This window comes from Serratia plymuthica NBRC 102599, from assembly GCF_001590925.1.
Taxonomy (GTDB): domain Bacteria; phylum Pseudomonadota; class Gammaproteobacteria; order Enterobacterales; family Enterobacteriaceae; genus Serratia; species Serratia plymuthica.
Genome location: NZ_BCTU01000026.1, coordinates 1 through 54133, shown reverse-complemented (window position 1 = coordinate 54133; position 54133 = coordinate 1). Strand labels below are relative to the sequence as shown.

Annotated in this window: 64 protein-coding genes (1 of these 64 cut by a window edge); 28 read left to right on the top strand and 36 right to left on the bottom strand. The window is 57.5% G+C overall.

Annotated elements, in window-relative coordinates; translation table 11 throughout:
* On the top strand, positions 1-176 hold the 3' end of the coding sequence (locus SPL01S_RS18280) for a type II toxin-antitoxin system HicB family antitoxin (protein ID WP_063201920.1). The gene continues 238 nt to the left of window position 1, outside the view; 176 of the gene's 414 nt are visible here — the last part of the coding sequence; its start codon lies beyond the left edge, outside the window; the stop codon is at positions 174-176.
* A gap of 31 nt (positions 177-207) precedes the next feature.
* On the opposite strand, the gene tcyN is transcribed toward SPL01S_RS18280, so the two are convergent.
* From tcyN to SPL01S_RS18245, 7 genes are all read right to left on the bottom strand, one after another.
* Complete coding sequence (gene tcyN / locus SPL01S_RS18275; RefSeq protein WP_062871168.1) at positions 208-960, bottom strand: L-cystine ABC transporter ATP-binding protein TcyN; 753 nt, start codon at positions 958-960, stop codon at positions 208-210.
* A 3-nt stretch (positions 961-963) separates the two neighbouring features.
* Complete coding sequence (gene tcyL, locus SPL01S_RS18270; protein WP_006321381.1) at positions 964-1626, bottom strand: cystine ABC transporter permease; 663 nt, start codon at positions 1624-1626, stop codon at positions 964-966.
* Positions 1626-2426, bottom strand: a complete 801-nt coding sequence (tcyJ, locus tag SPL01S_RS18265; protein WP_063201917.1) for a cystine ABC transporter substrate-binding protein — start codon at positions 2424-2426, stop codon at positions 1626-1628. The genes tcyL and tcyJ overlap by 1 nt, the downstream gene beginning before the upstream one ends.
* A gap of 114 nt (positions 2427-2540) precedes the next feature.
* Complete coding sequence (locus SPL01S_RS18260) at positions 2541-3533, bottom strand: D-cysteine desulfhydrase (RefSeq protein WP_063201914.1); 993 nt, start codon at positions 3531-3533, stop codon at positions 2541-2543.
* 125 nt (positions 3534-3658) lie between these two features.
* Complete coding sequence (gene fliZ / locus SPL01S_RS18255; RefSeq protein ID WP_063201911.1) at positions 3659-4168, bottom strand: flagella biosynthesis regulatory protein FliZ; 510 nt, start codon at positions 4166-4168, stop codon at positions 3659-3661.
* A gap of 56 nt (positions 4169-4224) precedes the next feature.
* Positions 4225-4947, bottom strand: coding sequence for an RNA polymerase sigma factor FliA (locus SPL01S_RS18250; RefSeq protein ID WP_004945948.1), 723 nt, complete (start codon positions 4945-4947; stop codon positions 4225-4227).
* A 181-nt stretch (positions 4948-5128) separates the two neighbouring features.
* Positions 5129-6370: a FliC/FljB family flagellin gene (locus SPL01S_RS18245; RefSeq protein ID WP_063201908.1), complete on the bottom strand. Its 1242-nt coding sequence runs from the start codon at positions 6368-6370 to the stop codon at positions 5129-5131.
* A gap of 281 nt (positions 6371-6651) precedes the next feature.
* Here SPL01S_RS18245 and fliD point away from each other — a divergent pair, with 281 nt between their 5' ends.
* From fliD to SPL01S_RS18220, 5 genes are all read left to right on the top strand, one after another.
* Entirely contained in the window at positions 6652-8055 is a 1404-nt protein-coding gene (fliD, locus tag SPL01S_RS18240; protein ID WP_063201905.1) for a flagellar filament capping protein FliD, read from the top strand.
* Positions 8056-8082: 27 nt separating this feature from the next.
* Positions 8083-8493 (top strand): flagellar export chaperone FliS, encoded by a 411-nt coding sequence (gene fliS, locus SPL01S_RS18235; protein WP_004945956.1) that lies wholly within the window; start codon positions 8083-8085, stop codon positions 8491-8493.
* A complete protein-coding gene (fliT, locus tag SPL01S_RS18230; RefSeq protein WP_006326098.1) occupies positions 8493-8861 on the top strand; it encodes a flagella biosynthesis regulatory protein FliT in 369 nt (122 codons plus the stop codon). The genes fliS and fliT overlap by 1 nt, the downstream gene beginning before the upstream one ends.
* A 346-nt stretch (positions 8862-9207) precedes the next feature.
* Positions 9208-10074, top strand: a complete 867-nt coding sequence (locus SPL01S_RS18225; protein WP_063201902.1) for a helix-turn-helix transcriptional regulator — start codon at positions 9208-9210, stop codon at positions 10072-10074.
* Positions 10074-10304, top strand: a complete 231-nt coding sequence (locus SPL01S_RS18220; RefSeq protein ID WP_006326102.1) for a hypothetical protein — start codon at positions 10074-10076, stop codon at positions 10302-10304. The genes SPL01S_RS18225 and SPL01S_RS18220 overlap by 1 nt, the downstream gene beginning before the upstream one ends.
* 302 nt (positions 10305-10606) lie before the next feature.
* Here SPL01S_RS18220 and SPL01S_RS18215 read toward each other — a convergent pair whose 3' ends face one another.
* From SPL01S_RS18215 to fliE, 3 genes are all read right to left on the bottom strand, one after another.
* Entirely contained in the window at positions 10607-10807 is a 201-nt protein-coding gene (locus SPL01S_RS18215; RefSeq protein ID WP_063201899.1) for a hypothetical protein, read from the bottom strand.
* A gap of 1 nt (position 10808) precedes the next feature.
* Positions 10809-11381: a hypothetical protein gene (locus tag SPL01S_RS25745; RefSeq protein WP_232245995.1), complete on the bottom strand. Its 573-nt coding sequence runs from the start codon at positions 11379-11381 to the stop codon at positions 10809-10811.
* Positions 11382-11584: 203 nt separating this feature from the next.
* Positions 11585-11899 carry a flagellar hook-basal body complex protein FliE gene (gene fliE / locus SPL01S_RS18205; protein ID WP_063201896.1) on the bottom strand — a complete coding sequence of 105 codons (315 nt, stop codon included), beginning with the start codon at positions 11897-11899 and terminating at the stop codon, positions 11585-11587.
* Between the two features lie 317 nt (positions 11900-12216).
* Between fliE and fliF the strand changes: the two genes are divergently transcribed.
* The 16 genes from fliF to SPL01S_RS18130 all read left to right on the top strand — a co-directional run bounded on the left by fliF (position 12217) and on the right by SPL01S_RS18130 (position 24432).
* Positions 12217-13920, top strand: a complete 1704-nt coding sequence (fliF, locus tag SPL01S_RS18200) for a flagellar basal-body MS-ring/collar protein FliF (protein ID WP_063201892.1) — start codon at positions 12217-12219, stop codon at positions 13918-13920.
* Positions 13917-14909, top strand: coding sequence for a flagellar motor switch protein FliG (gene fliG, locus SPL01S_RS18195; RefSeq protein ID WP_013813473.1), 993 nt, complete (start codon positions 13917-13919; stop codon positions 14907-14909). Before fliF ends, fliG begins: the two co-directional genes overlap by 4 nt.
* On the top strand, positions 14902-15600 hold the full coding sequence (gene fliH, locus SPL01S_RS18190) for a flagellar assembly protein FliH (RefSeq protein ID WP_062871178.1): 699 nt from the start codon (positions 14902-14904) through the stop codon (positions 15598-15600). The genes fliG and fliH overlap by 8 nt, the downstream gene beginning before the upstream one ends.
* Positions 15600-16961 carry a flagellar protein export ATPase FliI gene (gene fliI, locus SPL01S_RS18185; RefSeq protein WP_062871179.1) on the top strand — a complete coding sequence of 454 codons (1362 nt, stop codon included), beginning with the start codon at positions 15600-15602 and terminating at the stop codon, positions 16959-16961. Before fliH ends, fliI begins: the two co-directional genes overlap by 1 nt.
* A gap of 21 nt (positions 16962-16982) precedes the next feature.
* Positions 16983-17429, top strand: a complete 447-nt coding sequence (gene fliJ, locus SPL01S_RS18180; protein WP_006326110.1) for a flagellar export protein FliJ — start codon at positions 16983-16985, stop codon at positions 17427-17429.
* The gene (locus SPL01S_RS18175) at positions 17426-18649 is read left to right on the top strand and encodes a flagellar hook-length control protein FliK (protein WP_063201889.1); all 1224 of its coding nucleotides are present in this window, start codon (positions 17426-17428) and stop codon (positions 18647-18649) included. The genes fliJ and SPL01S_RS18175 overlap by 4 nt, the downstream gene beginning before the upstream one ends.
* Positions 18650-18818: 169 nt before the next feature.
* Positions 18819-19301, top strand: coding sequence for a flagellar basal body-associated protein FliL (gene fliL / locus SPL01S_RS18170; RefSeq protein WP_004946053.1), 483 nt, complete (start codon positions 18819-18821; stop codon positions 19299-19301).
* A gap of 5 nt (positions 19302-19306) precedes the next feature.
* Positions 19307-20308, top strand: a complete 1002-nt coding sequence (gene fliM / locus SPL01S_RS18165) for a flagellar motor switch protein FliM (protein ID WP_004946056.1) — start codon at positions 19307-19309, stop codon at positions 20306-20308.
* The gene (gene fliN, locus SPL01S_RS18160) at positions 20305-20718 is read left to right on the top strand and encodes a flagellar motor switch protein FliN (protein WP_004946060.1); all 414 of its coding nucleotides are present in this window, start codon (positions 20305-20307) and stop codon (positions 20716-20718) included. Before fliM ends, fliN begins: the two co-directional genes overlap by 4 nt.
* On the top strand, positions 20718-21119 hold the full coding sequence (gene fliO / locus SPL01S_RS18155; protein ID WP_004946063.1) for a flagellar biosynthetic protein FliO: 402 nt from the start codon (positions 20718-20720) through the stop codon (positions 21117-21119). The genes fliN and fliO overlap by 1 nt, the downstream gene beginning before the upstream one ends.
* A gap of 47 nt (positions 21120-21166) precedes the next feature.
* Complete coding sequence (fliP, locus tag SPL01S_RS18150) at positions 21167-21892, top strand: flagellar type III secretion system pore protein FliP (RefSeq protein ID WP_004946065.1); 726 nt, start codon at positions 21167-21169, stop codon at positions 21890-21892.
* Positions 21893-21934: 42 nt separating this feature from the next.
* Complete coding sequence (gene fliQ, locus SPL01S_RS18145) at positions 21935-22204, top strand: flagellar biosynthesis protein FliQ (RefSeq protein ID WP_004946069.1); 270 nt, start codon at positions 21935-21937, stop codon at positions 22202-22204.
* Positions 22205-22206: 2 nt separating this feature from the next.
* Entirely contained in the window at positions 22207-22989 is a 783-nt protein-coding gene (fliR, locus tag SPL01S_RS18140; protein WP_004946070.1) for a flagellar biosynthetic protein FliR, read from the top strand.
* A 360-nt stretch (positions 22990-23349) separates the two neighbouring features.
* A complete protein-coding gene (sra, locus tag SPL01S_RS25555; RefSeq protein ID WP_013813483.1) occupies positions 23350-23484 on the top strand; it encodes a stationary-phase-induced ribosome-associated protein in 135 nt (44 codons plus the stop codon).
* A 340-nt stretch (positions 23485-23824) separates the two neighbouring features.
* A complete protein-coding gene (locus tag SPL01S_RS18135; protein WP_062871183.1) occupies positions 23825-24091 on the top strand; it encodes a hypothetical protein in 267 nt (88 codons plus the stop codon).
* Between the two features lie 14 nt (positions 24092-24105).
* Positions 24106-24432 carry a hypothetical protein gene (locus SPL01S_RS18130; protein ID WP_062871184.1) on the top strand — a complete coding sequence of 109 codons (327 nt, stop codon included), beginning with the start codon at positions 24106-24108 and terminating at the stop codon, positions 24430-24432.
* A gap of 191 nt (positions 24433-24623) precedes the next feature.
* On the opposite strand, the gene flgL is transcribed toward SPL01S_RS18130, so the two are convergent.
* From flgL to flgB, 11 genes are all read right to left on the bottom strand, one after another.
* Positions 24624-25583: a flagellar hook-associated protein FlgL gene (flgL, locus tag SPL01S_RS18125; RefSeq protein ID WP_004946072.1), complete on the bottom strand. Its 960-nt coding sequence runs from the start codon at positions 25581-25583 to the stop codon at positions 24624-24626.
* Positions 25584-25641: 58 nt separating this feature from the next.
* Positions 25642-27288 (bottom strand): flagellar hook-associated protein FlgK, encoded by a 1647-nt coding sequence (flgK, locus tag SPL01S_RS18120; protein ID WP_063201886.1) that lies wholly within the window; start codon positions 27286-27288, stop codon positions 25642-25644.
* A 189-nt stretch (positions 27289-27477) separates the two neighbouring features.
* Complete coding sequence (gene flgJ, locus SPL01S_RS18115; protein ID WP_006326127.1) at positions 27478-28419, bottom strand: flagellar assembly peptidoglycan hydrolase FlgJ; 942 nt, start codon at positions 28417-28419, stop codon at positions 27478-27480.
* Entirely contained in the window at positions 28419-29519 is a 1101-nt protein-coding gene (locus SPL01S_RS18110) for a flagellar basal body P-ring protein FlgI (RefSeq protein WP_063201883.1), read from the bottom strand. The genes flgJ and SPL01S_RS18110 overlap by 1 nt, the downstream gene beginning before the upstream one ends.
* Positions 29520-29664: 145 nt before the next feature.
* The gene (gene flgH, locus SPL01S_RS18105; RefSeq protein ID WP_062871357.1) at positions 29665-30366 is read right to left on the bottom strand and encodes a flagellar basal body L-ring protein FlgH; all 702 of its coding nucleotides are present in this window, start codon (positions 30364-30366) and stop codon (positions 29665-29667) included.
* A gap of 75 nt (positions 30367-30441) precedes the next feature.
* Positions 30442-31224: a flagellar basal-body rod protein FlgG gene (gene flgG / locus SPL01S_RS18100; protein WP_004946081.1), complete on the bottom strand. Its 783-nt coding sequence runs from the start codon at positions 31222-31224 to the stop codon at positions 30442-30444.
* An 18-nt stretch (positions 31225-31242) separates the two neighbouring features.
* Positions 31243-31998 (bottom strand): flagellar basal body rod protein FlgF, encoded by a 756-nt coding sequence (locus SPL01S_RS18095; protein ID WP_004946084.1) that lies wholly within the window; start codon positions 31996-31998, stop codon positions 31243-31245.
* Between the two features lie 12 nt (positions 31999-32010).
* On the bottom strand, positions 32011-33243 hold the full coding sequence (gene flgE, locus SPL01S_RS18090; protein ID WP_004946087.1) for a flagellar hook protein FlgE: 1233 nt from the start codon (positions 33241-33243) through the stop codon (positions 32011-32013).
* Between the two features lie 61 nt (positions 33244-33304).
* A complete protein-coding gene (gene flgD, locus SPL01S_RS18085) occupies positions 33305-33982 on the bottom strand; it encodes a flagellar hook assembly protein FlgD (RefSeq protein WP_004946091.1) in 678 nt (225 codons plus the stop codon).
* A 12-nt stretch (positions 33983-33994) separates the two neighbouring features.
* The gene (gene flgC, locus SPL01S_RS18080; RefSeq protein ID WP_004946094.1) at positions 33995-34399 is read right to left on the bottom strand and encodes a flagellar basal body rod protein FlgC; all 405 of its coding nucleotides are present in this window, start codon (positions 34397-34399) and stop codon (positions 33995-33997) included.
* Positions 34400-34404: 5 nt separating this feature from the next.
* Positions 34405-34818 (bottom strand): flagellar basal body rod protein FlgB, encoded by a 414-nt coding sequence (gene flgB, locus SPL01S_RS18075; RefSeq protein ID WP_006326134.1) that lies wholly within the window; start codon positions 34816-34818, stop codon positions 34405-34407.
* 159 nt (positions 34819-34977) lie between these two features.
* Between flgB and flgA the strand changes: the two genes are divergently transcribed.
* The 5 genes from flgA (at position 34978) to SPL01S_RS18050 (ending at position 37494) form a co-directional block, all read left to right on the top strand.
* A complete protein-coding gene (gene flgA / locus SPL01S_RS18070; RefSeq protein WP_063201879.1) occupies positions 34978-35631 on the top strand; it encodes a flagellar basal body P-ring formation chaperone FlgA in 654 nt (217 codons plus the stop codon).
* Positions 35632-35753: 122 nt separating this feature from the next.
* On the top strand, positions 35754-36080 hold the full coding sequence (flgM, locus tag SPL01S_RS18065) for a flagellar biosynthesis anti-sigma factor FlgM (protein ID WP_006326137.1): 327 nt from the start codon (positions 35754-35756) through the stop codon (positions 36078-36080).
* An 83-nt stretch (positions 36081-36163) separates the two neighbouring features.
* Positions 36164-36598, top strand: a complete 435-nt coding sequence (locus tag SPL01S_RS18060; protein ID WP_062871191.1) for a flagella synthesis protein FlgN — start codon at positions 36164-36166, stop codon at positions 36596-36598.
* Positions 36599-36824: 226 nt separating this feature from the next.
* On the top strand, positions 36825-37211 hold the full coding sequence (locus tag SPL01S_RS18055) for a type II toxin-antitoxin system RelE/ParE family toxin (RefSeq protein WP_063201876.1): 387 nt from the start codon (positions 36825-36827) through the stop codon (positions 37209-37211).
* The gene (locus SPL01S_RS18050; RefSeq protein WP_063201873.1) at positions 37192-37494 is read left to right on the top strand and encodes a helix-turn-helix domain-containing protein; all 303 of its coding nucleotides are present in this window, start codon (positions 37192-37194) and stop codon (positions 37492-37494) included. Before SPL01S_RS18055 ends, SPL01S_RS18050 begins: the two co-directional genes overlap by 20 nt.
* A 4-nt stretch (positions 37495-37498) precedes the next feature.
* On the opposite strand, the gene SPL01S_RS18045 is transcribed toward SPL01S_RS18050, so the two are convergent.
* From SPL01S_RS18045 to SPL01S_RS18005, 9 genes are all read right to left on the bottom strand, one after another.
* Complete coding sequence (locus tag SPL01S_RS18045; protein WP_063201870.1) at positions 37499-37903, bottom strand: flagellar protein FlhE; 405 nt, start codon at positions 37901-37903, stop codon at positions 37499-37501.
* Positions 37903-39981 carry a flagellar biosynthesis protein FlhA gene (gene flhA / locus SPL01S_RS18040; RefSeq protein ID WP_063201867.1) on the bottom strand — a complete coding sequence of 693 codons (2079 nt, stop codon included), beginning with the start codon at positions 39979-39981 and terminating at the stop codon, positions 37903-37905. The genes SPL01S_RS18045 and flhA overlap by 1 nt, the downstream gene beginning before the upstream one ends.
* Positions 39974-41125 (bottom strand): flagellar biosynthesis protein FlhB, encoded by a 1152-nt coding sequence (gene flhB, locus SPL01S_RS18035; RefSeq protein ID WP_063201864.1) that lies wholly within the window; start codon positions 41123-41125, stop codon positions 39974-39976. The genes flhA and flhB overlap by 8 nt, the downstream gene beginning before the upstream one ends.
* Positions 41126-41301: 176 nt before the next feature.
* Positions 41302-41946, bottom strand: a complete 645-nt coding sequence (cheZ, locus tag SPL01S_RS18030) for a protein phosphatase CheZ (RefSeq protein WP_062871195.1) — start codon at positions 41944-41946, stop codon at positions 41302-41304.
* 10 nt (positions 41947-41956) lie between these two features.
* Positions 41957-42346, bottom strand: a complete 390-nt coding sequence (gene cheY / locus SPL01S_RS18025) for a chemotaxis response regulator CheY (RefSeq protein ID WP_006326141.1) — start codon at positions 42344-42346, stop codon at positions 41957-41959.
* A 68-nt stretch (positions 42347-42414) separates the two neighbouring features.
* Positions 42415-43464, bottom strand: coding sequence for a protein-glutamate methylesterase/protein-glutamine glutaminase (locus tag SPL01S_RS18020; RefSeq protein WP_062871196.1), 1050 nt, complete (start codon positions 43462-43464; stop codon positions 42415-42417).
* Positions 43464-44336: a protein-glutamate O-methyltransferase CheR gene (gene cheR / locus SPL01S_RS18015; protein WP_063201861.1), complete on the bottom strand. Its 873-nt coding sequence runs from the start codon at positions 44334-44336 to the stop codon at positions 43464-43466. The genes SPL01S_RS18020 and cheR overlap by 1 nt, the downstream gene beginning before the upstream one ends.
* A gap of 28 nt (positions 44337-44364) precedes the next feature.
* On the bottom strand, positions 44365-45990 hold the full coding sequence (locus SPL01S_RS18010) for a methyl-accepting chemotaxis protein (protein ID WP_063201858.1): 1626 nt from the start codon (positions 45988-45990) through the stop codon (positions 44365-44367).
* Between the two features lie 84 nt (positions 45991-46074).
* Complete coding sequence (locus SPL01S_RS18005) at positions 46075-47730, bottom strand: methyl-accepting chemotaxis protein (protein WP_373282287.1); 1656 nt, start codon at positions 47728-47730, stop codon at positions 46075-46077.
* 278 nt (positions 47731-48008) lie between these two features.
* Between SPL01S_RS18005 and SPL01S_RS18000 the strand changes: the two genes are divergently transcribed.
* Positions 48009-48212 (top strand): hypothetical protein, encoded by a 204-nt coding sequence (locus SPL01S_RS18000; RefSeq protein ID WP_063201852.1) that lies wholly within the window; start codon positions 48009-48011, stop codon positions 48210-48212.
* An 88-nt stretch (positions 48213-48300) separates the two neighbouring features.
* Here the strand turns inward: SPL01S_RS18000 and cheW are convergent, their stop codons facing one another.
* The 6 genes from cheW to flhD all read right to left on the bottom strand — a co-directional run bounded on the left by cheW (position 48301) and on the right by flhD (position 53753).
* Positions 48301-48801, bottom strand: a complete 501-nt coding sequence (gene cheW / locus SPL01S_RS17995; RefSeq protein WP_004946138.1) for a chemotaxis protein CheW — start codon at positions 48799-48801, stop codon at positions 48301-48303.
* A gap of 31 nt (positions 48802-48832) precedes the next feature.
* Positions 48833-50803 (bottom strand): chemotaxis protein CheA, encoded by a 1971-nt coding sequence (gene cheA / locus SPL01S_RS17990; RefSeq protein WP_111738479.1) that lies wholly within the window; start codon positions 50801-50803, stop codon positions 48833-48835.
* A 4-nt stretch (positions 50804-50807) separates the two neighbouring features.
* Positions 50808-51773 (bottom strand): flagellar motor protein MotB, encoded by a 966-nt coding sequence (gene motB, locus SPL01S_RS17985; RefSeq protein ID WP_063201846.1) that lies wholly within the window; start codon positions 51771-51773, stop codon positions 50808-50810.
* On the bottom strand, positions 51770-52660 hold the full coding sequence (gene motA / locus SPL01S_RS17980; protein ID WP_006326150.1) for a flagellar motor stator protein MotA: 891 nt from the start codon (positions 52658-52660) through the stop codon (positions 51770-51772). The genes motB and motA overlap by 4 nt, the downstream gene beginning before the upstream one ends.
* Before the next feature lie 158 nt (positions 52661-52818).
* Entirely contained in the window at positions 52819-53403 is a 585-nt protein-coding gene (gene flhC / locus SPL01S_RS17975) for a flagellar transcriptional regulator FlhC (protein WP_004946150.1), read from the bottom strand.
* On the bottom strand, positions 53403-53753 hold the full coding sequence (gene flhD, locus SPL01S_RS17970) for a flagellar transcriptional regulator FlhD (protein WP_004946152.1): 351 nt from the start codon (positions 53751-53753) through the stop codon (positions 53403-53405). The genes flhC and flhD overlap by 1 nt, the downstream gene beginning before the upstream one ends.
* Between the last annotated feature and the right edge of the window lie 380 nt (positions 53754-54133).

Here is a 54133-nt window from a genome sequence, read left to right as displayed (position 1 = left end):
TGCTGGTCGATATCAATATGGATAAGTTCGATGGGCGGGCGGAACGTATCAATATCACTCTGCCGCACCGCTTGCTGAACCGCATCGATTCACTGGTGCAGCAGCATCCTGGCTATGGGAGCCGCAGCGCCTTTTTGGCCGCCGCCGCCCGTAATGAATTATTGAAAGTCGGTTAGTCGAGAGTCAGGGGGCAAACGCCCCCCTTTCTCATTGATTCAGAAACTTGTCGAGGAATTGCTGGGTGCGCTGGTGTTGCGGGTTGGCGAACAGTTCTTTGGCCGGGCCCTGTTCAACGATACGCCCGTGGTCCATAAAAATGGCGCGGTCGGCAACGTCGCGGGCAAAACTCATTTCATGCGTCACGATCACCATGGTGCGCTTCTCTTCTGCCAACGAGCGAATGGTGTTGAGCACCTCGCCCACCAGCTCGGGATCGAGCGCGGAAGTGGGTTCATCAAACAGGATCACTTCCGGCTGCATCGCCAGAGCGCGGGCAATGGCCACACGTTGCTGCTGGCCGCCGGAAAGCCGGCGCGGATAAGCGGACTCTTTGCCACTCAGCCCGACTTTGGCCAGCAAAGCACGGGCGCGCTGTTCGGCGCTGGCTTTGCTCTCGCCCTTAACGATGACCGGGCCTTCAATAATGTTCTCCAGCACCGAACGGTGCGGGAACAAGTTGAAGTTTTGGAACACGAAACCCACCTGCTGGCGCAACGCCCGCACCTGTTTTTTCTGTTTGCTCAGCGGCTTTGAACCGTCAATCTGAATATCGCCGACGCGAATGGTGCCGGAATCCGGAACCTCCAGCAGATTAATGCTGCGCAGCAAGGTGGTTTTCCCCGAGCCGCTCGGCCCGATAATCGCCACCACTTCACCGGCGTTAACCTCCAGATCGATCCCGTGCAGCACCGTTTGGCCGTTGAACTGCTTGACCAGTTTTTTTACTTCGATGGCACTCATGCGTTACTCCTGATCCTGGCGGTTAACGTGGGCTTCCAGACGATTTTGCAGTGCCGAAAGCAGGGTCGCCATCACCCAGTAAATCAACGATGCCGCCAGATACAGGGTAAACACTTCCAGCGTACGCGAGGTGATCAACTGCGCCTGACGGAACAGCTCAGGCACCTGAATGGTCGCCGCCAACGAGGTGTCTTTCACCAGGCCGATGAAACTGTTGCCCAGCGGCGGCAAGGCGGTGCGCGCCGCCTGCGGCAGGATCACCCGGCGCAAGGTTTGCCAGCGCGTCATGCCAATGCTGGCTGCGGCTTCCCACTGCCCTTTTTCAATCGACGAAATCGCCGCACGCAGCGTTTCCGAGGTATAGGCTGCGGTGTTAAGCGACAGGCCAATCAGCGCCGCCGGGAAGGGATCAAATTCGATGCCGAACTGCGGCAGGCCGTAGTAAATCATGAACAACTGAGCGATCAATGGCGTGCCGCGAAACAGCGACACATAAATACGCGACAGCCACGACAGCGGCCATAACGGCGAAAGGCGCATCAGCGCCAGCAGAAAACCAAGCAGTAAACCGAGCGCCATGCCCCCCAGACTAAGCTGGAGGGTAAGTATCGCGCCCTTCAATAAAAATGGCGCTGAATCCAGCGCCAGTTGAATACTTTCGTGCATTATTTAGTTACGTCCGCGCCAAACCATTTCTCGGAGATCTTCGCCAGCGTACCGTCTTTTTGCATCTCGGCAATCGCCTGGTCAATCGCTGCCAACAGTTCCGGGTTGTTTTTACGCACCGCGACACCGGACTCCTGACGAGAGAACGCCGGGCCGGCAACCGCCAGCGTATCGCCGGTTTTCTTCACCAGATCCAACGCCGCCAAACGGTCAACCAGAATGGCGTTGATACGGCCAATGCGCAGGTCCTGGTATTTGGTCGGGTCGTCATCATAAGTACGTACGTCAACGCCCTGCACGTTTTCACGCAGCCATTGCTCGTAGTTGGTACCCAGGCCAACGCCGACCTTTTTACCCTTCAGATCTTCCGGCTTGGCAATGGTGCCTTCGTTGCCCTTCTTCACCAACGCCTGAATACCGGACACGGTATAAGGCGTTGAGAAATCATATTTCTTCTTGCGCTCGTCGGAGATCGTCACCTGATTGATCACCACGTCGATGCGTTTCGACTCCAGCGATGCCAGCATACCGTCCCATTTGGTCGGGTTCAGCTTGGCCTTCACGCCGATGTGCTGTGCCAGCGCGTTGGCGAAATCCACTTCGAACCCGGCCAGCTTCCCGTCTTCGCCCTGGAAGCTGAATGGCGGATAGGTGCCTTCCAGCCCGACAATCAGCGTACCGCGCTGCTTAACCTGCTGGAGCAGATTGTCGGCGGCATAGGTTTGTGCGCTTAAACCGGCGGTCAGCGCAACGGTCATCACGCCCAACAGCAATTGACGACGAACTTTGGAAAAGATCATAAACACCCCATATTCTGTTTATCTTTTTTGATATCAGCACTTTACCAGTGCGTCTGACTGCATAAAGGAATATAACTATATAAATATAGTGCAAAATGGAATAACAAGCTGCCGTCACACCTGAGGATGATAGGCAAACAGCGCCGGCGCACCGCCGGTGTGAATAAACAATATCGGGCCATCGTCGCAAAAACGCTGCTGGGCAATGCCGTCGATCAGGCCAGCCATCGCTTTGCCGGTATAGACCGGATCCAGCAACACCCCTTCCTGCTGCGCCAGCAACTGCACCGCCGCCGTGCCCTCTTCGTTGGGCATGCCATACTGCGGCGCAAAATACTCGTCCCACAGTTGGATCGGCGCCAGAGTGTCAATGCCTAACGAGCAGGCCAGCGCCTTTTGAATCAGCTCAACCTTGGGTAATTGGTCGATAACTTTACGCGAAACCGTAACGCCAATCAGTTCAGTCTCCGGCAGCAGTTGCTGAAGGCCGACCGCCAACCCGGCATGCGTGCCGGCGCTGCCGGAAGCCACCAGCACCGAACTGAAAGCGACGCCGCTACGCCGGCTCTGTTCGGCAATTTCCAGCGCGCACTGCACGTAACCCAGCGCGCCCAACGCGTTGGAGCCGCCCACCGGCACCACATAAGGCCGGAAACCCTGCCCTTCGAGACGCGTCGCCAGGTCGGCCAATTGCTGCTGCGGATCGTGCAACGCTTCGCACATCACCACTTCGGCATTGAACAGCCCGAGCAGCAGACGGTTGCCGTTGGTGAGGTAGTTTTCCGCTTGGGTGTCGATCGGGTTTTCCAGCAACGCCACGCAGTGCAGGCCGAGTTTTGCCGCTACCGCCGCAGTTTGGCGTACGTGATTGGATTGGATGGCACCGGCGGTCACCAGCGTGTCCGCGCCCTGTCGCAAGGCCTCGGCAGCAAGATACTCCAGTTTTCTCAGTTTGTTGCCGCCCATCGCCATCGGCGTGACGTCGTCACGTTTGATGTAAATTTCACGGCCAAGGTAGTCTGAAAGGCGAGACAGTTTTTCGAGCGGTGTGGCAGAGCCGACTAAATCCAGGCGCGGGAATTGCGCCAGTTGCTGTTGCAGATTCACAACGTCCCCCAGGGAACAGGTATCAACATCCAAAGCATAGATTTATCAGATGTGGGCTGAATAATCACTCTTTTTGATGAGACGTAAAGCGGTAAACCCCCGGCTGGCGCGCCGGGGAGACGGGATCAGTAGGTCTTCTGCCAGGCGATGTATTGGTCGTATTTACGCAGAGCAATGCGGTAATTATTGTGTGCGGCGCTGGGCAAGTCTTCGATAATGCGCTGATGGTTATTGCTGCTGGCGAACTTGTCCACCGGATAGTTGCGCGCCACCAGCATTTCGTCCAGCCGACGCAGACGCACCACGTATTCGCGGATAGTGCTGTGGCTCATCTCGGTCTGCTCAAACAGATACTGTTTGAACGCCATGATATCGAAATAGCTCGGATGGCTGTTGCAGGAAATCTCACTGCAAAAACGGCATAGCGCGGTCAGCTCATTTTGCACATTCAGCCAGACGTTATCGTCAATCGGCTGGTCCATGCGCGCAATGGCATCTTTGTTAATGATCTTGCCTCGGAACACCAACGCCATGCGATCCAATAACTTACCACACTGGGAGCAATGGGTTTGGCTGTGTTTGTAATCTTTCAAATAACGACTCAGCGGCCGTTTTTTCAATAATATTCCTGGCATAAGGCAGTCCGGTTATCGCAACGGTAATCAGGTTGAAGGGTAAGCGTTGATTCGCCTCAATTTTCGGCCGCCAGACGGGCGCGTAGCCGCTTGATCGCCTGACTGTGCAGTTGGCTGACGCGCGATTCCCCCACGTCCAGCACGGCGCCGATCTCTTTCAGGTTCAACTCTTCCTGGTAATACAGCGTCAGCACCATTTTTTCGCGCTCCGGCAACGCGTCGATAGCGTCGATCACCCGCTGGCGGAGGTTGCCCTCCAGCAGATGATGCAGCGGGTTGGCCTCTTCGTGTCCTTCCAGCAGCGGCTCTGCGCTTTCGCCATGCTCTTCACGCCATTCGTCGTAGGAGAAAAGCTGGCTGTTATTGGTGTCCAACAGTATTTGACGGTACTCATCCAGCGGGATATTCAGCGTCTGCGCGACCTCCACTTCACTGGCCGGGCGGCCGAGCCGCTGTTCCAGTTGCCGCATCACCTGTGCCACTTCACGCGCATGCCGACGTACGCTGCGCGGCACCCAGTCGCGGCTGCGCAGCTCATCGAGCATTGCGCCGCGAATGCGCTGCACCGCATACGTGGTAAAGGCGGTTCCCTGCAGGGCGTCATAACGCTCAACGGCGTTCAACAACCCGATTCCCCCGGCCTGCAGCAGATCGTCGAGCTCCACGCTGGCGGGCAGCCTGACTTGCAGGCGCAACGCCTCGTGGCGCACTAACGGAACATAGCGCAGCCAGAGAGAATTTTTGTCCATCACGCCTTCGGCGGTATACAGATCGCTCACTATGTCTAAAACCTGCGGATAAGAGAGTCAGCGCTATTATCCGTAGGGGGCAAAATGCCAATCGGCTGAACAGTCGCACAAAATAGGCTTTATTTGCGCCATGCATTAACTTCTGGGCGCGCACCATAAAAAAACCCTGCCGAAGCAGGGTTCTTTACGACAGGTTAATCGCGGAGATCGATTAACGCAGCAGGGTCAACACGTTCTGGGTAGACTGGTTAGCCTGTGCCAGAACGGAGGTGCCTGCCTGTTGCAGGATGTTGGCACGGCTCATGTTGGACACTTCGGTCGCGTAGTCGGCATCCTGAATACGGGACTGAGAAGCGGACAGGTTGTTCACGGTGCTGTTCAGGTTGTTGATAACAGAATCGAAACGGTTCTGTACCGCACCCAGAGAAGAACGCAGTGAGTCAACCTGTGACAGCGCTTTGTCCAATACAGACAGTGGATCCTCAGTGGTCGGCGTGGTGCTCATTTCTGTGCCTTTGCTGACTTTACCCGAAGTGTCTATGTTGGCTTTGAAGTATTTGGCATTTGCGCCAGTGCCTTCCTGGATAACGTAAGATTTGCCGCTGTCATAAGACTTCAGGTTAGCCGCGTCAGCGCCGGTTGCAGTCACTTCCTGCTTAACGGTAGTAGTAGCGCTGGTGCTGACCAGGCCGGTGGTGTCAGTCGCTGCGATCGCCGTGATGTCACCTGAAGTTTTGTCAACGGTGGCCAGGTAGTTCTTGCCATCGGTACCTACCGCGTAAACGTCACCGGTCGCGTCATCTTTGATAAAGCTGGCTGGCGCAGCACCGTTAGCCTGCAGGTTGGTGGTGTTGGTGATGGCGATATCTTTGCCGTTTGGTACAGTCGTTGCCGCGCCACCCACTTTGGTAGGATCGATGGAGGTCGCAACGCTGAACTTGTCCAGACCCAGAGTAGCAGAGTTGATGTTTTTCAGGTCGATATCGATAGTTTCGTTATCGTTGGCGCCCACTTGAATGGTCAGTTTCTGGTCGCCGCTCAGCACTTTCACGCCGTTGAAATCGGTTTGCGCAGAGATACGGTTGATCTCGGACATACGCTGGGTGATTTCGTCCTGGATTGACTGCAGGTCGCTGGAAGAGTTGGAACCGTTCTGGGACTGTACGGTCAGACGACGGATGTTTTGCAGGTTGTCGTTGACTTCGTTCAGTGCGCCTTCGGTGGTCTGCGCCAAAGAGATACCGTCGTTAGCGTTACGGGAAGCCTGAGTCAGGCCTTTGATGTTAGCGGTGAAACGGTTAGAAATCGCCTGACCCGCAGCATCATCCTTCGCGCTGTTGATACGCAGACCGGAAGACAAACGCTCGATCGCAGTGCCCAAAGTGGATTGGGATTTGTTCAGGTTGTTCTGCGCCATCAGCGACAGGCTGTTGGTGTTAATTACTTGTGCCATTGTATGCTTTCCTTACGAATCAGTTGCGATATTCGCATCACGGTTAAAAGGTTCGGGCTTCGTTGCCCACGGCGTCAACCACCGTCCCATCAGGTATCGGCCCTCCCCCTGCAACCTTTAGAAATTTTTTATTTTTTTTTCGCTTTCGGGCAATGGCATAAATAACGCTGTTTTTCCTTCCTCTATTGCGCCATCGGTTTTTTATTTTTCCAGTAAACTTTTTCTCCACTGGGCCGATAAACGCGTAAAGCGAATAAAGTCATTATTAAGGAGAATTACGAATGGCATCGATCAGTTCATTAGGCATCGGCTCAGGACTCGACCTCAACGGCTTGCTGGACAAGCTGACCAAAGCGGAGCAGCAACGTCTGACGCCCTACACCACCCAGCAAACCAGCTACAACGCAAAACTGACCGCTTACGGCACCCTGAAAGGCTCGCTGGAGAAGTTTGATACCCTGAGCAAAGATCTGGCCAAACCTGATTTCTTTAATAACACCACCGCCAGCACCCACGATCAGTTCACCATTACCACCAATGCCAAAGCGGTACCGGGCAACTATGTGGTCGAAGTTGAACAGTTGGCGCAGTCCCAGACGCTGACGACTCAGGCAGCCATTAGCGATCAGGCCGCCGAACTCGGTACCTCCGGCGCCAGCGGCCGCACCATCAGCATCACCCAGGGTAACCCGGCCAAAACCGTTAATATCCCTTTGAATGACGATCAAACCTCGCTGCTGGAAATGCGCGATGCGATCAACGGCGCGAAAGCGGGCGTCAGCGCCAGTATCATGCGCGTTGGCGATAACAAGTATCAGTTGGCGTTAAGTTCCTCGGCCACCGGCGAAAGCAACAAGATGTCGATCAAGGTCAATAATGACGATGCGCTGAACGACATTCTGAGCTACGACTCCAGCATCCCCAGCGGTGCCATGAAGCAGACGGTTCCCGCGCAGGATGCCAAAATCAAGGTTAACGGCACGGAGATCCAACGCAGCACCAACACCATTGCCGATGCCCTGCAAGGCGTGACTCTCGATCTGAAAACCAAGACCAAGGTCGATGAACCGCAAAACCTGGTGATCAGCAACGATAAAACCGGCTCCGCCGATAAAATCAAAAGCTGGGTCGACAGCTACAACTCTCTGCTGGACACCTTTAATTCGCTGTCCAAGTTTACCCCGGTGAAAAGCGGCGAAGAGCAGTCGGCGAAAAACGGCGCGCTGCTGGGCGACAACACGCTGCGCGGTATTCAATCCTCAATCAAAAGCGCGCTCAGCGCGGCGCAGGATAACCCGGAGCTGAAGGGGCTGGGCAATCTGGGGATCACCACCAATGTGAAAACCGGCAAGCTCGAGCTCGATAGCGAGAAACTGAAAAAAGCCATCGATGAGAAACCCGCCCAGGTGGCGAATTTCTTTGCCGGCAATGGCACGGATACCGGCATGGCGACCGAAATCCACAATGAAATTCAAAGTTATATTAAAGCCGGCGGTGTGCTCGAGAATGCGACCAAGAGTATCAACACCAATCTCGATCGCCTGAATACGCAAATTACCCGCGTGACAGAAAGTATTCAGAGCACCATCGACCGCTATAAACAACAGTTTGTTCAACTCGATACCATGATGTCCAAACTTAATGGCACCAGTAATTATTTAAACCAGCAGTTCTCATCCAAATAAGAACTTTTTAACCAGGTAATAAATCGCATGTATAACCGTAGCGGAACTAAGGCCTACGCCCAGGTCAGTTTGGAAAGTGGCGTAATGAGTGCCAGCCCGCACCAGTTAATCGTGATGCTTTTCGACGGGGCGCTCAGCGCCCTGTTACGCGCACGCATTCTGATGAATCAGGGTGATATCGCCGGCAAAGGGCTGGCCATATCAAAAGCCATCAACATTATTGATAACGGCCTGAAAAACGGCCTCGACCACGATCAAGGTGGCGAGATGGCCGATAATCTGGCTGCGCTGTATGACTATATGAAACGGCGCCTGATGCAGGCCAATCTGCATAACGACGAAGCGGCGATCGCCGAAGTGGTCAAGCTGCTGGAAAATATTGCTGACGCCTGGCGCCAGATTGGTCCCAATTATCACCCTTCTCAGGACGCCGTATAATGGAACGTCAACAGCAACTGCTAGCCGCGTATCAGCAAATTTATGCCCTGAGCAGCCAAATGCTCGCGCTGGCGCAAACGGAAAGATGGGAAGACCTGGTCGAGCTGGAGCTGGCCTACGTTCAGGCGGTAGAGAAAACCGCCGATTTTACCGGCAAAGCGGGACCATCAATGGCGTTGCAGGAATTGTTGCGCAATAAGCTGCAGCAGATCCTGGACAACGAAAACGAGCTGAAACGCCTGTTGCAACGCCGCATGGACCAGTTGAAAGAATTGATTGGCCAATCGACGCGCCAAAGCGTGGTCAACAGCACCTACGGTCAGTTTCACGATCGCGCCCTGCTATTAGGGGAACCGCAAATCAGGTGAGCCAGTTATAATAACGACATTTTATGGATAAATAGCACCATACGCTATTTACACCCGATTAATTCAGGATATTAATCCATGATATTTGAATTACTCATGCCTATCATATTTATCACCCAGGCTCCATAGGGGCGAATATATTCGCCCCGGCTAACGCGACGCAGCATGCGGCGCCCCTAGGATAGGGATAAATATCACTCCGACACGGACGTTTTCTGTTCAGCAGGAAATTGATTTTTGATAGATAAAACACGTCGTTGTGTTTCACAACGCATGGAAAAATGTTGCTCCGACGCCCATCAAAGCGTAAAGATATTCCCAGATAATGGCTGCGAAATGAATATCGATGGAACGTACAATTAACCTTTGTCCTGGGATTGGTGCCTCTGCGCACATCATTCAGCATACTGAATTATTATTCCCTTCAGTTTATTTTGAGCAACCCCATCTGTATCTGGTACAGCAAGGCCACAAACGCGTGCGCTGGCAACAGCATGAAGTGGTGGCCCATGCGGGAGAACTGTTGATTATCGGCGGGGGGCAAACCGTGGATATTATTAATGGCCTTTCCAATGAGGGCATATTCAGTTGTCAGTTGCTTACCTGCGATCCTCTGTTGTTCCACGTACAGCAAACTCCCGCTGAAACTGCCCCTCAGCCCCCGTTCGACGCGGTGTTGGCCTTACGCAACCTGCCCTGCGCGCTGATGCACAGTTTTGAGACCACCAGCCTGGCGATGGCGCTTAAACACCGTTTCCCGCCGATCATCATCCGCCACAAGATGCTGGAAATCCTGCTCTGGCTGAAGCAATTCAACGTAAGCTTTATGCATAACGAGGCGCGCGATTTAACGCAACGGGTACGCCGCTGCCTGGCGACCGATCCGCATAACATCTGGACAGCGGCCAAAGTGGCGGAAAGTCTGTCAATGAGCGAAGTCATGCTGAGACGCAAGCTTTCTTTAGAAAACACCGCGTTGCGCGATTTGATGATCGACGTGCGCATGAGCAGCGCGCTGGCGTTGCTGCAATCTACCGATTGGCCAATATCCGCCATCTCCCAGCACGTCGGTTATGAAAGTTCTTCGCGGTTTGCCGAGCGTTTCCGCAAACGTTTCGGTTTTGCGCCAACGGCCATTCGCGGGCACCAGCGGATCATGGAGCCCGGCGCGATCCAGCCCTATCGCCTCAGCCTGATGGAGGACCCGGAGTGATGTCCATCCTGCAAATTAAATCATTGCACAATGAACTCACCGTTTATGCACCCGGCGTTAGCGGAAAATGGTCAGGTGCGATAGCATCGGCAAACCTTAATACCGCCAGAGGTGAATCAACGGTGCTCAACGAAAAATGGCTGCTTTCCCTTGCCGTGTTGCTTGTCGGCCTGTGGCTTATGGGTCTGCTGTACGAAGAAGACGCTATGCGGATGCTGGCGGGGAAATAAATCAGCAGGGCCACGCGCAGTGGCCAATGATTATTTAACTTTGTTTAATTAATACCGTGATCAATCCAACTAAAACGATCAATATTAACACACTGAAAAATCGCCATCTGCTCTCACTTTTGCTGCTCATTTTTATTACCTGATAATTAAAATGTCTTAAACTCGCACAATTATAATCCAGCAATAAGTTCAGCAATTTGAGACAAAGCATGTTTTTTATGCGTCTACTCAGGCGATTGCCCAGCTCGGTTTTCGGTTTTGCCGTTAAAAAGCAAAAAACCCACCGATGGTGGGTTTTCAAGTCAGGCCTTAACCTGCCGTTCTCTCTTCAGGAGGGAATCAAGGCTTTCCAGGCTAACTTCCAGCTCCGGGATTTCGGCTTCTCTCGGCCGGCCGATATATCCCATTGAGGCGGCGGAAGTATGAGTGACCCCTTTACCCTGCCTATCAATGCTCACCTCCCCAGGATGCTCCACGGGCACGCTTTTATGTCGCACAGTCATCTCAACCTCCAGAGTTACAGAAAGCTAATGCTACTACAAGTATAACAAATACCAAAAAGCTCCATGCCGTAAACGCCATCTCCCTGAATGATAAGCCGATCAGCTTAGCCTTATCACCATGCGTTTCTTCGATCTTCAATGTTGCCTTAGAGTATTGTTTTGCCAATCCTACGTACGTTGAATCTCTTGGGTTATCCAGAAAAACGCTTTCCATTTTCTGATGGTTGGTTGGCAACTTGGGGATGTCTTTTAGCAAGACAGCTCTGAAAACAAAGCTCCATGCGCTACAAAGGCAAAGAAAGGTAAAAAAACCAGCTACACATGTGAGCATGTTAAGTGCGGCAAACTTCTGATTCAGCAGCAATGCCGCTGTAAATCTGACGATCAAGATAAACGCAGTAACTATCACGCTCAAAGATGCAAAAACCTTAAGTCCCTTTTCCTCCAGCTTTCGTATCCTGTCCAAAGCCGCTGCATATTGAGTCTCTTGATACTCAAAGTACAATTTGCTCCTTTCCAGCAGTTCTACGGCAATATCATTTTCAAGCGATTTCATCGTCTTCGCTTTTTCCATTTTCACCTGCCAAAACCAATAAAATTCCATTCATAATGGGAAAAATTAGCACGGTAATCCTGGAAAATAAAATTATTAAAATCAATTAATTAATAAAATTAAATCACTATTTAAAATGTTTCCGTATTGGCATTTTCCCCAGTCTTGCCCCGAGACTCTCGGCAGGAATGAAATTCGTTCACGAATTCAAACAACTCAACCAATCACACCGCCATATTCATCACTTCCTGATAGGCGGAAACCAGCTTGTTACGCACCTGCACGCCCATTTGCAGCGAGATGGAGGATTTTTGCAGATCGACCATCACGTCGTTCAGGCTGACGCCCGGTGCGCCCAGTTCGAAGTCTTGCGCCTGTTTGCGCGCAGCCTGCTGGGTCTCGCTGATCTTGCCGATAGCCGCTTTCAGCTCGCTGGCAAAGCTAACGCCCTGCGTCGCTGAACCCTGGTCAATCTGCCCCGCCTGAATCGCCGTGGCCTGCAATTGCTGCAATACCCCTTCAATCCCCTGAATTGCCATTGTGACCTCAATAAAGACTCTGCTGCCGGATGCGTTTTCATCAGGCACTACTTTGATGCTGAGGAGCCTACCACAGCATTTTTATCCTAAAGCGGCTAATTAACTGCAAAAAACCCGGCTTATCGAGCCATCGAAATCGCCCTTAAGGGCAAATAATGGCACGCCCAGAAATGGGAGCGCCGCTATTTAGAAGATATGTGTATCAGGGAGTCTGTTTTGTCACCACACAACGCTAACCACACCGTTCATCAGCCTGGCAGGGAGCTACGCCGTGGCTTGCACCGGATACTGAGCGACATTGAAGGACACGGGATAAAATGAGTGCTTCAATAACCGCCACCGAAAGCCGCGAAAATGGCCTGCAAGCCCTGTGGGACCGTCTGCGCGCCAACCCGAAAATCCCACTGCTGATCGCCGCTTCTGCGGCAATCGCCATTGTGGTCGCGTTGCTGTTATGGGCGAAAAGCCCGGATTACCGCGTGCTGTACAGCAATCTTAACGATCGCGACGGCGGTGCCATCGTTACCCAATTGACGCAGATGAATATCCCTTATCGGTTTGCCGAAAACGGTGCTGCGTTGATGATACCGGCCGATAAGGTCCATGAAACCCGCCTGCGTCTGGCGCAGCAGGGATTGCCGAAAGGCGGTGCGGTGGGCTTCGAATTGCTGGATCAGGAAAAATTCGGCATCAGCCAGTTTAGCGAGCAGATCAACTATCAGCGTGCGCTGGAAGGCGAACTGTCCCGCACCATCGAGTCGCTGGGGCCGGTACAAAACGCCCGGGTGCATCTGGCGCTGCCCAAGCCTTCGCTGTTTGTCCGCGAACAGAAGTCCCCTTCCGCCTCCGTCACCCTGACGCTGCAACCCGGCCGAGCGCTGGATGACGGCCAGATCAACGCTATCGTTTATATGGTCTCGAGCAGCGTGGCCGGATTGCCGCCGGGCAACGTCACGGTGGTCGATCAGGCCGGTCGCCTGCTGACCCAGTCTGACGGCGCCGGTCGCGATCTGAACGCGGCGCAGTTGAAATACGCCAACGAAGTGGAAAACCGCTACCAACGCCGCATCGAAGCGATTCTGGCGCCCATGGTCGGCAATGCCAACGTACGCGCCCAGGTCACCGCGCAGATCGATTTTGCCACCCGCGAGCAAACCGACGAAGAATACCAACCGAACCAACTGCCGAATCAGGCCGCCGTGCGCTCTCAGCAAATGAGCCAGAGCGAACAGCTTGGCGGGCCGCAGGTCGGCGGCGTGCCGGGTGCGCTCTCCAATCAGCCTAGCGCGCCGGCGACTGCGCCGATAGAAACCGCCAAAGCCAACGCTGCTGCCGGCAATAACGCCACTGGCGCCAAACCTAACGCCACCGCCACCCGCAGCACTGCGGCCAACGGCAGCGGGCCACAGAATACCCGTCGCGATGAAACCACCAACTATGAGGTCGATCGCACCATCCGCCACACTCAGCAGAAGGCCGGGACGGTACAGCGGTTGTCGGTGGCGGTAGTGGTCAACTATCGCGGCGTCGATAAAGACGGCAAACCCTTGCCGATGAGCAAAGAGCAACTGGCGCAGATCGAATCGCTGGTGCGTGAATCCATGGGCTTCTCCAGCAGCCGTGGCGATACCCTGAACGTGGTCAATACGCCGTTTACCGATACCGAAGTTACCGGGGGCGAACTGCCGTTCTGGCAAACCCAGAACTTTATCGATCGTCTGTTCGATGCCGGTCGCTATCTGCTGGTCTTGCTGGCGGCCTGGCTGCTGTGGCGCAAGCTGGTGCGCCCGCAACTGCAAAACCGTCAGGCGGTGCAACAGGCCGCGCTCGCCGCCGCCAACGCACCGATGGCCAAGCCGGCTGACAACAATAAACCGAGCAATGAGGAGCTGGCGCAGCACAGAAAATCGCAGCAGCGCGTCAGTGCAGAAGTCCAGAGCCAGCGGATCCGCGATCTGGCTGATAAAGACCCGCGCGTGGTCGCTCTGGTAATCCGCCAATGGATGAGTAACGAATTATGAGTCTGACCGGAACCGAAAAAAGCGCCATCCTGCTGATGACCTTGGGTGAAGACCGCGCCGCCGAGGTGTTCAAACACCTCTCCTCGCGTGAAGTGCAGCAGCTCAGCGGCACCATGGCCAGCATGAGCCAGGTCTCGCACAAACAGCTGGGCGAAGTCCTGAGCGAGTTCGAAGACGATGCCGAACAGTACGCGGCGCTGAGCGTCAATGCCAGCGACTACCTGCGCTCGGTGCTGGTCAAAGCCCTGGGTGAAGAGCGTGCCTCCAGCCTGTTGGAGGACATTCTCGAATCGCGCGAGACCACCACCGGCATGGAAACCCTCAACTTTATGGAGCCGATGAGCGCCGCCGATCTGATCCGCGACGAACATCCGCAAATCATCGCTACCATTCTGGTCCATCTGAAGCGCGGCCAGGCGGCGGATATTCTGGCGCTGTTCGACGAACGCCTGCGCAACGACGTGATGCTGCGCATCGCCACCTTCGGCGGTGTGCAACCGGCGGCGTTGGCGGAACTGACCGAGGTGCTAAACAACCTGCTCGACGGCCAGAACCTCAAGCGCAGCAAGATGGGCGGCGTACGCACCGCAGCCGAGATTATCAACCTGATGAAAACCCAGCAGGAAGAAGCCGTTATCGACGCGATGCGCGAATACGACGGCGAGCTGGCGCAGAAGATCATCGACGAGATGTTCCTGTTCGAAAATCTGGTGGAAGTCGACGACCGCAGCATCCAGCGCCTGTTGCAGGAAGTGGAAGGCGAATCGCTGCTGGTTGCGCTCAAAGGCGCGGAACAGCCGTTGCGCGAGAAGTTCCTCAAAAACATGTCGCAACGCGCCGCCGACATTCTGCGCGACGATCTGGCCAACCGTGGTCCGATGCGCATGTCGCAGGTGGAGAACGAACAGAAAGCCATCCTGCTGGTTGTGCGCCGATTGGCGGAGAGCGGCGAAATGATTATCGGCGGTGGCGAGGACACCTATGTCTGATCGCATTAACACCCTGCCGTGGCAACCCTGGTCGCTCAACGATCTGCTGGAACCCAAACCGCCGATCGAGCCTTTGCTGCCCATTGAAACGGACGCCCTGTCGCCGGACGACAGCGCCGATCGGCAACAGCAGTTGCTCCAGTTGCGCCTGCAAGCGGAGCAGCAAGGCCAACAGCTGGGCTATGCCGACGGCCAGCAAAAAGGCTATGAAGCGGGTCTCCAGGCCGGTATGGAAGAGGGGCGCCAGCAGGGTTTGCTGGAGGCGCAGCAGCAACAACAGCCGCTGACTGCACACTGGCAGCAACTGATCACCGAGTTTCAGCACACGCTCGATGCGCTCGACAGCGTGATCGCTTCGCGTTTGATGCAGTTGGCGCTGACCGCCGCCAAACAGGTGCTAGGTCAACCGCCGGTATGCGACGGTACCGCCCTGCTGGCGCAGATCCAGCAGTTGATCCAGCAAGAGCCGATGTTCAGCGGCAAGCCGCAGTTGCGCGTGCACCCGGACGACTATCAGCGTATCGAACAGCAACTGGGTGCCACACTCAGCCTGCACGGCTGGCGGCTGTTGGCGGACGGTCAACTGCACCCCGGCGGCTGCAAGGTCAGCGCCGAAGAAGGCGATCTCGATGCCAGCCTGGCGACGCGCTGGCACGAACTCTGCCGCCTGGCTGCGCCGGGAGACGTGTAATGACCGCTCGCCTCGGCCGCTGGCTGTCCTCGCTGGATACGCTGGAAAAACGCATCGCTTGCACGCCTACGGTTCGCCGCTACGGCCGCCTGACACGCGCCACCGGGTTGGTACTGGAAGCCACCGGCTTGCAATTGCCGATCGGCGCCACCTGCCTGATCGAACGTCACAACGGCGGTGAGGTACAGGAAGTGGAAAGCGAAGTGGTCGGTTTTAACGGCCAGCGGCTGTTCCTGATGCCGCTGGAAGAAGTGGAAGGCATCGTGCCCGGCGCACGGGTTTACGCCCGAGTTGCGCCGGAAGGGCAAAGCGCCGGCAAGCAACTGCCGCTCGGCCCGGCGCTGCTGGGCCGGGTGCTGGACGGCAGCGCCAAACCGCTCGACGGCCTGCCCGCGCCGGAGACCGGCTATCGCGCGCCGTTGATCACCGCCCCGTTCAACCCGCTGCAACGTACGCCGATCGAACAGGTGCTGGACGTCGGCGTACGCACCATCAACGGCTTGCTGACCGTCGGGCGCGGCCAGCGCATGGGGCTGTTTGCCGGCTCCGGCGTCGGTAAAAGCGTCTTGTTAGGCATGATGGCGCGTTACACCCAGGCCGACGTGATTGTCGTCGGTCTGATCGGCGAACGCGGCCGCGAGGTCAAAGATTTTATCGAGAATATCCTCGGCACCGAAGGCCGAGCGCGCTCGGTGGTGATCGCCGCCCCGGCGGACGTCTCGCCGCTGTTGCGTATGCAGGGCGCCGCCTATGCCACACGCATCGCCGAGGACTTTCGCGATCGCGGTCAGCACGTGCTGTTGATTATGGACTCGCTCACCCGCTACGCCATGGCGCAACGTGAAATCGCGCTGGCTATCGGCGAGCCGCCGGCCACCAAAGGGTATCCGCCCTCCGTGTTCGCCAAACTGCCGGCGCTGGTGGAGCGCGCGGGCAACGGCATCAGCGGCGGCGGGTCGATCACCGCGTTTTATACCGTACTGACCGAAGGCGATGACCAGCAAGATCCGATAGCCGACTCGGCGCGCGCCATCCTCGATGGCCACGTGGTGCTGTCGCGTCGGCTGGCGGAGGCAGGCCATTACCCGGCGATCGACATCGAAGCCTCTATCAGCCGCGCCATGACCTCGCTTATCGACGAAGAACACTACCGCCGGGTGCGCAATTTCAAACAGATGCTGGCCAGTTATCAGCGTAACCGCGATCTGATCAGCGTCGGCGCCTACGTAGCAGGCAGCGATCCGCTGCTGGATAAGGCCATGACGCTGTACCCGCAGATGGAAGCCTATCTGCAGCAGGGCATTTTTGAACGCAGCGGTTACGACGACGCCTGCCAACAGTTACAGCAGTTGATCGTTTAACGTCACAAAAGGCTGAACCCGATGAAACCACAGTCACCTCTGATTACCCTGCGCGATCTGGCTCAGGATGCGGTGGAACAGGCTACGCAACAGTTGGGCCAGGTGCGCAAAGCGCAACAGGCGGCCGAGCAACAGCTTTCCATGCTGCTCAATTATCAAGACGAGTACCGCCAGAAGCTGAATCACCAGTTGAGTGACGGCATGGACTCTTCACACTGGCAGAACTACCAGCAGTTTATCGGCACGCTGGAGCAGGCCATCGATCAGCACCGCCGACAACTGATGCAGTGGGGCCAGAAGGTAGACCACGCAATGAAACAGTGGCAGGACAAACAGCAGCGTCTGAACGCCTTCGACACTCTGCATACCCGCGCCCAAAGCGCAGAACGGCAGGTGGAGAACAAACGGGATCAAAAACTGATGGATGAGTTCGCTCAACGCAGTTCACAAAGGAATCTACACCCATGAACCTGAATGCCTTGCCGGGCAGCATAGCGCCTGGCGATGTCGGCGTGCTGCCGGACGCGCAGTTGCCGATGGATGACTCGCAGCTGTCCTCGGCCTTTGCCCTGCTGCTCGGCGCACGTACGCTGCCGGCCGACAAAGATGAGGGCAAGCTGCCGCCGGCGCTACTGAGCGCAGAAGATGACAACACGCCGGCGCTGAGCCGCAACCCGCTAAACCCACTGCTCGCCGCCTTCAGTGAACGCGAGGGGCTGTTGGCACCCGCCTTGTTAAGCGACACCCAGCCGCCAGTCGCGGCGGGCGGCGATGACAAGACGCAGGATAAAAAACCGGATGCCGTCTTGCGCCCCGCCGGTGAAATAGACGCCGCCACGCTACAGGCGCTGTTCGCCATGCTGCCGCTGGCCGTTACCCCTGCCACGCCGATCGCGGCCGCAACGGGCCCAAACCTTGAAAGCGAACAGGACCCGGCGCACCCCGCCGCCCTGCTGAGCGTCGCGCTGAATCAACAGCCCAATGCCGCAGGCATCCCGATGACACTGCCCCCAAAAGCCACGTCGCCAGTGACCGAAAAACCGCTGAACCTTGACGCGCACACCGACGGCCCGCAGCCAATCGCGGCCCCCCATGACCAACCGGATGCAGCGCCGCTAAAATTCAGCGCCGATACCCAGCCTCAGGCACCGGTCAATCACCTGATGGTGCCGCCGGTCGCCAGCCCGGTCGTGGCGACAACGCCGAGCGCTTCCCTGGTCACCGCCCCCCCGACGCCGCAATTGAACGCCCAACTTGGCAGCCCGGAGTGGCAACAGGCGCTGAACCAGCAGGTACTGATGTTCCATCGCAACGGTCAGCAAAGCGCCGAACTGCGCCTGCACCCGCAGGAACTGGGTGCGCTGCAAATCACCCTCAAACTGGACGATAGCCAGGCGCAGTTGCACATTGCTTCAGCGCACGGCCAGGTGCGCGCCGCGGTGGAAGCCGCCATGCCGCAACTGCGCCATGCCCTGGCGGAAAGCGGCATCAATCTGGGGCAAAGCAGCGTTGGCGGCGAGCCCACGCCGCAGTGGCAACAGCCACAGCAGCAGACGGCGGACGATCGGGGCCGACCGGCCTACCGCGATAGCCACGGCGAGAGCGATCTGGCCGCCGAAACCCTCATCGCCCCGACACAATTGCAGGCGATGGCCCGCGCCGTCAGCGGCGTTGATATTTTCGCCTGAGCGGCGGCAAACGTTCAAGCTGGCACGTTTTTCCCCGCCTATTCTGGCTATTGCACACCGGAATAGGCGCGATAATACCTTTACATGTCATGCGTGAGGCTTTTGCGCGCGCTATGCCCGGCAGCGGTTCGTAGACTCTCGGGTGTCACTACAGGAATTTGATTTAGCTATGTCTCAAAACACCCTACCGGCAGCACCGAAACGCCCCCTCCTGGTCATCCTGCTGGTGTTGATTACCGTCCTCGCCTGCGGCGCGGCAGGCTACAGCTGGTGGCAACTGAAACAACACAAAGACGGCGCTCAACCCGCCGCCAAAGCACTGCCGCCGGCAGCGCCGGTGTTTATGCCGTTGGATACTTTTACCGTCAATCTGGTTACGCCGGATAACAACCCCGATCGCGTGTTGTATATCGGCCTGACGTTGCGCTTACCGGACGAAAACACCCGCCGCCAGTTGAACGATTTTCTACCGGAAGTACGCAGCCGCCTGTTGATGCTGCTCTCCCGTCAGGAAGTGGGCCAACTGAGCAGTGAACAAGGGAAACAGCAACTGGTGGCGCAGATTAAGGACGTGCTTAGCCCGCCGCTGGTTAAGGGACAACCGAAGCAGGTGGTCAGCGACGTGCTGTTCACCGCCTTCATATTGCGGTAATCACTATGGGCGACAGCATTCTTTCACAGGCAGAGATCGACGCCTTGCTCAACGGCGACAGCGCGGGGGATGAACCCGAAGCGGTGGTCAGCAACGAGAGCGAGGTCAAGCCTTACGATCCGACCACCCAGCGCCGAGTGGTGCGCGAACGGCTGCACGCGCTGGAAATCATCAATGAACGTTTTGCCCGGCAGTTCCGTATGGGGTTGTTCAACCTGCTGCGACGCAGCCCGGACATCACCGTCGGCCCGATCAGGATCCAGCCGTATCACGAATTCGCCCGCAACCTGCCGGTGCCCACCAACCTCAACCTGGTGCACCTGAACCCGTTGCGCGGCACCGCGCTGTTCGTGTTCGCGCCGAGCCTGGTGTTTATCGCCGTCGATAACCTGTTCGGCGGCGACGGCCGTTTTCCGACCAAAGTGGAAGGCCGCGAGTTCACGCCAACCGAACAGCGGGTGATCAAACGCATGCTGCGCCTGGCGCTGGATGCCTATGGTGACGCCTGGAGCGCGATTTACAAGATCAATGTGGAATACGTGCGCGCCGAAATGCAGGTGAAATTCACCAATATCACCACCTCGCCGAACGACATCGTGGTCACCACCCCGTTCCAGGTGGAAATCGGTGCGCTGAGCGGTGAATTCAACATCTGCATTCCGTTCGCGATGATCGAACCGCTGCGCGAACTGCTGACCAACCCGCCGCTGGAAAACTCGCGGCAGGAAGACAGCCAGTGGCGTGAAACGCTGGTGAAGCAGGTGCAACATTCCGAGCTGGAGCTGATTGCCAACTTCGTCGATATCCCGATGCGGCTGTCAAAAATCCTGAAGCTGCAACCGGGTGACGTATTACCGATCGATAAACCGGAACGCCTGATCGCCCACGTGGACGGCGTACCGGTTCTGACCAGCCAATATGGCACGTTAAACGGGCAGTACGCCCTGCGTGTTGAACATTTGATTAACCCTATTTTGAATGCTCTGAGTGAGGAACAGCCCAAATGAGTGATCCTAAGCAACCGTCTGGCGAAGGAAAGGAATCCGTGGACGATCTGTGGGCTGATGCGTTTAACGAACAGCAAGCGACCGAAAAAACGTCCGCAACCGACGCGGTATTCAAGTCGCTGGAGGCGCAGGATGCCGTCGGCAGCCTGCAGGATATCGATCTGATCCTGGATATCCCGGTCAAGCTGACCGTGGAATTGGGCCGCACCAAAATGACCATCAAAGAGCTGCTGCGCCTGTCGCAGGGATCGGTGGTGGCGTTGGACGGACTGGCGGGTGAACCGCTGGACATTCTGATCAACGGCTACCTGATCGCCCAGGGCGAAGTGGTGGTGGTGGCCGACAAGTTCGGCGTACGCATCACCGACATCATCACTCCCTCCGAACGCATGCGCCGCCTGAGCCGCTGATGAACCCAGGTACCGCCGTGCCCGGCCAGGGCACACTGCAACCCGCTGCACCGGCACTGCCGGCCGGCTCGGTGCTGACGCAAGTCAGCACTGCGCTGGGCGGCATTCTGCTGTTGATCCTGCTGGCCGGCTGGCTGTTCCGCCGCCTGGGGTTTGCCCCTCAGGCGCGCAACAGCAAACTGCTCAACCTGCGCGCCAGTTGCCAGGTCGGGCAGCGTGAGCGGGTGGTGGTGATTGAAGTGGATAACACCCTGCTGGTGCTGGGCGTGACCGCGCAACAAATCACCCCGTTGCATACGCTGCCAGCTCCAGCGCGGGATAGCGAAGCAGCCGACGCCGCGCCGGCTGACTTTCGCCAACTGATGCAAAAAGTTCTGAAACGTCCGGAAAAATCGGCATGAAACCCCTCGCTCATTGTGTCGCTTCGCTTTATCGAAGCGGGAAGAATATGCCCTGGCTGGCTGCCACCCTGCTGCTTGTCAGCCCGGCGGCGTTGGCACAGTTGCCCGGCCTGATCAGCCAACCGCTCGCCGACGGCGGCCAAAGCTGGTCGCTGCCGGTACAGACGCTGGTGCTGCTGACGTCTCTCAGCTTCCTGCCCGCCATGCTGCTGATGATGACCAGTTTCACCCGCATCATCATCGTGCTCGGGTTGCTGCGCAACGCGCTCGGCACCCCCTCGGCGCCGCCGAATCAGGTGATGCTCGGGCTGGCGCTGTTCCTGACCTTTTTCATCATGTCGCCGGTCTTCGACAAGGTCTATCAGGACGCCTATCTGCCGTTCAGCCAGGACAAAATCAGCCTGGACGCGGCACTGGATAAAGGTTCCCAACCGCTGCGCGAGTTTATGCTGCGCCAGACGCGTGAAACCGATCTGGCGCTGTACGCCAGGCTCGCCAACCAGCCGCCGCTGGCCGGGCCGGAAGCGGTGCCGATGCGCATTCTGCTGCCGGCTTACGTCACCAGCGAACTGAAAACCGCGTTCCAAATCGGCTTCACGGTATTTATTCCGTTTCTGATTATCGATCTGGTGGTCGCCAGCGTGTTGATGGCGCTGGGGATGATGATGGTGCCGCCCGCCACCATTTCACTGCCGTTCAAACTGATGCTGTTTGTGTTGGTGGACGGCTGGCAATTGCTGCTCGGTTCGCTGGCGCAGAGTTTTTATTCGTAAATTTATTCAGGTGGCCGCCACGCAGCCACTGAGGAACTCACAATGACACCCGAATCGGTCATGGCGCTGGGCACCGAGGCGATGAAAGTGGCGCTGGCGCTGTCCGCACCGCTGCTGCTCGCCGCGCTGGTCAGCGGCCTGGTGGTCAGCCTGCTGCAGGCCGCCACCCAGATCAACGAAATGACGTTGTCGTTCATTCCCAAAATTCTGGCGGTGGTCGCCACTATCGTGGTTGCCGGGCCGTGGATGCTGAACCTGCTGCTGGATTATATGCGCACGCTGTTCAGCAACCTGCCGAATCTGATTGGTTAGCCATGCTCACCGTTGACAGCGCACAGTTCGGCGTCTGGCTTAGCCACTATTTCTGGCCGCTGCTGCGCATTCTGGCGCTGATCAGCACTGCGCCGGTGTTCAGCGAAAAACAAATCGGCAAAAAGGTGAAAATAGGCCTCGGCGGGCTGATTGTCATCCTGATCGCCCCCGGGCTACCCACCAGCGCCGTTCCCATTTTCTCCGCCGCCGGTTTGTGGCTGGCGGCCCAGCAAATCCTGATTGGCGTGGCGCTCGGGCTGACCATGCAGTTCGCCTTTGCGGCGATACGCCTGGCCGGCGAAGTGATCGGCATGCAGATGGGCCTGTCCTTCGCCACCTTCTTCGATCCCAGCGGCGGACCGAACACGCCGGTGCTGGCGCGGCTGCTCAATCTGCTGGCGATGTTGCTGTTTTTGAGCTTTGACGGCCACCTGTGGCTGATTTCCCTGCTGGCCGACAGCTTCCACACCCTACCGATCCAGCCCGCCCCGCTGAACGGCAACGGTTTTCTGGCATTGACCCAGGTAGGCTCGCTGATTTTTATCAACGGCATGATGCTGGCGCTGCCGCTGATCTGCCTGCTGCTGACGCTGAACATGGCGCTCGGCCTGCTCAACCGCATGACGCCGCAGCTGTCGGTGTTCGTCATTGGCTTCCCGGTCACCATGACCATCGGCATTATGACCATCGGCATGATGATGCCGATGCTGGCGCCGTTCTGCGAGCATCTGTTCGGCGAATTCTTCGACCAGTTGGCAGGCGTTATCGGCGGCATGGCTTTCTGAATCCCCACCGGCTACTCACAACGCCCCCGCCCGCCACAAGACAAAATGGCAATAAACCGGCTTTACCGGGACAAAAGCGTGATAAAGCCCTTTTGTCCAGATTAAGGTCCAAATGTCCGTCACGGCTTGAATAAAAAAATACCCGACCTAGAATAGACCCATCGACAAAATATAATCGACCATTAACTTTTGGAGAAAAGGGCATAAAAATCCAATAGGCGAATTATTAAACCACTGAATGATTAACCCACGTATTTATTAATTACGTGCAGGACCCTGTACGTCATAAAAACATGCGCCCGGCCTGGCAGCTGGCTGCAGGGCGAAGCGTTGACCTCTGATAACAACAGGAGTGATATCATGATTAAAGCGAAAAGCAACCGCAAGGCACGCCGATTATTCGGTTTGACCCACTGGAAAAGCAACAAGTTTAGAGTTTCCTTCACCGAGACCAGCGATGGCGGGAAATGGAAAGTGGTGAAGAAAAAGAAATAATCGCGCAGGACCTATAGCAAAAATTCCGGGTTGCGCCCCTATCCGGCTTCTGCAACGTCATTCGACGCTGCGCCGCATCGGCAGCCCGGGACCCACACTCATCACTCGCCGGCAAACTGTGCCGGTGTACTTTATTCTTAGGAAGGGAATAACGCGCCACATCACTCTGGCTGCTGCGTTAAATTTAAAAATAATACATTAACGATTTAATTTACTCACACCTCTTATTTATTCACTGACAAGAAAAATCGATTTCCCACCTTATTTCCCCAGTGTTATATTAAAAACAACCTTGCAGCCAGCACGCTGCAAGCCTCACTAAAATATAATCGGTGTAAATATGAAGATAAAATTTCAGCTGAGTGATTTATTCATCAGCGGCATCGCCCTTTTGATTATGAGCACTATTTTAAACACGCTGGGTTTTTCCTGGGGTTTATTTGCTCTGCCGCCTGGCGTCGATAGTTTTGTCATCATCCCGTTTACCTTATTTGGCTCATTGAAGTTGGCCGAGTGCCTCTATAAGCCAATACGGTGGCTGCTAAATGAGAGCCGCAAACCCCAAATCGAAAATAACAACCCTAAAAATAACGCTAAGTCGCGTTAACAGGAGATCGACCTATGCTGAGAGAACTGACCAGAGAAGAAATGCAACGGATTGGCGGCGCCGGTGACGGCAATAACGGCGGCGACCGGGATCGCGACTATGGCCCAAGCTCCTACGGCGCGCAGGCGAACGGCTTCCAGCCTAATTGGGCGGCGAAAGACTATGGGCTATTTCAGGATCCTTGTACCGGAGCGGTGGTGACCGGCGCCATTGCCATGGCCGGCGCCCTGGCCAGCCGTAACGGCAGTGCGATTGGCACTGCAGCGGCCTCAGCCTTTGTCAATATAGGCGGTCAATGCAATAAAGACTCCGGCCGCGATCGCGGTGTGCCCTTCCGCTAACGATTAGCGTAAATAGAAAGAGAATGGCGGAGAAAAAAAAGGCACGTCACTCAAGCCTATTGTGGGAGAAAGAGTGACGTGCCCAACAGTGCGCCCGGTTTCAAGAAGCCGCTATCTCTGCGCAGCAGCGATGGCATTTTCTAAGCGCACTAAAGGGAAACCCGTCGCGGTCAGGCAACGGGGTAGTGCTCTTAACGATTCATTTGGAACAGCGACATCCCCTGCATATCACCAAAGGTCTTGTACGATGCCTGCAAAGCCGCCTGCTGCATGAAGTAGCTGGAAATCGACTCGGTCAGATCGGCATCCACCAACGCACTCATTTGCGTTTGGTTGATCATGTCGCGATCCTTGCCAATACTGTCCAGCGTATCCATTTCCTGCAGTTGGTTGCCCAACTCGGCACGTACGCTGAGCACCTTGTTATAGGAGTTGTCCAACCCGCGATTGGCCTTGGCCATCGCGTCGTTCACTTGCTGTTTGGTGGCGTCGTCCGCCCCGTCAAGCGGGGTTTTCAACGCTTTCAGCGCGATATCGATGCTTTCGAACACGTTGGACACCGATGCGCTGCCATCCGGCTCCGGCTTGGGGTTGCTGGTCAACGACATGAATACCGTATCGCCGGTATGGCCGACCGTCATGATGCGATTGGCATCCACTTTCTGCTCGACCGGCGTATTGCCACCCACATAGCTGACCGAGCCGCCGTTGTTCGCAAACGGCGGCTTGTCATTCTCAAAACCGCCGAACATAAAGCGGCCATTGCCGTCGGTACTGTTGGCCTGGTTAAGCAATTGGTCTTTCAGCCCCTGCAACTGGGTAGCCAGCGAATCGCGATCGTTGTCGCTTTTGGTGCCGCCGGCATTGACGATCAGCGCTTTCATGTCCGAAATGGTGCTGGTCGCTCCGGCCAGCACCGTCTCTTCCATCGACACGCTCTGGCGGGCAAAGGTGCGCGCCAGCGCATATTGGGTGTTTTCCGACTGGGACTGGGCAAGCATCACCGCCTGCGACGCCGCCAGCGGATCGTCGGACGGGTTGCTGACTTTTTTGCCGGTGGAAAGCTGTTCTGCCGCCTTCATAAACAACGACTGATTACCGGTAATGCCGGTCATGTTCTGCTGGTACATCATGCTGGTGCTCATGCGCATGGTGCGGGTTCCTCAAAATCAGCGGCCGGAGCCGCCGGGGCTCCGGTTAAAATGAAAATCAACGGATATTCAGCAACGTATCGAACAGCGTGCTGGCGGTCTGAATCACCTTCGAGTTCGCCATATAATATTGCTGGAAGCGCAGCAGCTCGCCGTATTCTTCGTCCAGGTTGACGCCCGAAATCGACTGCTGTTGGTTTTCCAACTGCTTGACGATGTTGCCCTGCGAGGTGGCGGTCACCTTGGCGGATGCGGTCTGATTGCCGACGCTGCTGACCAGGCTGGCGTAAGCGCCGCTGAAGGTGGCCTTGCCGTCCACCAATTTTTGGGTTTGCAGATCAAGCAGCTTCTTGGCGTTTTCATTGTCGCCTCGGCCGCTGTCATCTTTGCCTGCGGCAGCGATGTTGGCGGAATCGGTGATGGCGACCTTCAGGCTGCCCGCCACGTCGCTGACCGGCTTGACGGTGAAGCTGTCATTCTTTTGCGCAGTGCCGTCAATGCCGACTTTCAGGCCATCAAAACTCAACGTCGGGTTGCCGGCGGCGTCAGTACCCGCCGTGGCATTAACCTTGACGTTATCCGGCAGGCGGCTCACCTGCCAGTTGCTGCCGTCAAATTCTACCCGGTAATCATTGGCCTTCACCTTGCTGGTATCGGTGTAGGACACCGACAGCGCGGCATCGCCGGTATTGCGGTTGTTGTCCACTGCGCGGGCGCCGCCAAAGCTGAAGAAATCCGTGCCGGCATCGCCGTTTAGATCGAACCCGGCGCGGTGCTGTTGGTTAAAGCTGTCAGCCATCGCCAACGCGAGTTGCCCCAGTTGATTTCGGGCGCTGTCCAGCGATTCGCTGCGGAATTTCAACACCCCGCTGACGCTGCCGCCGGTGATTTGGCCTTCCGGTATTTCGCTGGCGCCGTTGCCGCGGTCATACCCCATCGTCAGACGGGAAGGATCCCCGCTGGTGGGCACCGCCGCGACCTGGTAAGCATTGTTGCCCTGCACCAGCGTCAGGCCGTTGGCGAAAGAGACGGTGTAGGCATCGCCGTCTTGCTGAGTCACCTGAACGCCAACCACTTTGTTCAGGTCGGTAACCAACTGATCGCGCTGGTCCAGCAACGCATTGGGCTCGCCGCCGCTGCCGCGCAGACGGGTGATCTCTTCGTTCAGTTTGGCGATCTGCTGGCTGTAGCTGTTGATCTGCTGCGCACTGTCGCTGAGCTGCTGATTCACGCCGCTGTCCATGTCGCGCAGGTATTTGTCGGTATTGTTGAACTGATTGACCAGGCCATTGGCCTTGCCCAGCACCGTCTGGCGCGCAGCGTCATCACCGGCGTTGCTGACCAGATTTTGCAGGTTGCTGAAGAAGTCCTGCATGTTGGTCGACAAGGTGTTGGTCTTGCTGGCCAACAGGTTATCAATCTGCGAGATTTTTTCGAAATAGGCGTTCTGCGCCCCGGCCTGGCTCTGCGCACCGCGCAACTGGCTGGTGATGAACTGGTTATATTCCCGGTTGACGCTGGTGACGGTGACGCCGTTGCCAATAAAGCCGCTCATAGTGCTCATGCCGCCGTTTTGCGCCAGGATCGCCGTCTGACGGTTGTAGCCCGTCACGTTGTAATTGGAAATGTTGTTACTGACGGTGCTGAGCGCCACCTGCGCCGCATTCAGCCCGCTCATGGCGGTATTGATTAAGCTATTGGACATAGAAGTTCCTTTTACTGCGGCGCCGGTGGCCCACAGGAGTCAATGAATCTGCCGAGCCGTTCGCCCAGCCTGTCTGTGTTATCGGCAAAAACGGAGGAAACTTGAGAGGAAAAACCGGGTTCAGCATGCTGAATTCCTACGTTTTAATGCTGCTTATCGCGTAGGGGCGTTACATGCCGCACCCGAAAACTAGAACAGATCCTTCAGGTCATGGGTATAGGCTTTTACCACCTGCTCGCCGGCGTTTTTCATCTGCTGGATCACGCTGACCAACTTGTTGGCGTATTGCGGATCGGTGGCATATCCGGCTTGTTGCAGCGCATGCGCCGCCTGCTCCGGGCTGCGGGCGGCGGCAACATCGGCGTAACGCGGGTTATTGGTCAGCAGCTTGACGTAGTCGGCAATCGCCTCGACGTAAGAACCATAAACCCGGAACCGTGCCTTGATCTTCTTCGCCGCCCCCTGCTCAAACTCGGTGGTGGTGATCTCGGTCACCGGGCCGTCCCAGCTGCCGCCCGCCTTGATGCCGAACAGGTTGTAGCTCGGCGAGCCGTCGGCGGTCGGGATCTCGCGCTGGCCCCAGCCGGATTCCAGCGCCGCCTGCGCCACAATCAGCTGATGCGGAATGCCGCTCTGCTGGCTGGCGACGCGTGCCGGGATCGACAAACGGGCGACAAAGTTGCCGCTGTTGAGCGACAGCGGCGCGGCCGTCGGCGCTTTCGGCACCGCACGGCGAATCATCTGTTCCAGCGCCTGATTCGGCAGCGTTTGCAACACGTCATTGTCCAGCGCCATCGGCGACATCCCCGCCGTTTCGCTCGGAACGGCGTTGGCATTGGCCATCTGTTTCACCATCATATCGGCCAGCCCCAGCCCCTTCTGCGACATCTGCTGGGCGATCTGTTGGTCATACATCGAGGTGTAGAGCCGCGACTGATCGCTGCTCAGCACCCCATCCTGCGGCAGCGCGGCGCGCATGCTTTTCAGCATCATCTGCACGAACATGCCTTCAACCTGCTGCGCCACCTGCTTCAGGTTGCCCTGCGGATCGGCCGCTGCGTCGCGTTTCAGGCCGTTCAGCGCCTGGGCGTCATAGGCGGCGCCCGACATCGCCATCAGATCGCCGGCCATCAGATAATTTCCAACTTGGCACGCAGGCAGCCGGCGCTTTGCATCGCCTGCAGGATCGACATCAGATCGATCGGCGTAGCACCCAACGCGTTGAGCGCACGGATCACATTGTTCAGGTTGGCGCTGGCATTCACCTTCTGCAGCGAACCGCCCTGCTGCTGCACCGAAATCTGGGTATTTGGCGTCACCACGGTTTGCCCGCCGCCAAACGGCGTGTTCGGCTGGCTGACGGTATTTTGCCGATCCACCACCACCGACAGGTTGCCCTGCGCCACCGCACAGGAATCCAGGATCACGTCGCGGTTCATCACCACCGATCCGGTGCGTGAATTGATGATCACCTTGGCGTCAATCGCCCCGACGCTGACGTTGATGTTCTGAATTTCCGCCAGGAAACGCACCTGCGAGCTGTTGCCCTGTGGCACCAATACCTGAATGGTGCGGGCATCCAGCGGTGAGGCGGTGCCGCCGCCGCGCTGGCGGTTGATGGCGTCGCTGATCTGCTGCGCCAGCGTGAAGTCTTCGTTATTGAGTTGCAGGTTAATCACCCCGCCGTTGCCGAAGGTGGTCGGCAATTCACGCTCGATAGTCGCACCGTTGCTGATGCGCCCCCCCGCCAACTGATTGACCTGCACGCTGCTGCCGCCGGACGCCGCACCGGCGCCGCCCACCAGCACGTTGCCCTGCGCCAGCGCGTAAACCTGGTTATCCACGCCTTTCAACGGCGTCATCAGCAGGGTACCGCCGCGCAGGCTTTTGGCGTTGCCCATTGAGGACACCACCACGTCAATGTTCTGCCCGGTGCGCGAGAACGGCGGCAGTTTGGCGGTGATCATAACCGCCGCTACGTTTTTCAACTGCATATTGGTGCCCGGCGGCACGGTAATGCCCAATTGCGACAGCATATTGCTCAGGCTTTGGGTGGTGAACGGCGTCTGCATGGTCTGATCGCCGGAACCGTCCAGCCCCACCACTAACCCGTAACCGATCAGGGCGTTGTCACGCACGCCCTGCACCGTCACCAGATCGCGGATGCGTTCCGCCGTCGCCGGCAGGCTCAGCGCACAAATCACCAGCGCCATTAGAAATTTCTTTAACATTGGAACCTCATTCACCTTACCCACAAGGCGTTATTGTCGCAGGCAGTTTGGGGGCGGACAGCGCACAGGCGACGGAGCGTACACGCAGTACGTGACGGCGCCGAGCACTGCCCAACCGCAAAATGGCAAGTAAAATAGCCTGTACTCAAAACGGGGAGACATTTAAGAAGAAACGTTGCAACCACCCCATGGTCTGCGCTTCGTTGATATAGCCGTTGCCGACGTATTCAATGCGCGCATCCGCCACCTGGGTGGAGGCGACCGAGTTACTGCCGCTGATGGTGCGCGGGTTGACCACCCCGGAGAAACGGATAAATTCGGTGCCCTGGTTGATGGCGATCTGTTTTTCACCCACCACGTGCAGGTTGCCGTTGACCAGCACCTGATTGACCGTGACGGTAATGGTACCGCTGAAGGTATTGTTGGCGTTGGCCCCGCCCTTGCCGCCAAAGGTGCTGTCGCCGGAGATATCCATATCGGCGCGCGCGTTGCCCAGCAGGCCGTCGAGATAACGCGGCGACGTGGCGACGCCGAACTTGCTCGCCCCATTGCGGCTGGCGTTGGCGGAGGAACTTTTGCTGGCGCTGACGTTTTCCTGCAGCGCGATGGTCAGGGTATCGCCGATATTGCGCGGGCGGCGGTCTTCAAACAGCGGCTGATAGCCGTAGTTCATCGGCTGCACCGTCTGGAAAATCGATCCGTTCGGCACCGGAGCGCCCGCCGGCGCCGGCTGCGCCGTGGTAGCGCCATCAACCAGGGGTTTATGCGGAATATAGGCGCAGCCGCTCAGCGTCAGCATCGCCATCGCCGCCAGCCAGCGCTTTCCTTGCTGCGGCGCGTTTGCCATCAGATATGTGGTTACCACGGGTCTCGCCTTTGTTTCACGAAATAGGGTGACGGGCGCACCGGCGGCGCCCGTCAATTACAGTTGCGTCAGTTTTTGCAGCATCTGATCGGACGTTGATACCGCTTTGCTGTTGATCTCGTAGGCGCGCTGGGTCTGGATCATGTTGACCAGCTCTTCAGCCACGTTGACGTTAGAGGTTTCCACATAGCCCTGATAAAGCAGGCCCGCGCCGTTCAGCCCTGGCGTGCTTTCGTTCGGCGCGCCGGAACTCTCGGTTTCCTGGTACAGATTCTCGCCCACGCTTTCCAGGCCGCTGTCATTGATAAAGGTGGTCAGGGTCAACTGGCCCACCTGTTGGGCGGCGGTCTGCCCCTGCTGAGTGACGCTGACGATGCCGTCACGGCCGACGGTAATGCTCAGGGCGTTGGCCGGAATGGTGATCGCCGGCTGTACCTGGAAACCGCTGGCGGTCACCAGTTGGCCGTTCTGGTCGATCTGGAAAGAGCCGTCGCGGGTATAAGCCTGGCTGCCGTCCGGCAACATCACCTGGAAGAAACCCTGGCCTTTAATCGCCACGTCTTTGCTGTTGTTGGTCTGCGACAGGTTGCCCTGGCTGTGCAGACGCTCGGTCGCCACCGGACGCACGCCGGTACCGATCTGCAGGCCCGACGGCAAGGTCGTCTGCTCGGAGGACTGCGCGCCCGGCTGGCGCATGGTCTGGTACAGCAGATCTTCAAATACCGCACGCTGGCGTTTGAAGCCGTTGGTGCTGACGTTCGCCAGGTTGTTGGCGATGACGTCCATATTGGTCTGCTGCGCATCCAGACCGGTTTTGGCAATCCATAAAGATGGGATCATGGGTTATTTCCTTGCTGCTTAACTCAGTGATAACAACGAGTTGGCGCGCTGTTCATTTTCATCCACGCTGTGGATGACCTTCATCTGCATTTCAAAGCGACGGGCGTTGGCGATCATGTCGACCATGGTTTCCATCGGCTTGACGTTGCTGCCCTCCAGCACACCCGGCATCACCCGCACCAGCGGATCGTTCTGCAACTGATTGCCGCGTTGCTGCTGGGTTTCCGGCGTCAGGCGAAACAGCCCGTCGTCGCCGCGCATCACTTCACGCGCATTGGCCTTCACCAGCTTCAACCGCCCTATCTGGGCGATGGTGTTCGGCGGATCGCCGGCGTTCAGCGCCGAGATGGTGCCGTCGGCCGCGATGGTGATCTCTGCCGACGGCGGCACTTCAATCGGCCCGCCATCGCCCATCAGCGGCCTACCCTGCACCGTCAACTGCCCGGCGGACGAGATCTGGATGTTACCGTTGCGGGTGTAGGCTTCGCCGCCGTCCGGCAGGCTTACCGCCAGAAAACCGTCCTGCTGCAACGCAACGTCCAACGGGCGCGCGGTGTAGTTCAGCGCCCCCTGGCTCATGTCGGCACCCGGCGTCGACGCGGTGACCAACGTACGCGTCGGCAGGCTGGGCCCGTCCACCGGCACGGCACGCAGCGCCGAAAGTTGAGCACGAAAGCCCGGCGTCGATGCGTTGGCCAGGTTGTTGGCGGTAACGGACTGCTGTTCCAGCGTCTGTCGCGCTGCGCCCATCGCGGTATAAATCGCGTGATCCATAAATCAATCCTATTAGCGCAGGCTGACCAGCGTTTGCAGGATGGAGTCCTGCGTTTTGATGGTCTGGGCGTTCGACTGGTAGTTACGCTGTGCGACGATCATGTTCACCAGCTCCTGGCTCAGATCGACGTTGGAGGCTTCCAGCGCACCGCTGGTCAGCTTGCCGAAACCGCCGCTTCCCGCCAGCCCTACGCGCGGTTGGCCGGACGCGCCGGTTTCCTGCCACACGTTATCGCCCTGTGAGGACAAGCCTTCCGGGTTGGAGAAGTTGGTCAATACGATTTGGCCCAGCAATTGGGTTTGCTGGTTGGAATAGATCCCCACGACACTACCGTCATTATTGATCTGGAAGTTGGTGTACTCACCGGCGGTATACCCGTCCTGCGACACCTTGCTGACCGAGTCGCTGCTGACGCTCTGCTGCATGCTCTTGGCAAAGCTCAGGCTGAAGTTCTGCGCCGGGGCGCCGTTGGTGGCGGACATCGGGATCAGCATGCTGAATTCGCCGGTGGTGCCCTGCTTGCTGGTGGTGCTGACCAGGTTGCCGCTGGTATCGAACGCCATCGTACCGGCATCCGTTACTGGGGAGCCGGGGATGTTGCCTTCCTGGGTATACACCTGCCAGTTGTTGTCGGAGGTCTTCACAAAGTAGGCATTGATATTGTGCACATTGCCCAGCGAGTCATAGGCGGTAATCGAGTTGACGTAGTTGTAGGAATCCTGCTTGGCGGGATCGAACGTCTTGTTATCCGGCACCTTATGGGTCGATTTCAGGTTGGCGACCATGGTGCCCGAGGTGGTGGACTTGGCGGTCATCATCCCTTCCGGAATGCTCAACGGCACCGGGTTGGCGCCCTGCTGAATGGTCGGCGGTGAACCGGCTGCCGGGAAACCGGTCAATTGCAGGCCCTGCATATTAGTCAGGTTACGGTTTTCATCCAGCTTGAACTGGCCGTTGCGGCTGTAGAAAATACCGCCGTCCTTGTCCTGCAGGCGGAAGAAACCGTTGTCGGAAATGGCGACGTCCAGCGCGCGGCTGGTGCCGGTCGTGGTGCCACCCTTGAAGTTCTGAGTGATCCCCGCCACCTTGACGCCCAAGCCGACTTGCGAGCCGGCGAACATATCGGCAAAGGAAACGGTGCCTGATTTGAAACCGGAAGTGGCGGAGTTCGCGATATTGTTACCGATCACGTCCAGGTTGGTTGCTGCTGCGTTCAAGCCGCTTACTGCCTGAGAAAAGGCCATGTCATTCTCCGAATAATGTGCAGGCTATCGTCCGATAACGCCTGAGAAACAAGTGATAGAGTTATAAAATCTGCCGAACGTCTTCCAGCGTCGCGCTGCCCGCCAGGCCCAGATCCAGCTTCGTGCCGTCTGAACCGCGGATAACGCCATTGACCATGCCAAAATGCAGGCTGCGCGCCACCAGCTGTTCGCCATTGCCCTTGGCGTTGATCGCCACGGTGTAGGCACCGTCGGGGGCGGTGGTGCCGTCAGTCAGTGAACCGTCCCAGGTAAATGAGTGCACGCCGGCGGTCAGGCCGCCGATATCAATGGTGCGCACCGCTTTGCCGGTGGCGTCGGTGATGGTGGCGGTTACCGTGTCGGCGGCGCGCTCCAGTTCGAGGCCAAACGGCGTGGTGCTGACCTTGCCGTCTTTGCTGCCGACCAGAATGTTGCTGCCGGGCACCATCACGCCGTGACCGATCAGCGCGGTTGCCTGCAATGACTGATTGCTGTTGATCTGGCCGGAGATCGACCCCAGCGTGGTATTGAGTTTTTCGATGCCCTGAACGGTGTTGATCTGCGCCAGCTGCGTGGTCAGCTCATTGTTCTGCATCGGGTTGGTCGGATCCTGGTTTTTCAACTGCGCCACCAACAGCGTCAGGAAGTTGTTCTGCAGATCCTGGCCGGTGTTGCTTTTGGCGTTGACGCCGGTGACGGTGTTATCCAGCGATTCATTGGTGGTTGCGGCAATGGCCATGCATAGCTCCGGTTACTGACCCAGCGTCAGGGTTTTCATCATCATCGACTTGGTGGTGTTGAGCACCTCGACGTTGGCCTGGTAGCTGCGCGAGGCGGAAATGGTATTGACCATCTCGCTCACCACATCCACGTTCGGCATGCGCACATACCCTTTGCCGTCCGCCAGCGGATTACCCGGTTGATACACCAGACGTTCCGGCGCCGGGTCGTCGACCACCTGAGATACGCGCACCCCACCGGTGGGTTGCCCGGCGGCTGCGGCCACCTCAAACACGACCTGTTTGGCGCGGTAGGGTTCGCCGTCCGGGCCGGTGACGCTGTCGGCGTTGGCCATGTTGCTGGCACTGACGTTCATGCGTTGCGACTGGGCGGAGAGCGCCGAACCGGAGATATCGAAAATATTCAGTAGCGACATGCGCCTTATCCTTGTTGTAACACTGACATCATCCCTTTGATCTGACCGTTGATCAGCGTCAGGTCGGTCTGATACTTCAGGCTGTTATCGGCGAAGTTGGTGCGTTCGCGATCCATGTCCACCGTATTGCCGTCCATCGCCGGCTGATCCGGCACGCGAAACAGTAAATCGAGCTGCGGTGGCTGCATGTTTTGCGCCGGGATATGGCGTGCAGACGTCATATTCAGCGCGATGCCGCTGCCGCTGGCGCGGCCCTGTGCCAGTACCTTGTTCAACTGGCCGGCGAAATCGATATCCCGCGCCTGATAGCCCGGTGTGTCTGCGTTGGCGATGTTAGCGGCCAAAATCTCTTGCCGCTGGGCGCGCAGATTCAGCGCCTCTTGACCAAAGCGCAGAGCAGCGTCCAGTTTGTCGATCATGCTCCCTCCGCGAGGTTAAAATTTGGAGCCGACAGCATAAACGCCCCTTCCGCCAGCCTATCGCGGGAATAAGGGCAAAATGCGTCGCTATTTGTCTGCTTAGCCTGCGCGCAGTCCGGGTAAACTTACCCGCACCCGATGGCGCTTGAGGAAGCGAAGATGAAAGGTAAAATACTGTTGTTCGCCGCCCTGCTGTGCAGTCTGAACGCACAGGCCGACGATCTGGCGGCACAGATCGACAGCTTCATCAGCGGCCAGTTCAGCGGCAACCCGGTACAGGTTAAGGTGCTGGTGCGCACGCCGGCGGCACAGTGGCCGCAGTGTGAGTTTCCGCAGTTGTCGCTTGCGCCGAACGCCCGTCTCTGGGGCAATATCAGCATTTCGGCGCGTTGCGGCCAGGAACGGCGTTTTATACAAACGCAGGTGCAGGTGATCGGCAACTACCTGGTGTCGGCGCGTAGCATCAGCGCCGGCAGCCGGCTGACGGCCGCAGACGTGAAGTTGAAAAGTGGTCGGCTCGATACCCTGGCACCACGCACCCTGACCAATGCGGACAAGGCGATCGGTGCGGTCAGCCTGCGAAATATCAGCCCCGGCCAACCGCTGACCTTCGCCATGCTGCGCCGCGCCTGGGCTGTCAAGGCCGGTCAGCCGGTGCAGGTAACGGCGCAAGGCGCCGGGTTTAACATCAGCGGCGCAGGCAAAGCCATGAACAACGCCGCCGCCGAGGACAGCGTTCGCGTACGCATGGCCTCCGGGCAAATCGTCAGCGGTATTGCCGATGGTGACGGTACGATTCGCATCACTTTATAAAAAGGTAAAGGTTTATAAAAACCTGCCGATAAGAAAAACATAAGCAGTAATTATCTGGCCGCCAGGGCCGCAAAAAATATCAGCCATTGCCCGTCGGGCCGCGGCATTGATGGAGATTGACCATGAGTATCGATCGCACCCAGCGGCTGCAGCCCGTGACAACGGTGCAGCCGCGTGAAACACCGGCAGACAATCAGCTTCAGCCGCGCAAGGCTGTTCAGGCGGAAAGCGCCGTCAGCGGCACCCAGGTAAAATTGAGCGACGCGCAGGCGCGCCTGATGCAACCGGGCACTCAGGATATTGATATGAACCGGGTGGACGCTATCAAGCAGGCGATCCGCCGCGGCGAATTGAAAATGGATGCCGGCAAAATTGCCGATGCGCTGCTGCAAGACGCGCAGAGCGATGCCCAATGGATGTCAAACGGCAGCCGGCCGCCGAAGGCATAATCGGGTGATGCAACCTGGCCTGCATTGCCCGCAGGGCTGCGGCGTGAAAGATTAAGGGACACTCTGAAAGGTGATGAATCGCAATGGAAAATCTGCCACAGCTGCTTGATAATTTGCTGGAAACCCTGAATGCACTCGATACGGTGCTGACGGAAGAACATCATTTGCTCTGCTCCGGCCAACTGCCGGGCGTAGCGTTGCAGCGCGTTACCGACGTCAAGAGCCAGCTGTTGGCTACGGTGAACTACCTGGAACAGCAACGGCTGGAGCTGGAGCGCGCACAAAGGCAACAGGCGCCCTATGCCGCTCACCCGCGTCTGGCCGACGCCTGGCAGCAAGTACAGTTGCTCAGCCAAAAGTTGCGCGAGAAAAATCAGCATAACGGTCTGTTGCTCAATCAGCAGATTGATCATAACGCCCAGGCGCTGGCGATCCTCGGCAAAAACAACAAATCGCTTTATGGCCCAGATGGCCAGTCGCGCAGCGGCAGCCTGCTGGGGCGAAAAATCGGCGTCTAATCAAAGACACTTCACCCGACTAACCTAAAGTCGGGTGCATCTCTTACGCTGCAAACTCACTCGCACTTTGAACAGCCCCTTGCCTACACGGCAGTTTTTATTTGCACAACACTGCGCATACCCAAAATTGCCCCCTTCGCCCTCCCATTCAACTCCGCCACTCTGTGTTGGTTTTTAAACCACTTGATCTATACCCTAAAAGGGTATAGTTTTGCAAGGAGAATGAATGACCGATATTTATCTCACCAAAACGTTTCAGGCATTTGCCGCCCATGAACGCATTAGCGACGCCACGGTGATCAAGGCTGCGCAAGAAATACAAAGCCAACTGTACGATGCCAATTTGGGCAGTTGCGTTTATAAGAAACGGGTCGCACGAGCGGGTGGTGGTAAACGCGGCGGCTACCGGGTGCTGATTGCCTTTCGAGATGGGGATCGATTTTTTTTCATGCGCGGTTTTGCCAAAAATGAAATGGACAACATTTCCAGTGATGAATTGCTGGGGTTAAAACGCCTTGCCGCGCTCTATCTGGACTATTCCCCTTTCAGGCTTTATCAGTTGGTTAATGACAAGAGGTTGAGGAGACTAACCTATGAGCAAGATCCTTGCTGAAATCCACCAAGAAGTGCAGGAGCTGTATCAGGCCGGATTTGTCGACGCTGGCACTATGCGCACCTTCGACATGCTGTGCTTACACCCGGTCAAACAATATACCCCTGCGGACATCCGCGCCCTACGCGAGCGCGAAAACGTCAGCCAGCCGGTGTTTGCCTTGCATCTGAACGTCAGCAAAAAAGCGGTGCAAAAATGGGAGCGTGGCGAAGCCGTTCCCAACTCCGCCGCGATGAAACTGCTTTCGCTGGTCGATCGCAACGGGTTGGCGATCCTCGCTTAAACCGTTATTGGTAATTCACAATCACCTGATTGCCAATCACCCGCAGCGGCGGATTCAATCCGCCGCGCGCCTGCACGTAATAGACAAAGCGCAATTCGGCATTAGCCGGTTCCCCGTTCAACCCGTTGCTGCTGCCACTGCCGCCGCCCAACGCAATGCAACGGGTCAGCGTACAGAGCTGTACCTGCAAGCCGGCAGGTTCGGCGGCCAACAGCCGATAACGCCAACTGACGCTGGTGATGCGTGCATTCGGATCCGGCAATGCGTAAGGCGTGTGCAGACCAGGCGATTCGCCGCGAACGCCGCCATATTCCAGCGTAGCACCGACGCTGTCGGCCACCCAGGATCCCGACACCGCCTGCGCGCCAAGCGGCGCCAGCAGGCAGAGCAACGGCAAACAGTGTTTCATTATGCAGCTCCAATCGTCGACGTCATGCGGATTTGGCGATCGTCGTTGATTTCCAGATTAGACAGCACCACCATCTGCGGCAGGCTGCGGCGCAGAAAGCGCGCCAACAACGCCCGCAGCGCGTGGTTTACCAGCAGCACCGGTGGCGCGCTGAGCATTTCTTGCCGCTGTAACGCCTGTTTGGCCTGCTCCAACAGACGGTCCGCCAGCCCCGGCTCCAATCCGCCACCGCCCTGCAACGCCTGTAACAACAAACGCTCGAGCTGGGTGTCCAGACCAATGACCTGAATTTCGCCGTTGCCCGGGAACCATTGCTGGGTGATCGCCCGCCCCAGCGCAACCCGCACCACGGTGGTCAGCTCATAAGGGTCGGTTTGCGACGGCGCATGTTCCGCCAGCGTTTCAATAATGGTGCGCATATCGCGGATCGAGACCCTTTCCGCCAGCAGGTTCTGCAATACCTTATGCAGCGTGGTCAGGGACACCACGCCGGGTACGAAATCTTCGGTCAATTTCGGTATATCCTGCGCTACGCGATCCAGCAACTGCTGGGTTTCCTGCCGGCCAAACAGTTCGCTGGCGAACTGACCAATCAAATGATTGAGATGGGTCGCCACCACGGTGCTGGCCTCCACCACGGTAAAGCCCTGGATCTGCGCCTGTTCGCGCAACGCACTGTCAATCCATATCGCTTCCAGCCCAAAGGCCGGATCGACGGTTTTATCTCCCGCCAGTTCGCCCACCGCATTGCCCGGGTTAATCGCCAGCCAACGCCCCGGTTGCGCTTCGCCGCTGCCGATTTCTACGCCCTTCATCAGGATCCGGTAGCTGGCGGGCGGCAACTCGAGGTTATCGCGGATATGCACCACCGGCGGCAGGTAGCCCATCTCTTGGGCGAATTTTTTACGGATGCTGCGGATTCGTCCGAGCAGTTCGCCGTTTTGCTGGAAATCCACCATCGGGATCAGCCGGTAGCCCACCTCCATACCCAACGGATCTTCCAGTTGTACGTCCGACCAACTGGCTTCTACCGCCTGTGGATTATCCTGTGCCAGCGGTATCTCCTGTACCTTCGGCGCTTGTTGATCGCGCCCCCGCAGCCACCAGGCCAACCCCAACAAGGCAGCGGTGAACAGCAGGAACACCAGGTTCGGCATTCCCGGCACCAGGCCCAGCAGGCCAAGCACTGCGGCACTGAGCAACATCACGCGCGGGTTGTTGAACAGTTGGCCGACCATCTGTTCGCCCACGTCCTGATCGGTCGCCACGCGAGTCACGATGACGCCGGCGGCAGTCGAAATGACCAGCGCCGGGATCTGCGCCACCAGGCCGTCACCGATAGTCAGCAGGGTGTAGGTTTCCGCCGCCGTACCCAGCTCCATACCGTGCTGGATCACGCCGACCAGCAGACCGCCGACCACGTTCAATATCATGATCATCAGCCCGGCGACCGCATCGCCGCGCACGAACTTGCTGGCGCCGTCCATTGAGCCGTAGAAATCGGCTTCCTGCGTTACCTCGGAACGGCGTTTTTTCGCCTCTTCTTCACCGACCAGACCGGCGTTGAGATCGGCGTCGATCGCCATCTGCTTGCCGGGCATGCCGTCCAGTACGAAGCGCGCCCCCACTTCGGCGATACGCCCGGCGCCCTTGGTGATAACCATAAAGTTGATCAGCACCAAAATGATAAACACCACGATGCCGATGGCGAAGTTGCCCCCCACCAGGAAGTGGCCAAAGGCCTCCACCACGCGGCCGGCGGCGGCGGAACCGGTATGCCCTTCCATCAGGATGATGCGCGTCGATGCCACGTTGAGCGACAGGCGCAGCAGGGTCGAGAACAGCAATATGGTGGGGAATGCAGCGAATTCCAGCGTGCGCTGGGTAAACATCGCTACCAGCAATACCATGATCGACAAGGCAATATTGAAAGTGAACAACAGATCGAGGATAAATGCCGGTAACGGCAGCACCATCATCGACAGGATCATCAGGATCAGGATCGGGCCGGCCAGTACCTGCCACTGCGTATCTTTAAAACTGCCCGGCAAACGAAGCAAGGCGGCCAAATTAGCCATTAGAGTTACTCTCTCCAGCAAAATCCAGTGCTTCCGGCACCGGTAAACGTTCAGGTTTCTTCGGGATCAGACCGCCCTCGCGCCGCCAACGTCGCAGTTGGTAAACCCAGGCCAGAACTTCGGCCACGGCGGCATACAGGGTGGCCGGGATGTGTTGTCCAATCTCACTGTGCCGATACAGCGCTCGCGCCAGCGGCGGCGCCTCCAGCATCGGAATGCGGTGTTCCGTGCCCAGTTCACGGATGCGCAGCGCAATTTCGCCGGCGCCTTTGGCCAGCACTTTCGGCGCACTCATTTTTTGATCGTTGTACTGCAACGCCACGGCGTAATGGGTCGGGTTGGTGACTATCACGTCGGCCTTCGGCACGTCGGCCATCATGCGGCGTCGGGCGATAGCGCGCTGCTGCTGGCGGATACGGCCTTTAACGTGCGGATCGCCCTCCTGATCCTTGAACTCGTCGCGAATGTCCTGCTTGGTCATTTTCAGCTTTTTAAAATGGCTCCACAGCTGGTAGAACACGTCAAACGCCACCATCGGCGTCAACCCGAGCACCACCAACAGACCGCAGAAAATGATCATGCGCAGCGCATTGCCGAGCGCATCGAGCGGCTGTTGCGTCACCAAATGCAGCATCTCCGCCCAGTGGTGCCACAGGTACAAACCGGTGATCCATCCCACCAGCGTCGCCTTCAAAAGGCCCTTCAGCAGCTCCGCCAACACCTGACTGGAAAACATTCGTTTCAGCCCCGACAGCGGGTTCATCCGTTTTACATCGAACTTGAGCGATTTGCCGCTTAACAACAGGCCGCCCAGCAGCATCGGCGCGGTGATAGCCACCAATACCAGACCCGCCATGATTGGCAGCAACGCCCACACCGCCTGCCGCAACAGCATGCCCAGTTGGCGCAGCATCTGTTTGTCGTTGCTGACCATCGTATGATCGAAATTCAGCCCCTGGGCCAGCATCGCCGCCAGTTGCTGCGCCATGCCGCCACCGGCAACCCAGATGATCGACAGCCCCGCGACCAACATCAACACCGACGTCAGCTCGCGCGAACGCGGGATCTGGCCATCCTCGCGCGCCTTTTCCACCCGGTGGGCCGTGGGGGCTTCGCTTTTTTCCAGATCGCTGTCTTCAGCCACGGGCGCGCATCCTGTGCCAGGGGGGAATAAAATTGCGGCCAGCATGCCAAAAAAACGCTGACTTCATTGATGGAACAACGGGGGAAAAGGCGGGTTATTTGAGGGATGAGAAGGAAGCGCAGGCATTGCGCCCACATGCGGCATCTGGGGCGCAATAATGTGCGCCCCAGAAAGCGTCAGAAACCGAGGCTGTCGAGCAGGTCATCCACCTGCGCCTGATTGGCGATAACGCCGACGCCGTTTTGATCGAGCTGCGGGCCGTTGAGCAAGCTGTCGTTCGGTTTTTTCTCCTTCGCCGGCTGCTCTGGAATATTTTCCATCAACACCATCAGCAGCTGCTTTTCGATCTCCTGCACCACGTCCATCATGCGTTTGATCACCTGCCCTGTCAGATCCTGGAAATCCTGCGCCATCATGATTTCCAGCAACTGGGCGTTGGTGAACGCCGTATGTTCCGGCACCTGTTCCAGATACTGCCGGGTATCGGTGACCAGCGCGCGCGCGTCGGCCAGTTCGATCGGATCGGCAAACCAGTCGTCCCAGCGCCCTTTCAGCGCTTTGGCCTCTGACTCCAGCTCCGCCTGGCGCGGCTGCGCCGCTTCCACGCAGTTCAACGCCCGTTCCGCCGCCTGCGCCGTCATGGTGACCACGTAATCAAGCCGATCGCGCGCATCCGGGATTGCCTCTGCCGCTTGGGCGATTGCCTGATCTAGCCCCAGTTCACGCATGCTGTCGCGCAACATGCGCGTCAGTTGACCAATGCGGGAAATTATCTCTCCCGCAGTCGCCGCATCGCTGGCAGGCATTGGAATGTCTCTCATCGCCCTCTCCTTACATGCCCAGTTTTTCAAAGATCTTATTGAGCTTTTCTTCCAGCGTTGCCGCCGTAAAAGGTTTCACCACGTAACCGCTGGCACCGGCCTGCGCCGCCGCGATAATGTTTTCTTTCTTGGCTTCCGCCGTCACCATCAGTACCGGCATCGCCGCCAGCGCGCCGTCGGCGCGAATGGTTTGCAGCAGTTCGAGGCCGTCCATATTCGGCATGTTCCAGTCTGATACCACAAAATCGAAACCGCCGGCGCGCAGCTTGTTCAGCGCATCCGCGCCGTCCTCAGCCTCTTCAACATTGTTAAAGCCCAACTCTTTCAACAAATTTCTGACGATGCGACGCATAGTGGAGAAATCGTCCACCACCAGAAATCTGAGATTTTTATCTGCCATGTTCACTCCCAAAGTGTTAACCGTTCAATTGTGCAAAACCACCGCCGCCGTAAGGCGGCAATATAAAATCAAATGCGCAGCGCCTGCCCGCCGGCAATTTGCGCCAGCATGCGTTGGCTCATGCGATCCAGATCCACCACTTCGTTCACCCCGCCGGTGGCGATAGCCTCGCGCGGCATGCCGAACACCACGCAACTGGCCTCGTTCTGCGCCAGGGTATAAGCGCCGGCGCGGTGCATTTCCAGCATGCCCATCGCCCCGTCATTGCCCATGCCGGTCAGGATCACGCCCACCGCATTGCGCCCGGCAAACTGCGCGACAGAACGGAACAGTACGTCTACCGAAGGCCGGTGACGATTGACCGGTGGGCCGTCATTCAACTTCACCTGATAGTTGGCGCCGCTGCGCGACAGTTCCAGATGGCGATCGCCCGGCGCGATATAAGCATGACCCGGCAGCACCCGTTCACCGTCCTCGGCCTCTTTCACCGTGATCTGGCACAGCTTGTTCAACCGTTCGGCAAACGATCGGGTGAAACCCGGCGGCATATGCTGGGTGATCAACAGCGCCGGGCTGGTAGCCGGCAGCGGTTGCAGCACCTGACGGATCGCTTCGGTGCCGCCGGTGGAGGCGCCGATGGCAATCAGCTTCTCACTGCTCAGCAACGGCGTATGGCTAAGGATCGCCGGCGCCGGGCTGTTGGAGCGCTGCGGCAACCGCGCCTTGGCCGCCGTGCGGATTTTCTCGGCAATCAGTTCGCTGTAAGCCAACATGCCTTCGCGGATGCCAAGCTGCGGTTTGGTGACGAAATCCACCGCCCCCAGTTCCAGCGCGCGCAGGGTGATCTCCGACCCTTTACCGGTCAGCGACGACACCATCACCACCGGCATCGGCCGCAAGCGCATCAGTTTCTCCAGGAAGTCCAGCCCGTCCATGCGCGGCATTTCAACGTCCAGCGTCAGCACCTGCGGGTTAAACTTTTTGATCATATCGCGCGCCACCAGCGGATCCGGCGCGGTCGCCACCATCTCCATATCGGAATGGCTGTTCACAATTTCGGTCATCAGCTGCCGCATCAGGGCCGAATCGTCTACGCTCAATACTCTGATTTTACTCATTACCTCTCCTTGGTCAGGCCATACACGGTCTGCCCACGCAAGTAGAAATCCCGGCTGATCTGGCTGAAGTTCTCGGAGTGGCCGGCAAACATCAGGCCCCCCGGTTTAAGCAAGGGCACAAAGCGGCGCAGGATGCTCTCCTGCGTCGCCTTATCGAAATAAATCATGACATTGCGGCAAAAAATGGCGTCAAACTGCCCTGGCAGCGCCCATTCCGGCGCCAGCAGGTTGAGCGACTGGAAATTCACCCGCGCCGCCAACTCCGGCCGTACCCGCACCAGCCCCTGATGCGGACCTGTGCCGCGCAGAAAATAGCGCTGCATCTGCGCCGGCGTCAGGGTGCGCAGATCCTCGTGGCGGTAAACGCCCGCTTCGGCCTTTTCCAGCACCTGGGTATCGATATCGCTGGCCCATACCTGACAGCCGGTGGCGCGTTGCCCCAGCACTTCGTTCAGGGTGATGGCGATCGAATACGGTTCTTCCCCGGTCGATGCCGCCGTACTCCACACGCAATAGCCGTTGGGCCGCTGGCGCGCATGTTCCGCCAGGATCGGGAAGTGATGCGCCTCGCGGAAAAATGCCGTCAGGTTGGTGGTCAGCGCATTGATAAACGCCTGCCATTCGGCGCTGTTCGGATCGCTTTCCAGCAGCGCCAGGTAATCGCCGAAATCGTTCAATCCCAGCAACCGCAGCCGGCGCACCAGGCGGTTGTAAACCATCTCGCGCTTGTGCTCCGCCAGCACAATGCCGGCGCGCTGGTAAATCAGTTGGCTGATACGCCGAAAATGCACGTCCAACAGCGGCAGGCGCTGTACCATCTGCGTCAGTAAAGACCCAGGATCCCGGTTAGGGGTCGACGGCGCCTGTTTCATACCCTATCACTCATAAAAAACGTGCTGCTTATGCGGTTTGACAATCTGAGGTTTCCTTTACCACGGGTGAAACTGCGTCTTGATTGTTGCCCGGCGCGGCGAAGTTATCGTCTGCCAGACGGAATACCGACACCGCATCGGCCAGGGTTATCGCCTGATCTTCCAGTGCGGCCGCCGCCGAGGCGGCTTCCTCCACCAGCGCGGCGTTCTGCTGGGTTACCTGATCCATTTGGGTCACCGCCTGCGTGACTTGCTCGATGCCGCGGCTCTGTTCATCGGACGCCGAAGCGATTTCGCCCATGATGTCGGTAACCCGGGTGACCGAGCGCACGATGTCCTGCATGGTCGCACCGGAGTTTTCCACCAGCACCGAACCCTGTTTCACGCGGCTGACCGACTCGTCGATCAACCCTTTGATTTCTTTCGCCGCCTGCGCGCTGCGGCTGGCTAAATTGCGCACTTCACCGGCCACCACCGCAAAACCTCGCCCCTGTTCACCGGCACGCGCCGCTTCTACCGCCGCGTTCAGCGCCAGGATGTTGGTCTGGAAGGCAATGCCGTCGATCACGCTGGTAATGGCGCCAATTTTCTGCGAACTGTTGGCGATATCCTGCATGGTGGTCACCACGTCGCCGGCCATTTCGCCGCCCTTGGCTGCCGTGGCGGAGGCATCGCGCGCCAGTTGCGAGGCCTGGCGTGCGTTGTCGGCATTTTGTTTCACCGTGGCGGTCAACTGCTCCATGCTGGCGGCGGTCTCCTCCAGCGAGGCAGCCTGTTGCTCGGTGCGCGAAGAGAGATCGTTGTTGCCCTCGGATATTTCCTGCAGGCCAATCAGGATGGATTCTGCGCCATCGCGCACTGCGCCGACGGTGCCAATCAACGAACGCTGCATGTGCTGCAGACTGGCAAACAGCTGGCTGATTTCATTGCGGCCATAAACCTGGATCGGCGTAGCCAGATCGCCGGCGGCGATGCGGTCAAAATGGCGACGCATGATATTCAGCGGTTGCACCAGCATATTGCGCAGCCACCACAGGGCGCCGCCGGTTACCAGGATAAGCATCAGCACCGCACCGCCCACCAGCCAGCCGGACAACGAGAAGGATTGCTGATTGGCGGCGTTGGCCGCATCGACATTGGCATTCACCAGTTGCAGATACTGGACAAAATCGGCCTCGAACAGATCCTGGGTTTTCTGCGTCGGCTGGTCCATAAACGCCTGCAGGTTATTGTTCTCCAGGAAGCCAATCAGCTCACGCAACGCGCTGCGCAACCGGTTATAGCTGGCTTGGGTGGTTTCGGTCAGTTGCTGTTCCTGTTCGCTGTGACGCGGTACCGCCAGGAACTGGTTGAAATAGAGATCGGCTTTCTGCAGTGAGCTGCGCGCATTGCCCATCAGCGCATTCACCTGCTCTTGCGGCAGCTTAAGCGCCGAACGGGTGCCGGCGCGGTTCAGCGTATTGCGGGCCTGTAGCAGCGATACCCAGCTCAGGCTGAGGGCATCGCGCTGCTGGCTGCCGAGCGTGATCAGGTTCAGGTTGTGGTGATCGGAACGGAAAGCGGTGTACGACAAGCCGCTGGTGGCCAACTGCATAACACAAAAAGTCATCAACAACAGAAACAAACTGGTAGAGACGCGGATTCGGTTAAACACTGTGAACCTCCTTGCAGCCGGCCGACGGCCAGCTTACGACGGGGAATAAGCCTCCCGCAGAACTGCGAGGAGGCCCAATGTCGGTTAGAACGTTTCCCAGTTATCCTGCAGATCGCTGGCGTTCGTTTTTTTATGATTGAGTACCGGGAGAACGGTGGCTTTGCCGGCAGGCATTTTGAATTCGTCCTGGCCTTCCGCTTTCAGACGGAATACCGCCACCGACTGCGTCAGCATGCTGGCTTGCTCTTCCAGAGCCGCTGCCGCAGAGGCGGACTCTTCTACCAGCGAGGCGTTTTGCTGGGTGACGCGGTCCATTTCCGCCACCGCCTGGCCGACCTGATCGATACCGCGGCTCTGTTCGTCGGAGGCCGAGGCGATTTCACCCATGATGTCGGTGACGCGGGTGACCGCGTTTACGATGTCGCCCATGGTCTCGCCGGCGCTTTCCACCAGCACCGAGCCCATATCGACACGGCTGACGGAATCTTCGATCAGGCCCTTGATCTCTTTCGCTGCCTGCGCGCTGCGCTGGGCCAGGTTACGCACTTCCCCCGCCACCACCGCAAAGCCACGGCCCTGTTCGCCGGCGCGTGCCGCTTCTACCGCCGCATTCAGCGCCAGGATGTTGGTCTGGAAAGCAATGCCGTCGATCACGCCGGTAATGTCGGCAATCTTCTGCGAACTGCCGGCAATGTCGTGCATGGTCTGCACCACGTTGGCCACCACTTTGCCGCCCTTCTGCGCGGTTTCTGAGGCGCTCAGCGCCAGTTGGCTGGCCTGACGGGCGTTTTCGGCGTTCTGTTTCACCGTGGCGGTCAACTGCTCCATGCTGGCGGCGGTTTCCTCCAGCGAGGCGGCCTGCTGTTCGGTGCGAGAAGAAAGATCGTTATTGCCGGCGGCGATTTCGGAGGCGCCGCTGTAAATGGCGTCGGCCCCCTGACGCACGCCGCTGACGGTCTCGATCAGTTCGTTCTGCATGTGTTTGAGGCTGGCGGCCAGCACGCCCATTTCATTGCGGCTGGTCACAGCGATCGGTTGGGTCAGATCGCCGGCGGCGATCATTTTGATGTGCTCGATCATGCGGTTCAGCGGGCGTACCAGAATGTGGTGAATGCCGCTCCACACCAATACGATAACCGCCAGCACCACGACCAACACCACGACCAGCGTCCAGATAGCGAAGCTGAAGGAGTTGTTGCTGTCTTCCACCGCGCTTTGGTAGAGCTTGTCGTTTTGCGCCAGGTAGGTGTTGTAGACGTCTTCAAAGCCGTTCTGGTAGCTTTGCGTCGGTTGGTCGAAGAAGGCGTTGATCTTGCCTTCGCCCAGCAGTTGAACCAACTCGGACAACGCACCGTGCAAAATACCGTATTGCTGTTTGAGCTTTTCGGCAGACTGCGCGTCCTGACGAGGACTTAGAGGAATTTTGTCATAGGCGGCATAATGTTGTTCCGCCACCAGCAGGTTGTTTTTGGCCCCAGCCAGCAGGTCGGTAACGCTGGCGCCGCTGCCAATCTTATTGGCATCCATCATGTAACGGATCCCGGCGCGGTTCAGCGTATTGCGAGCCTGCAGCAGGTTAACCCAGCTTTCGTTCAAATCGGACTGCTGCTGGCGAATGGTCTGCAAAACGGTGAAGTTTTCTTTGTCATTCTTTAGTGAGGAGAAAAAGAGCCCGCCCGAAACCAGCTGCAAGGCGCCAAATAACACCAGTACCAGCAACAGGCTGGTGACCACCTTCATACGATTAAACATGTTTTCCCTTGTTGAAAGCCCGCGCGGACAGGCCCGAAGTCTGTTGATTGACAAAGTTATCGGCGCTGCGGGGCAGAACTTTATGCGAGGAGGTAACTATTTTTGGTTGAGGTTTTGGATGCACCGTACGACGTCCTTACGGCGGAGATCAATGGCTGTACATATGCAGGGTTCAGCATGCCGCCCTCGTATCACCACAGGGCTTGGCGCGTACGCCCGTCAGGCGTAACATCCTGCCATCATCGGAAAGCATTTGTGAGGACGAGATGGAGAATCGACGAATCAAACGGGCGGCGTGGGTATTTGCAGGATTCTTGGCCGCCAACTTGCTGAGCAGCCTGTTGAGCTCAACGACGCAGGTCAACCTGTTGCGCAGCGCCACGGTTGCGGCGCTGTTCGCTGCCGGTTACCTGTTGGTGACCAGCCGTGTCTGGAAAAGATACGTGCTGCGCTTGAAGGATATCGATTAGTCGGGCAATGCATCATCAGGCGCTACCCGTTTTTGAGCGCAGCATACGGCAGATCCCTTGCCGCATGCTGACCCCGTCTCATCGCCAATCAGGCGCTTTTCGCCACGCTGTCGACCAGCGACATCTCTTCGCTGCTCAGCAGCTTTTCGATATCCACCAGAATCAGCATGCGATCGCCCAGCGACCCCAGGCCGGTCAGGTATTCGGTCGCCAGCGTCACGGCAAACTCCGGTGCCGGGCGGATCTGCTCGGTGGTCAGCGACAGCACGTCGGATACGCCGTCAACCACAATACCCACCACCCGCAGGCCAAAGTTCAGCACAATCACCACGGTGTTTTCATCGTAGGACACGTCCTGCTGGGCAAATTTCACCCGCAGATCGATAATCGGCACAATCACGCCACGCAGGTTGGTGACGCCTTTGATAAAGGCCGGCGTATTGGCGATGCGCGTAACCTGATCGTATCCGCGGATCTCCTGCACCTTGAGGATATCGATGCCATATTCCTCGTTGCCCAAGGTAAAAATCAGGAACTCCTGCCCTACCGTTTCGCCAGCCAATTTGCTGACGGTTGCCAGTCCTGCCATATCATTCACCTCTACACCAATCGATTAGTTATTATGCAGCCGCGTCCGTCAGACGTTGTTCGCGGTTCAGCGTTTGCAGCGCCGACACATCGACAATCAGCGCCACGCTGCCGTCGCCCAGAATGGTCGCGGCGGAAATCCCCGGCACTTTGCGATAGTTGCTTTCCAGGTTCTTCACCACCACCTGATGCTGGCCGATCAACTGATCCACCAGCAACGCATAGCGGCGGCCGGCGCTTTGCAGGATCACCACAATGCCCTGAGTGGCGTCGGTTTTGGCGCCTGCCACCTCGAACACCCGGAACAGTTCCACCAACGGCAGATATTCGCCGCGCACCTGCAACACCCGCTCGCCGCCGGCCAACGGATGCAAGTCTTCGGCTTGCGGTTGCAACGATTCCATCACCGCATTGAGCGGCAAGATAAACACTTCGTCGTTTACCTTGACCGACATACCGTCGAGGATCGCCAGCGTCAACGGCAGCAAAATGCGAATCGCTGTGCCCTTGCCTGCCTGCGAGTGGATTTCTACGTGCCCACCCATTTCCTGAATATTTCGCTTCACCACGTCCATGCCGACGCCACGGCCCGACACATCGGTCACCTGCTCTGCGGTGGAAAAACCCGGCGCAAAGATCAGCATGCCGACCTCTTCATCGCTCATGCTGTCGCTGACCGACATCCCCTGCGACGCCGCCTTGGCGAGAATTTTTGCCCGGTTCAGCCCGGCGCCGTCGTCGGTCACCTCAATGCAGATATTGCCGCCCTGATGCTCCGCCGACAGAACCAGATTACCCACAGCCGATTTACCGGCGGCAACGCGCGTGGCCGGGTCTTCGATGCCGTGATCCAGGCTGTTGCGCACCAGGTGCGTCAGGGGATCGATAATGCGTTCGATCAGACTCTTGTCCAACTCGGTAGAACTGCCCTGCAACTGCAGCTCCACTTGCTTGTTCAGCTTGCCGGCCAGATCGCGCACCAGACGCGGGAAGCGGCTGAACACGTACTCCATCGGCATCATGCGGATCGACATCACCGATTCTTGCAGATCGCGCGCGTTACGCTCCAGTTGGCTCATGCTGTTGAGCAGATCGCCGTGGTTGACCGGATCCAGGCTGCCGGAACGCTGCGCCAGCATCGACTGGGTGATCACCAGTTCCCCGACCAGGTTGATCAGTTGGTCAACTTTTTCCACCGCCACGCGGATACTGGTCGACTCGCTGGCCTTGGCGCGCGGCTTCGGCGCTTCGGCAACCGCAGGCGCCGGTTTGACTACCGTCGGCTCTGTAGCCTGAACGGCAGGCTGTGTCGGCACCGGCGGCAACTCGGCCTGCGGCGGCTTGGCGAAGCTGATTTGCTCCGGCTCCAGCACGAAACACAGCACTGCGCTGATGTCATCTTCGCCGGCAGAGGTCAGCAGCGTCACTTCCAGGCTGCTTTCGGTCTGCTGCGGATTTTTCACCTCGCCCAGGTTGCCCAACTCTTCCAGCATCAGCGGGATTTCATTCGGCTTCAGGCCACTGAGGCAAACCCGCATCCCGCCCTCTGTCGCCGAAGGTGCGGCGACGGCAGTTTCCGTCAACGCAAGCGCAGCGGGAGCATCCTGCTGCTGTGCGTCCAGCGCAAGCTGCCGCAACGCCTGACAAATGTATTCAAAGCTGTCGGCGTCTGGCTTTTGCGACGTTTTATAGGCGTCCAGTTGCTCCTGCATAATGTCTTTGGTTTCCAGAAACAGGTTGATAATTTCAGTGCTCAGGCTCATCTCCTGACGCCGTGCACCGTCCAGCAGGTTCTCCAGCAAGTGGGTGGTTTCCTGCAGCACCGAGAAGCCGAAGGTCGCCGCACCGCCCTTGATCGAGTGCGCTGCGCGGAAAATGGCGTTCAGCGGTTCAATGTCCGGGGCCAGCGGATCCAGCTCCAGCAGGTGTTGCTCCATGTCGGCCAGCAACTCATCTGCTTCATCAAAAAAGGTCTGATAAAAAGCGCTAATATCCATGCTCACGGGGTCACCTCTGCTGTGAGTCGCTGTTAGTCGGTGAAGGGACAGCCGTCGGCTGCTCCGGGGCGATAAGGGTCGCCGGTGCCGTTGCCGACGGCGCCAGAGGCTTCAGATCAACCGGCCGGGCGATGCCCATCGCGTTGCTTTCGCCATTTTCGTGTTCAATGCCCTGTTGGGTTTGCTTGTTCAGCACCAGCACGGTGATGCGGCGGTTGATGGCATCATCGGCTCCGTGCTGTTTCAGGCTCATGGTGGCGGCCATGCCTACCACCCGCAGCACCTTGCCCTCCGACAACCCGCCGGCGATCAGCTCGCGCCGCGAGGCGTTGGCGCGATCGGCCGAAAGCTCCCAGTTGCTGTAGCCACGCTCGCCGGTGGCGTAGGGAATATCGTCGGTATGACCGGACAGGCTGATTTTATTCGGCAGGTCATTCAGGATCGGCGCAATGGCCCGCAAGATATCGCGCATGTAGCTTTCTACCTGTGCGCTGCCGGTTTTGAACATGGGCCGGTTCTGACTATCGATGATCTGAATGCGTAATCCTTCATCCATCATGTTGATCAGCAGATGCGGACGCAGCGCTTTCAGGCGCGGATCGGATTCAATCAGCTCATCCAGCTTTTCCCGCAGCTTGTTGAGCCGCAGTTCCTCGTCACGCTTCTCCAGCGTATCGATCTGTTTTTTCACCAACCCATCCTTCTGAGTGGGGTCATCCCCGCCCCCCGGGATCGGGCTGCTTTCCGAACTGCTCTTGTCGCCGGTGGTCAGCGCCACCTTCAACGGCGTGCGGAAATATTCGGCGATTTGCGTCAGCTCTTGGGGGCTGGCGATCGCCAGCAACCACATCACCAGGAAGAACGCCATCATGGCGGTCATAAAGTCAGCATAGGCAATCTTCCAGGAGCCGCCGTGATGCCCCGCATGATGCGATTTGCGTTTTCTGACCAGAACGACCGGGTGATTCTGTTTCATGCCTGCTCTTCTTCCGTCGCCTGCTGCGCCGGCGCCTTAACGCGACGCACGTGTTCTTCCAGCTCAACGAAGGATGGCCGCTCGGTGGTGTACAGTGTTTTACGGCCGAATTCGACCGCAATCTGCGGCGCATAGCCATTCAGGCTCGACAGTAGCGTGACCTTGATGCATTGCATCATTTTGACGTTTTCCGCGCTTTTCTGCCGCAGCAGGGTCGCCAGCGGCGAGATAAAACCGTAGGCCAGCAAAATGCCGAGGAAGGTACCGACCATCGCGTTGGCGATAAGCGCACCCAACTCGGCCGCCGGGCGATCGGCCGAGGCCAGCGCATGCACCACGCCCATTACCGCCGCCACAATGCCGAAGGCCGGCAACGAGTCGCCGACCATCGCCAGGCTACCGGCCGGCACTTCGCTTTCCTGTTCGAAGGTTTCGATCTCTTCGTCCATCAGCGCTTCAATCTCAAACGCATTCATGTTGCCGCTCACCATCAGCCGTAAGTAATCGGTAATAAATTCCACCAGGGTGTTATCGGCAAGGATGCGGGGATAATTAGAAAAAATTTCACTTTCCTGCGGGTTATCGATATCGAACTCGAGGGACAACATGCCCTGTTGACGGGATTTGGCCAGCAGGCGATACAGCAACGCCATCAGATCCATGTACAGATCCTTGCTGTACTTCGAACGGCGCATCAGTTTGGGGATAGCGCGCAGGGTGGATTTTATCGCCTTACCGTTGTTGCCTACGATAAAAGCGCCGATGCCCGCACCGCCGATGATCAAGAACTCCGACGGTTGATAAAGCGCACCGAGATGCCCCCCCACCATCATGTACCCCCCAAAAACCGCCCCCAATACCACGAGATAACCCAAAATAACTAACACACGCATTCCTTAAATTAACAATGTGGATGGAAGGTGGGATAAGCGCGCTTTTGAGCCGCAACGGCGCAGCAGTCCAGGCTGCGCCGACGGGTTCGGTATACCGAACCCTGCGTTTCACAAGTCGATTTAGGTCTGGACGAACCGGCGTTGCCGCCGGCTCAAATTGCGCGTTTAACCTGCTCGTCCGGCTGTTGAGGAATAATATCGGCCAGTTGCGGCGAAAGTTTACGTCTTTTTACTGCGCGGGAAGGGGGTTGGCATAAACTGCAAACAAAACTGTTCAAGGGTTGGTGCGCGTGGGTGATAAAAGTGCCGCCACAACAGTTGCAGGCGGAGAGCTGCAACATGCCGCTGTCGACGAAACGCACCAACGTCCAGGCGCGGGTCAGCGCCAGCAACGGCGTCTCCCCCGCCGGATGCGGACACTGTTCCAGATACAGACGATAGGCTTTGATCACCGCCTCGACACCGGTACAATACCCGCTCTTCATCAGGAAACTGTAGGCGTTGTAAAACATGGATGAATGGATGTTCTGTTCCCAGGTCATAAACCAGTCGGTAGAGAACGGCAACATTCCTTTCGGCGGCGGACTGCCGCGCAATTCCTTATAGAGTTTGATCAAACGCCCGCGGCTGAGCTGAGTTTCACTTTCCAGCATCTGCAAACGCGCACCCAGCGTAATCAATTCCATCGCCAGCTGGATGTCCTTGGCTTCCTGAACAATACTTTTCTCTACCATCATCAGGCTCTTTTCTTCGTCGCACTACCGTCTTTAGCCGATAGTTCTTGCAGTAAATGGCTTGATAGCAAAATGCCCGTATGGATTTGCTGCAGATCGTCCACACGTGACTCTTTCGTCAGGCGTTCGATAGTATGGCTTTCGTTAAAACGGAAGTGACAGACCAACTGGTTAGTCTCAGCCAGTTTGACCATTTGCGGTAACGTGAGTTGAGCGAGCGCATCGGCCATGGCTTCGTCGATACCCAGACGGAACATCGCCGATGCTTTTTCATCATTAATCAGACGCTGTGCTAAAAGTAAATATGACAAATTTATGTCATAAATATGCTTAAGTAATTCAGACGTACCCATATTCCCCATCCCGACAGACTATGTTTAAAAACATACGCTGGGTGATAATTTTTATCGCCCGTGACCTGGGTTTGTTCCCGAAGTTGGCAAATGAATCCCTGAATAACGGCCGTTATAAATTTTTCAACATCTCTAAATTCGGACCATCATTCAGTATTTGATACGTGCGCAAACCAATGTGTATGGATGTACAGCATTTTGCTTCGATAGTGTGTAGTCACCATGAAACTATTTTTACAAAATTAATAAGATTATTCCTGAAGCAGCGCAACTCTACCCCCGAACCATTAGCACACACAACGTAAGTAGGAGGCAATTTTAAATACAATGTGACATAGATCACAAAAATAAAAAATAATTAAGCCAAATACCCCCTTATA

What these genes read in the sequence shown, in the direction of transcription:
- tcyJ (WP_063201917.1), bottom strand. Translation starts at nt 2,426, where the DNA reads ATGATCTTTTCCAAAGTTCGTCGTCAATTGCTGTTGGGCGTGATGACC.
- fliG (WP_013813473.1), top strand. Translation starts at nt 13,917, where the DNA reads ATGAGTCTGACCGGAACCGAAAAAAGCGCCATCCTGCTGATGACCTTG.
- flhC (WP_004946150.1), bottom strand. Translation starts at nt 53,403, where the DNA reads ATGATGGTAGAGAAAAGTATTGTTCAGGAAGCCAAGGACATCCAGCTG.
- flhD (WP_004946152.1), bottom strand. Translation starts at nt 53,753, where the DNA reads ATGGGTACGTCTGAATTACTTAAGCATATTTATGACATAAATTTGTCA.
- flgA (WP_063201879.1), top strand. Translation starts at nt 34,978, where the DNA reads ATGAAAGGTAAAATACTGTTGTTCGCCGCCCTGCTGTGCAGTCTGAAC.
- fliP (WP_004946065.1), top strand. Translation starts at nt 21,167, where the DNA reads ATGCCCTGGCTGGCTGCCACCCTGCTGCTTGTCAGCCCGGCGGCGTTG.
- fliT (WP_006326098.1), top strand. Translation starts at nt 8,493, where the DNA reads ATGGAACGTCAACAGCAACTGCTAGCCGCGTATCAGCAAATTTATGCC.
- SPL01S_RS18215 (WP_063201899.1), bottom strand. Translation starts at nt 10,807, where the DNA reads ATGACTGTGCGACATAAAAGCGTGCCCGTGGAGCATCCTGGGGAGGTG.
- flgG (WP_004946081.1), bottom strand. Translation starts at nt 31,224, where the DNA reads ATGATCCCATCTTTATGGATTGCCAAAACCGGTCTGGATGCGCAGCAG.
- fliF (WP_063201892.1), top strand. Translation starts at nt 12,217, where the DNA reads ATGAGTGCTTCAATAACCGCCACCGAAAGCCGCGAAAATGGCCTGCAA.
- SPL01S_RS18055 (WP_063201876.1), top strand. Translation starts at nt 36,825, where the DNA reads ATGACCGATATTTATCTCACCAAAACGTTTCAGGCATTTGCCGCCCAT.
- flgD (WP_004946091.1), bottom strand. Translation starts at nt 33,982, where the DNA reads ATGGCCATTGCCGCAACCACCAATGAATCGCTGGATAACACCGTCACC.
- fliM (WP_004946056.1), top strand. Translation starts at nt 19,307, where the DNA reads ATGGGCGACAGCATTCTTTCACAGGCAGAGATCGACGCCTTGCTCAAC.
- SPL01S_RS18095 (WP_004946084.1), bottom strand. Translation starts at nt 31,998, where the DNA reads ATGGATCACGCGATTTATACCGCGATGGGCGCAGCGCGACAGACGCTG.
- flgM (WP_006326137.1), top strand. Translation starts at nt 35,754, where the DNA reads ATGAGTATCGATCGCACCCAGCGGCTGCAGCCCGTGACAACGGTGCAG.
- cheW (WP_004946138.1), bottom strand. Translation starts at nt 48,801, where the DNA reads ATGGCAGGACTGGCAACCGTCAGCAAATTGGCTGGCGAAACGGTAGGG.
- fliE (WP_063201896.1), bottom strand. Translation starts at nt 11,899, where the DNA reads ATGGCAATTCAGGGGATTGAAGGGGTATTGCAGCAATTGCAGGCCACG.
- SPL01S_RS25745 (WP_232245995.1), bottom strand. Translation starts at nt 11,381, where the DNA reads ATGGAAAAAGCGAAGACGATGAAATCGCTTGAAAATGATATTGCCGTA.
- SPL01S_RS18020 (WP_062871196.1), bottom strand. Translation starts at nt 43,464, where the DNA reads ATGAGTAAAATCAGAGTATTGAGCGTAGACGATTCGGCCCTGATGCGG.
- fliL (WP_004946053.1), top strand. Translation starts at nt 18,819, where the DNA reads ATGTCTCAAAACACCCTACCGGCAGCACCGAAACGCCCCCTCCTGGTC.
- sra (WP_013813483.1), top strand. Translation starts at nt 23,350, where the DNA reads ATGATTAAAGCGAAAAGCAACCGCAAGGCACGCCGATTATTCGGTTTG.
- SPL01S_RS18045 (WP_063201870.1), bottom strand. Translation starts at nt 37,903, where the DNA reads ATGAAACACTGTTTGCCGTTGCTCTGCCTGCTGGCGCCGCTTGGCGCG.
- flgJ (WP_006326127.1), bottom strand. Translation starts at nt 28,419, where the DNA reads ATGGCCGGCGATCTGATGGCGATGTCGGGCGCCGCCTATGACGCCCAG.
- flgK (WP_063201886.1), bottom strand. Translation starts at nt 27,288, where the DNA reads ATGTCCAATAGCTTAATCAATACCGCCATGAGCGGGCTGAATGCGGCG.
- SPL01S_RS18000 (WP_063201852.1), top strand. Translation starts at nt 48,009, where the DNA reads ATGGAGAATCGACGAATCAAACGGGCGGCGTGGGTATTTGCAGGATTC.
- SPL01S_RS18220 (WP_006326102.1), top strand. Translation starts at nt 10,074, where the DNA reads ATGTCCATCCTGCAAATTAAATCATTGCACAATGAACTCACCGTTTAT.
- fliN (WP_004946060.1), top strand. Translation starts at nt 20,305, where the DNA reads ATGAGTGATCCTAAGCAACCGTCTGGCGAAGGAAAGGAATCCGTGGAC.
- flhA (WP_063201867.1), bottom strand. Translation starts at nt 39,981, where the DNA reads ATGGCTAATTTGGCCGCCTTGCTTCGTTTGCCGGGCAGTTTTAAAGAT.
- tcyL (WP_006321381.1), bottom strand. Translation starts at nt 1,626, where the DNA reads ATGCACGAAAGTATTCAACTGGCGCTGGATTCAGCGCCATTTTTATTG.
- SPL01S_RS18175 (WP_063201889.1), top strand. Translation starts at nt 17,426, where the DNA reads ATGAACCTGAATGCCTTGCCGGGCAGCATAGCGCCTGGCGATGTCGGC.
- cheY (WP_006326141.1), bottom strand. Translation starts at nt 42,346, where the DNA reads ATGGCAGATAAAAATCTCAGATTTCTGGTGGTGGACGATTTCTCCACT.
- fliR (WP_004946070.1), top strand. Translation starts at nt 22,207, where the DNA reads ATGCTCACCGTTGACAGCGCACAGTTCGGCGTCTGGCTTAGCCACTAT.
- fliQ (WP_004946069.1), top strand. Translation starts at nt 21,935, where the DNA reads ATGACACCCGAATCGGTCATGGCGCTGGGCACCGAGGCGATGAAAGTG.
- SPL01S_RS18130 (WP_062871184.1), top strand. Translation starts at nt 24,106, where the DNA reads ATGCTGAGAGAACTGACCAGAGAAGAAATGCAACGGATTGGCGGCGCC.
- cheZ (WP_062871195.1), bottom strand. Translation starts at nt 41,946, where the DNA reads ATGAGAGACATTCCAATGCCTGCCAGCGATGCGGCGACTGCGGGAGAG.
- SPL01S_RS18225 (WP_063201902.1), top strand. Translation starts at nt 9,208, where the DNA reads ATGGAACGTACAATTAACCTTTGTCCTGGGATTGGTGCCTCTGCGCAC.
- SPL01S_RS18245 (WP_063201908.1), bottom strand. Translation starts at nt 6,370, where the DNA reads ATGGCACAAGTAATTAACACCAACAGCCTGTCGCTGATGGCGCAGAAC.
- flgB (WP_006326134.1), bottom strand. Translation starts at nt 34,818, where the DNA reads ATGATCGACAAACTGGACGCTGCTCTGCGCTTTGGTCAAGAGGCGCTG.
- SPL01S_RS18135 (WP_062871183.1), top strand. Translation starts at nt 23,825, where the DNA reads ATGAAGATAAAATTTCAGCTGAGTGATTTATTCATCAGCGGCATCGCC.
- SPL01S_RS18005 (WP_373282287.1), bottom strand. Translation starts at nt 47,730, where the DNA reads ATGAAGGTGGTCACCAGCCTGTTGCTGGTACTGGTGTTATTTGGCGCC.
- flgL (WP_004946072.1), bottom strand. Translation starts at nt 25,583, where the DNA reads ATGCGCATGAGCACCAGCATGATGTACCAGCAGAACATGACCGGCATT.
- fliJ (WP_006326110.1), top strand. Translation starts at nt 16,983, where the DNA reads ATGAAACCACAGTCACCTCTGATTACCCTGCGCGATCTGGCTCAGGAT.
- flgC (WP_004946094.1), bottom strand. Translation starts at nt 34,399, where the DNA reads ATGTCGCTACTGAATATTTTCGATATCTCCGGTTCGGCGCTCTCCGCC.
- SPL01S_RS18050 (WP_063201873.1), top strand. Translation starts at nt 37,192, where the DNA reads ATGAGCAAGATCCTTGCTGAAATCCACCAAGAAGTGCAGGAGCTGTAT.
- fliS (WP_004945956.1), top strand. Translation starts at nt 8,083, where the DNA reads ATGTATAACCGTAGCGGAACTAAGGCCTACGCCCAGGTCAGTTTGGAA.
- fliH (WP_062871178.1), top strand. Translation starts at nt 14,902, where the DNA reads ATGTCTGATCGCATTAACACCCTGCCGTGGCAACCCTGGTCGCTCAAC.
- fliI (WP_062871179.1), top strand. Translation starts at nt 15,600, where the DNA reads ATGACCGCTCGCCTCGGCCGCTGGCTGTCCTCGCTGGATACGCTGGAA.
- tcyN (WP_062871168.1), bottom strand. Translation starts at nt 960, where the DNA reads ATGAGTGCCATCGAAGTAAAAAAACTGGTCAAGCAGTTCAACGGCCAA.
- SPL01S_RS18060 (WP_062871191.1), top strand. Translation starts at nt 36,164, where the DNA reads ATGGAAAATCTGCCACAGCTGCTTGATAATTTGCTGGAAACCCTGAAT.
- fliZ (WP_063201911.1), bottom strand. Translation starts at nt 4,168, where the DNA reads ATGCCAGGAATATTATTGAAAAAACGGCCGCTGAGTCGTTATTTGAAA.
- cheR (WP_063201861.1), bottom strand. Translation starts at nt 44,336, where the DNA reads ATGAAACAGGCGCCGTCGACCCCTAACCGGGATCCTGGGTCTTTACTG.
- flgE (WP_004946087.1), bottom strand. Translation starts at nt 33,243, where the DNA reads ATGGCCTTTTCTCAGGCAGTAAGCGGCTTGAACGCAGCAGCAACCAAC.
- fliO (WP_004946063.1), top strand. Translation starts at nt 20,718, where the DNA reads ATGAACCCAGGTACCGCCGTGCCCGGCCAGGGCACACTGCAACCCGCT.
- motB (WP_063201846.1), bottom strand. Translation starts at nt 51,773, where the DNA reads ATGAAACAGAATCACCCGGTCGTTCTGGTCAGAAAACGCAAATCGCAT.
- fliD (WP_063201905.1), top strand. Translation starts at nt 6,652, where the DNA reads ATGGCATCGATCAGTTCATTAGGCATCGGCTCAGGACTCGACCTCAAC.
- SPL01S_RS18110 (WP_063201883.1), bottom strand. Translation starts at nt 29,519, where the DNA reads ATGTTAAAGAAATTTCTAATGGCGCTGGTGATTTGTGCGCTGAGCCTG.
- flgH (WP_062871357.1), bottom strand. Translation starts at nt 30,366, where the DNA reads ATGGCAAACGCGCCGCAGCAAGGAAAGCGCTGGCTGGCGGCGATGGCG.